The 57,671-nt window shown below is 31.8% G+C and carries 55 protein-coding genes (1 of these 55 running past the window's edge); 32 read left to right on the forward strand and 23 right to left on the reverse strand.

Annotated elements, in window-relative coordinates; translation table 11 throughout:
- Positions 1 to 137: 137 nt before the first annotated feature.
- On the forward strand, positions 138 to 593 hold the full coding sequence (gene tnpA / locus EC396_RS07255; protein WP_129365732.1) for an IS200/IS605 family transposase: 456 nt from the start codon (positions 138 to 140) through the stop codon (positions 591 to 593).
- 85 nt (positions 594 to 678) lie between these two features.
- Here tnpA and EC396_RS07260 read toward each other — a convergent pair whose 3' ends face one another.
- Positions 679 to 1,509 (reverse strand): universal stress protein, encoded by an 831-nt coding sequence (locus EC396_RS07260; RefSeq protein ID WP_129366044.1) that lies wholly within the window; start codon positions 1,507 to 1,509, stop codon positions 679 to 681.
- 166 nt (positions 1,510 to 1,675) lie between these two features.
- On the opposite strand from EC396_RS07260, the gene rimP reads away from it, so the two are divergent.
- From rimP to infB, 3 genes are read left to right on the forward strand one after another with little or no spacing between them, the layout of a single operon-like run.
- Positions 1,676 to 2,140, forward strand: coding sequence for a ribosome assembly cofactor RimP (rimP, locus tag EC396_RS07265; protein WP_129366045.1), 465 nt, complete (start codon positions 1,676 to 1,678; stop codon positions 2,138 to 2,140).
- Between the two features lie 12 nt (positions 2,141 to 2,152).
- A complete protein-coding gene (nusA, locus tag EC396_RS07270) occupies positions 2,153 to 3,412 on the forward strand; it encodes a transcription termination factor NusA (RefSeq protein WP_129366046.1) in 1,260 nt (419 codons plus the stop codon).
- A 39-nt stretch (positions 3,413 to 3,451) separates the two neighbouring features.
- Positions 3,452 to 6,379: a translation initiation factor IF-2 gene (gene infB / locus EC396_RS07275; protein ID WP_129366047.1), complete on the forward strand. Its 2,928-nt coding sequence runs from the start codon at positions 3,452 to 3,454 to the stop codon at positions 6,377 to 6,379.
- 78 nt (positions 6,380 to 6,457) lie between these two features.
- Here infB and EC396_RS07280 read toward each other — a convergent pair whose 3' ends face one another.
- Entirely contained in the window at positions 6,458 to 6,829 is a 372-nt protein-coding gene (locus tag EC396_RS07280) for an SPOR domain-containing protein (RefSeq protein ID WP_129366048.1), read from the reverse strand.
- A 217-nt stretch (positions 6,830 to 7,046) separates the two neighbouring features.
- Here EC396_RS07280 and EC396_RS07285 point away from each other — a divergent pair, with 217 nt between their 5' ends.
- From EC396_RS07285 to EC396_RS07320, 8 genes are all read left to right on the forward strand, one after another.
- On the forward strand, positions 7,047 to 8,615 hold the full coding sequence (locus EC396_RS07285; RefSeq protein ID WP_129366049.1) for a c-type cytochrome: 1,569 nt from the start codon (positions 7,047 to 7,049) through the stop codon (positions 8,613 to 8,615).
- A 79-nt stretch (positions 8,616 to 8,694) separates the two neighbouring features.
- Positions 8,695 to 11,751, forward strand: coding sequence for a TAT-variant-translocated molybdopterin oxidoreductase (locus EC396_RS07290; protein ID WP_129366050.1), 3,057 nt, complete (start codon positions 8,695 to 8,697; stop codon positions 11,749 to 11,751).
- Positions 11,752 to 11,785: 34 nt separating this feature from the next.
- Complete coding sequence (gene nrfD, locus EC396_RS07295; RefSeq protein WP_129366051.1) at positions 11,786 to 13,177, forward strand: NrfD/PsrC family molybdoenzyme membrane anchor subunit; 1,392 nt, start codon at positions 11,786 to 11,788, stop codon at positions 13,175 to 13,177.
- Positions 13,170 to 13,694, forward strand: coding sequence for a DUF3341 domain-containing protein (locus EC396_RS07300; RefSeq protein ID WP_129366052.1), 525 nt, complete (start codon positions 13,170 to 13,172; stop codon positions 13,692 to 13,694). The genes nrfD and EC396_RS07300 overlap by 8 nt, the downstream gene beginning before the upstream one ends.
- Before the next feature lie 5 nt (positions 13,695 to 13,699).
- The gene (locus EC396_RS07305; protein ID WP_129366053.1) at positions 13,700 to 14,254 is read left to right on the forward strand and encodes a cytochrome c; all 555 of its coding nucleotides are present in this window, start codon (positions 13,700 to 13,702) and stop codon (positions 14,252 to 14,254) included.
- Positions 14,255 to 14,282: 28 nt separating this feature from the next.
- Positions 14,283 to 15,599, forward strand: coding sequence for a quinol:cytochrome C oxidoreductase (locus tag EC396_RS07310; RefSeq protein WP_129366054.1), 1,317 nt, complete (start codon positions 14,283 to 14,285; stop codon positions 15,597 to 15,599).
- Between the two features lie 92 nt (positions 15,600 to 15,691).
- Entirely contained in the window at positions 15,692 to 16,702 is a 1,011-nt protein-coding gene (locus tag EC396_RS07315; protein WP_129366055.1) for a cytochrome c oxidase subunit II, read from the forward strand.
- Positions 16,703 to 16,736: 34 nt separating this feature from the next.
- Positions 16,737 to 18,488: a cbb3-type cytochrome c oxidase subunit I gene (locus EC396_RS07320; protein ID WP_129366056.1), complete on the forward strand. Its 1,752-nt coding sequence runs from the start codon at positions 16,737 to 16,739 to the stop codon at positions 18,486 to 18,488.
- Between the two features lie 129 nt (positions 18,489 to 18,617).
- On the opposite strand, the gene EC396_RS07325 is transcribed toward EC396_RS07320, so the two are convergent.
- Both EC396_RS07325 and EC396_RS07330 read right to left on the reverse strand, forming a co-directional pair.
- Positions 18,618 to 19,064: a KTSC domain-containing protein gene (locus EC396_RS07325; RefSeq protein ID WP_129366057.1), complete on the reverse strand. Its 447-nt coding sequence runs from the start codon at positions 19,062 to 19,064 to the stop codon at positions 18,618 to 18,620.
- Positions 19,065 to 19,263: 199 nt separating this feature from the next.
- A complete protein-coding gene (locus EC396_RS07330) occupies positions 19,264 to 20,367 on the reverse strand; it encodes a peptidoglycan bridge formation glycyltransferase FemA/FemB family protein (protein WP_129366058.1) in 1,104 nt (367 codons plus the stop codon).
- 117 nt (positions 20,368 to 20,484) lie between these two features.
- On the opposite strand from EC396_RS07330, the gene ruvB reads away from it, so the two are divergent.
- From ruvB to EC396_RS07370, 8 genes are all read left to right on the forward strand, one after another.
- Positions 20,485 to 21,507: a Holliday junction branch migration DNA helicase RuvB gene (gene ruvB / locus EC396_RS07335; RefSeq protein WP_129366059.1), complete on the forward strand. Its 1,023-nt coding sequence runs from the start codon at positions 20,485 to 20,487 to the stop codon at positions 21,505 to 21,507.
- A 78-nt stretch (positions 21,508 to 21,585) separates the two neighbouring features.
- Positions 21,586 to 23,319 (forward strand): SulP family inorganic anion transporter, encoded by a 1,734-nt coding sequence (locus EC396_RS07340; RefSeq protein WP_129366060.1) that lies wholly within the window; start codon positions 21,586 to 21,588, stop codon positions 23,317 to 23,319.
- Positions 23,320 to 23,428: 109 nt separating this feature from the next.
- On the forward strand, positions 23,429 to 24,844 hold the full coding sequence (locus tag EC396_RS07345) for a rhodanese-like domain-containing protein (protein WP_129366061.1): 1,416 nt from the start codon (positions 23,429 to 23,431) through the stop codon (positions 24,842 to 24,844).
- A gap of 139 nt (positions 24,845 to 24,983) precedes the next feature.
- Complete coding sequence (locus EC396_RS07350; RefSeq protein ID WP_129366062.1) at positions 24,984 to 25,394, forward strand: rhodanese-like domain-containing protein; 411 nt, start codon at positions 24,984 to 24,986, stop codon at positions 25,392 to 25,394.
- A 1-nt stretch (position 25,395) separates the two neighbouring features.
- Positions 25,396 to 25,962 carry a DUF3365 domain-containing protein gene (locus EC396_RS07355; RefSeq protein ID WP_129366063.1) on the forward strand — a complete coding sequence of 189 codons (567 nt, stop codon included), beginning with the start codon at positions 25,396 to 25,398 and terminating at the stop codon, positions 25,960 to 25,962.
- Between the two features lie 5 nt (positions 25,963 to 25,967).
- Positions 25,968 to 27,425, forward strand: coding sequence for an NAD(P)/FAD-dependent oxidoreductase (locus EC396_RS07360; RefSeq protein WP_129366064.1), 1,458 nt, complete (start codon positions 25,968 to 25,970; stop codon positions 27,423 to 27,425).
- Positions 27,426 to 27,624: 199 nt separating this feature from the next.
- A complete protein-coding gene (locus EC396_RS07365; RefSeq protein ID WP_129366065.1) occupies positions 27,625 to 27,897 on the forward strand; it encodes a heavy-metal-associated domain-containing protein in 273 nt (90 codons plus the stop codon).
- A gap of 25 nt (positions 27,898 to 27,922) precedes the next feature.
- On the forward strand, positions 27,923 to 28,132 hold the full coding sequence (locus EC396_RS07370; protein ID WP_129366066.1) for a DUF2892 domain-containing protein: 210 nt from the start codon (positions 27,923 to 27,925) through the stop codon (positions 28,130 to 28,132).
- Between the two features lie 147 nt (positions 28,133 to 28,279).
- On the opposite strand, the gene nadB is transcribed toward EC396_RS07370, so the two are convergent.
- The 3 genes from nadB to EC396_RS07385 form a co-directional block, all read right to left on the reverse strand.
- A complete protein-coding gene (gene nadB / locus EC396_RS07375) occupies positions 28,280 to 29,863 on the reverse strand; it encodes an L-aspartate oxidase (protein WP_240665655.1) in 1,584 nt (527 codons plus the stop codon).
- Positions 29,864 to 29,875: 12 nt separating this feature from the next.
- Positions 29,876 to 30,871 carry a quinolinate synthase NadA gene (gene nadA, locus EC396_RS07380; RefSeq protein WP_205757927.1) on the reverse strand — a complete coding sequence of 332 codons (996 nt, stop codon included), beginning with the start codon at positions 30,869 to 30,871 and terminating at the stop codon, positions 29,876 to 29,878.
- Between the two features lie 108 nt (positions 30,872 to 30,979).
- The gene (locus EC396_RS07385) at positions 30,980 to 32,032 is read right to left on the reverse strand and encodes a branched-chain amino acid aminotransferase (RefSeq protein WP_129366068.1); all 1,053 of its coding nucleotides are present in this window, start codon (positions 32,030 to 32,032) and stop codon (positions 30,980 to 30,982) included.
- A 289-nt stretch (positions 32,033 to 32,321) separates the two neighbouring features.
- On the opposite strand from EC396_RS07385, the gene mnmD reads away from it, so the two are divergent.
- Positions 32,322 to 32,984 carry a tRNA (5-methylaminomethyl-2-thiouridine)(34)-methyltransferase MnmD gene (gene mnmD / locus EC396_RS07390; protein ID WP_129366069.1) on the forward strand — a complete coding sequence of 221 codons (663 nt, stop codon included), beginning with the start codon at positions 32,322 to 32,324 and terminating at the stop codon, positions 32,982 to 32,984.
- Between the two features lie 152 nt (positions 32,985 to 33,136).
- Here mnmD and EC396_RS07395 read toward each other — a convergent pair whose 3' ends face one another.
- Positions 33,137 to 34,264 carry a glycosyltransferase gene (locus EC396_RS07395; protein ID WP_129366070.1) on the reverse strand — a complete coding sequence of 376 codons (1,128 nt, stop codon included), beginning with the start codon at positions 34,262 to 34,264 and terminating at the stop codon, positions 33,137 to 33,139.
- A complete protein-coding gene (locus EC396_RS07400) occupies positions 34,261 to 35,154 on the reverse strand; it encodes a lysylphosphatidylglycerol synthase domain-containing protein (RefSeq protein WP_240665656.1) in 894 nt (297 codons plus the stop codon). Before EC396_RS07400 ends, EC396_RS07395 begins: the two co-directional genes overlap by 4 nt.
- Before the next feature lie 70 nt (positions 35,155 to 35,224).
- Here EC396_RS07400 and ruvC point away from each other — a divergent pair, with 70 nt between their 5' ends.
- Positions 35,225 to 35,779, forward strand: a complete 555-nt coding sequence (ruvC, locus tag EC396_RS07405; RefSeq protein ID WP_129366071.1) for a crossover junction endodeoxyribonuclease RuvC — start codon at positions 35,225 to 35,227, stop codon at positions 35,777 to 35,779.
- 14 nt (positions 35,780 to 35,793) lie between these two features.
- Here the strand turns inward: ruvC and EC396_RS07410 are convergent, their stop codons facing one another.
- Positions 35,794 to 36,180, reverse strand: coding sequence for a nucleoside triphosphate pyrophosphohydrolase family protein (locus tag EC396_RS07410; RefSeq protein ID WP_129366072.1), 387 nt, complete (start codon positions 36,178 to 36,180; stop codon positions 35,794 to 35,796).
- Between the two features lie 123 nt (positions 36,181 to 36,303).
- On the opposite strand from EC396_RS07410, the gene EC396_RS07415 reads away from it, so the two are divergent.
- The gene (locus tag EC396_RS07415) at positions 36,304 to 36,489 is read left to right on the forward strand and encodes a hypothetical protein (protein ID WP_129366073.1); all 186 of its coding nucleotides are present in this window, start codon (positions 36,304 to 36,306) and stop codon (positions 36,487 to 36,489) included.
- Here the strand turns inward: EC396_RS07415 and EC396_RS07420 are convergent.
- A complete protein-coding gene (locus tag EC396_RS07420) occupies positions 36,486 to 37,406 on the reverse strand; it encodes an ion channel (protein WP_129366074.1) in 921 nt (306 codons plus the stop codon). The two genes, EC396_RS07415 and EC396_RS07420, sit on opposite strands and share 4 nt — an antisense overlap.
- Positions 37,407 to 37,517: 111 nt before the next feature.
- Here EC396_RS07420 and EC396_RS07425 point away from each other — a divergent pair, with 111 nt between their 5' ends.
- Positions 37,518 to 38,585 carry a GyrI-like domain-containing protein gene (locus EC396_RS07425; RefSeq protein WP_129366075.1) on the forward strand — a complete coding sequence of 356 codons (1,068 nt, stop codon included), beginning with the start codon at positions 37,518 to 37,520 and terminating at the stop codon, positions 38,583 to 38,585.
- Between the two features lie 140 nt (positions 38,586 to 38,725).
- On the opposite strand, the gene EC396_RS07430 is transcribed toward EC396_RS07425, so the two are convergent.
- Positions 38,726 to 39,289 (reverse strand): DNA-3-methyladenine glycosylase I, encoded by a 564-nt coding sequence (locus EC396_RS07430; RefSeq protein WP_129366076.1) that lies wholly within the window; start codon positions 39,287 to 39,289, stop codon positions 38,726 to 38,728.
- An 85-nt stretch (positions 39,290 to 39,374) separates the two neighbouring features.
- On the opposite strand from EC396_RS07430, the gene EC396_RS07435 reads away from it, so the two are divergent.
- Positions 39,375 to 39,779, forward strand: a complete 405-nt coding sequence (locus tag EC396_RS07435) for a DUF6146 family protein (RefSeq protein WP_129366077.1) — start codon at positions 39,375 to 39,377, stop codon at positions 39,777 to 39,779.
- On the opposite strand, the gene nhaA is transcribed toward EC396_RS07435, so the two are convergent.
- The 3 genes from nhaA to EC396_RS07450 all read right to left on the reverse strand — a co-directional run bounded on the left by nhaA (position 39,780) and on the right by EC396_RS07450 (position 43,333).
- Positions 39,780 to 41,084 (reverse strand): Na+/H+ antiporter NhaA, encoded by a 1,305-nt coding sequence (gene nhaA / locus EC396_RS07440; protein ID WP_129366078.1) that lies wholly within the window; start codon positions 41,082 to 41,084, stop codon positions 39,780 to 39,782.
- Positions 41,085 to 41,207: 123 nt separating this feature from the next.
- Positions 41,208 to 42,812 (reverse strand): phosphoenolpyruvate carboxykinase (ATP), encoded by a 1,605-nt coding sequence (pckA, locus tag EC396_RS07445; protein ID WP_129366079.1) that lies wholly within the window; start codon positions 42,810 to 42,812, stop codon positions 41,208 to 41,210.
- A gap of 155 nt (positions 42,813 to 42,967) precedes the next feature.
- Entirely contained in the window at positions 42,968 to 43,333 is a 366-nt protein-coding gene (locus EC396_RS07450) for a DUF423 domain-containing protein (protein ID WP_129366080.1), read from the reverse strand.
- Between the two features lie 84 nt (positions 43,334 to 43,417).
- Between EC396_RS07450 and EC396_RS07455 the strand changes: the two genes are divergently transcribed.
- A complete protein-coding gene (locus EC396_RS07455; RefSeq protein WP_129366081.1) occupies positions 43,418 to 43,651 on the forward strand; it encodes a DUF2007 domain-containing protein in 234 nt (77 codons plus the stop codon).
- A gap of 44 nt (positions 43,652 to 43,695) precedes the next feature.
- Positions 43,696 to 45,066 (forward strand): saccharopine dehydrogenase family protein, encoded by a 1,371-nt coding sequence (locus EC396_RS07460; protein ID WP_129366082.1) that lies wholly within the window; start codon positions 43,696 to 43,698, stop codon positions 45,064 to 45,066.
- A gap of 2 nt (positions 45,067 to 45,068) precedes the next feature.
- Here the strand turns inward: EC396_RS07460 and EC396_RS07465 are convergent, their stop codons facing one another.
- The 4 genes from EC396_RS07465 to EC396_RS07480 are packed head-to-tail and all read right to left on the reverse strand — an operon-like array spanning position 45,069 to position 49,192.
- Positions 45,069 to 45,785 carry a tRNA1(Val) (adenine(37)-N6)-methyltransferase gene (locus EC396_RS07465; RefSeq protein ID WP_129366083.1) on the reverse strand — a complete coding sequence of 239 codons (717 nt, stop codon included), beginning with the start codon at positions 45,783 to 45,785 and terminating at the stop codon, positions 45,069 to 45,071.
- Entirely contained in the window at positions 45,778 to 46,758 is a 981-nt protein-coding gene (locus tag EC396_RS07470) for an SDR family NAD(P)-dependent oxidoreductase (protein ID WP_129366084.1), read from the reverse strand. Before EC396_RS07470 ends, EC396_RS07465 begins: the two co-directional genes overlap by 8 nt.
- Positions 46,758 to 48,008 carry a sulfotransferase gene (locus tag EC396_RS07475; RefSeq protein ID WP_164975223.1) on the reverse strand — a complete coding sequence of 417 codons (1,251 nt, stop codon included), beginning with the start codon at positions 48,006 to 48,008 and terminating at the stop codon, positions 46,758 to 46,760. The genes EC396_RS07470 and EC396_RS07475 overlap by 1 nt, the downstream gene beginning before the upstream one ends.
- A gap of 2 nt (positions 48,009 to 48,010) precedes the next feature.
- Positions 48,011 to 49,192 (reverse strand): DUF1214 domain-containing protein, encoded by a 1,182-nt coding sequence (locus tag EC396_RS07480; RefSeq protein WP_129366086.1) that lies wholly within the window; start codon positions 49,190 to 49,192, stop codon positions 48,011 to 48,013.
- Between the two features lie 56 nt (positions 49,193 to 49,248).
- Here EC396_RS07480 and EC396_RS07485 point away from each other — a divergent pair, with 56 nt between their 5' ends.
- Complete coding sequence (locus EC396_RS07485; RefSeq protein ID WP_129366087.1) at positions 49,249 to 50,067, forward strand: SDR family oxidoreductase; 819 nt, start codon at positions 49,249 to 49,251, stop codon at positions 50,065 to 50,067.
- On the opposite strand, the gene EC396_RS07490 is transcribed toward EC396_RS07485, so the two are convergent.
- Positions 50,064 to 50,735 carry a hypothetical protein gene (locus EC396_RS07490; protein ID WP_129366088.1) on the reverse strand — a complete coding sequence of 224 codons (672 nt, stop codon included), beginning with the start codon at positions 50,733 to 50,735 and terminating at the stop codon, positions 50,064 to 50,066. The two genes, EC396_RS07485 and EC396_RS07490, sit on opposite strands and share 4 nt — an antisense overlap.
- A gap of 75 nt (positions 50,736 to 50,810) precedes the next feature.
- Between EC396_RS07490 and EC396_RS07495 the strand changes: the two genes are divergently transcribed.
- From EC396_RS07495 to EC396_RS07510, 4 genes are all read left to right on the forward strand, one after another.
- Positions 50,811 to 51,851: an NAD-dependent epimerase/dehydratase family protein gene (locus tag EC396_RS07495; RefSeq protein ID WP_129366089.1), complete on the forward strand. Its 1,041-nt coding sequence runs from the start codon at positions 50,811 to 50,813 to the stop codon at positions 51,849 to 51,851.
- Complete coding sequence (locus EC396_RS07500; protein WP_129366090.1) at positions 51,852 to 52,877, forward strand: SDR family NAD(P)-dependent oxidoreductase; 1,026 nt, start codon at positions 51,852 to 51,854, stop codon at positions 52,875 to 52,877.
- Between the two features lie 155 nt (positions 52,878 to 53,032).
- On the forward strand, positions 53,033 to 53,614 hold the full coding sequence (locus tag EC396_RS07505) for a YSC84-related protein (RefSeq protein WP_129366091.1): 582 nt from the start codon (positions 53,033 to 53,035) through the stop codon (positions 53,612 to 53,614).
- 187 nt (positions 53,615 to 53,801) lie between these two features.
- Positions 53,802 to 54,791, forward strand: coding sequence for a DUF481 domain-containing protein (locus EC396_RS07510; protein WP_129366092.1), 990 nt, complete (start codon positions 53,802 to 53,804; stop codon positions 54,789 to 54,791).
- 27 nt (positions 54,792 to 54,818) lie between these two features.
- Here EC396_RS07510 and EC396_RS07515 read toward each other — a convergent pair whose 3' ends face one another.
- From EC396_RS07515 to EC396_RS07525, 3 genes are all read right to left on the reverse strand, one after another.
- On the reverse strand, positions 54,819 to 56,354 hold the full coding sequence (locus EC396_RS07515; protein WP_129366093.1) for a YifB family Mg chelatase-like AAA ATPase: 1,536 nt from the start codon (positions 56,352 to 56,354) through the stop codon (positions 54,819 to 54,821).
- 74 nt (positions 56,355 to 56,428) lie between these two features.
- Entirely contained in the window at positions 56,429 to 57,463 is a 1,035-nt protein-coding gene (locus tag EC396_RS07520) for a LacI family DNA-binding transcriptional regulator (protein WP_129366094.1), read from the reverse strand.
- Positions 57,456 to 57,671, reverse strand: partial view of a penicillin acylase family protein gene (locus tag EC396_RS07525; RefSeq protein ID WP_129366095.1) — the 3' portion only. The gene runs 2,181 nt beyond the window's last position; 216 of the gene's 2,397 nt are visible here — the last part of the coding sequence; the start codon falls outside the window, past its right edge — the gene reads right to left on this strand; it ends in the stop codon at positions 57,456 to 57,458. Before EC396_RS07525 ends, EC396_RS07520 begins: the two co-directional genes overlap by 8 nt.

Consider the following 57,671-nt stretch of genomic DNA (forward strand, 5'->3'; position numbering starts at 1 on the left):
ATACAAAATGACCGGTTTTTATACAAATCATTTAATAAAAAAACCGCCTCAGGTTATGAGACGGCTTCTTCTTTATTCTCAATCGGGTTTAATACCTCGAGGCTTGCCTCGTACGAAAAAAACAGTAATCTTTGAGCATGAGCTCAAGTATTCACATCCATAAGCGCCACAATGTTTCACTTCTTTTGTATCATCTAGTATGTTCAACAAAGTATCGTCGATTAGTTCTAAGTCCAAAAGTGGATAGGATTTTAAAAAAGACGTGTTTAGATATTCAAGATAGATACGAAATACATTTTTTGGAAATAGGAACAGACAAAAACCATGTACATTTTTTAATTCAGAGCGTTCCGACCTACAGTCCAACAAAAATTGCCAGAACCATAAAAAGCATCACAGCACGGGAGATATTTTTAAAAGCACCAGGTGTAAAACGTGCCTTATGGGGTGGTTCATTCTGGGGAAGTGGTTTTTATGTTAATACGGTTGGGCGCCATGGTAATGAAAAAATTATAGCGGCGTATGTAAAGAATCAAGGGCTAGAAGATGAATATGACGTTTTACATAAGGATTCACAGCTAAATTTATTCTAATAATAATGCCCCGTGGGCTTGCCCCGGGGATTATTTACTTTTTTTCACTTTAAGTGATTTTGTATATTTTGTCTAAAAAATGGTGTTAAATTTTAAATGTAAGTACAGGTAATTTTGCGTGGTTAGCTAAATCTTCAGTAATACTTCCTGAGAATAGGTGTGCTAAACCAGAGCGTCTATGGGTATTTATCAATATAACATCAGCATCAATTACTTTTGAAAAATTAAGTACTCCAGATTCTATAGATACATCATTATAAATGTTAAGTGTGTAATTGTTTAAATCAAAATCGTTGATAAAATTACGAATAGCATCACTAGAATCTTTAGTGGTTTCAAAATTATGGATGGTATTTATTTTTAATAGGTGCAATTGCGCGTTAAAAATAGCTGTAAAATCTAAAATATGTTGAAAAGATTCTCTAGCGTCCATATTAAAATCAGAAGCAAAAACAATATTTTCAATTTTAAAGTTTTCAATTTCTTTTTTAATTACTAAAACCGGAACCTCAGAATTTCTAACAACTTTTTCAGTATTAGAGCCAACCAGCATTTCTTCAAGACCAGAAGTACCTTTAGATCCCATTACAATTAGGTCTACATTGTGTTTTACACTTTCATCAATAATACCATCATACGCCTTGTGAAATTGAACAGAATCTTCAATTTCAATACCTTCTAAAAAAGGAAGTTTTTTAAAGTCTTCAAATTTTTCATAGGCTCTTTTTAAAAAAAGTAGTGCCGTTGGTGTGTTGCTTGATGTGCCATAACTAGCAGGGTCAATTACTCCAACAGGAAGCTCCAGCATATGAAGTAAAAAAATCTTAGAGTTATTAAGCTTGGCAATACTTGCGGCTACTTTTGCTGCATACTCTGCTTGTATAGAAAAATCTATGGGAACTAGTATTCTTTTCATAAAAACCGTATTTAGGATTTTGACATGTAGAATGTAAAGTTAATGTTTTTAAATTAAAATAAACAATGAATTTTTATCATTTCAAAAAATGTTACTATATTTGCATCGAATTTGAAACAGTTTAGAAGGTAGGAGGGGACAATGAGTCCCCTCTTTTTATACTAGGATGGATAAAGAAAAAGTTATAAATTTGTTGAATACCGCGCTCGAAGAGAATTTGAGCTTGTTTTTAATTGAATTAAAATTTCAAGCTGAAAACAAAATTTATGTTGAAGTTGATGGTGATAATGGTGTGTCTTTAAACGAGTGCATTAGAATTAGCAGGGTCATTGAGCATAATTTAGATAGAGAGGAAGAGGATTTTTCATTAGAAGTTACTACTCCAGACATTGCAAATCCGTTAAAAGTTAACAGACAATATAAAAAAAATATCAATCGTGTTTTAGAAATAAAACTTCACGATAATACTAAGGTTGAAGGTTTGCTTAAAGCTGTAGGCGATGATTCTATTGAATTAGAGTGGAAAGCTAGAGAACCAAAACCAGTTGGGAAAGGAAAAGTAACGGTTGTAAAAAATGCAACAATACCATTTTCAAATATTTTAGAAGCAAAAGTGAAAATAATATTTTAATTTAGAGAGTGCATGGAAAATATAGCATTAATTGAGTCATTTTCAGAATTTAAAGGAGATAAAAATATTGATAGAGTGACGCTTATGGCTATTCTTGAAGAGGTTTTTAGAGCTGCTTTAAAGAGGAAATTTGGGTCTGATGATAACTTTGATATAATTATAAATCCAGATAAAGGAGATTTGGAGATATGGAGAAACAGAGTTGTTGTAGCCGATGGCATGTCGGAAGATGACAATGAAGAGATTGAGCTTTCAGAAGCACGTAAAATTGAACCAGATTTTGAAATTGGTGAAGATGTGTCAGAAGAAGTAAAACTTATAGATTTAGGTAGACGTGCAATTTTAGCATTACGTCAAAACTTAATTTCTAAAATTTATGAACACGATAGCACAAATACTTTTAAACAATTTAAAGATTTAGAAGGAGATATTTATAGTGCAGAGGTTCACCATATTCGCCATAATGCTGTAATTTTATTAGATGATGAAGGTAATGAAATTGTATTGCCAAAAAGCGAACAAATTCGTTCAGATTATTTCAGAAAAGGAGATTCAGTAAGAGGAATTATTAAAACGGTTGAATTACGTGGAAATAAACCAGTTATTATCATGTCTAGAACGGCGCCTGAGTTCTTGGTTAAATTATTTGAACAAGAAATTCCTGAAGTATTTGATGGTTTAATTACCATTGAAGGTGTTGCTAGGATTCCAGGTGAAAAAGCAAAAGTAGCGGTTGATTCATATGATGATAGAATTGATCCTGTTGGAGCTTGTGTTGGTATGAAAGGATCTCGTATTCACGGTATTGTTCGTGAATTAGGTAATGAAAATATTGATGTGCTTAACTACACTAAAAATACCCAGTTGTTTATTGCTAGAGCTTTGAGTCCTGCAAAAGTGGTTTCTATGAAAATTCACGAAGAAGAAGGAAGAGAAGATGGTAAAAAAGGACGCGTTGATGTGTTTTTAGCGCCAGAAGAAGTATCTAAAGCCATTGGTAAAAATGGTGTAAATATTCGTTTGGCCTCACAATTAACTGGATACGAATTAGACGTTCAACGCGAAGGTGTTGAATTGGAAGATGATGTTGAATTAACCGAGTTTTCAGATGAAATAGAAGCTTGGGTAATCAATGAATTTAAAAACATTGGTTTAGATACAGCTCGCAGCGTACTAGACAAAGATGTATCAGAACTTGTAAAGTTAACCGATTTAGAGGAGGAAACTATTTTAGAGGTTCAAAAAATATTAAGAGAAGAATTTGAAGATTAATCTTTAAAATTCAAAAATAATAGGCTTAAAATTAATTATATGGCTGACGACAAAACATTGAGATTAAACAAAGTATTACGAGAATTAAACATTTCGTTAGATAGGGCTGTTGAGCATTTAGCTAACAGTGGTATTGAAATTGAAGCAAGACCAACAACAAAAATATCTAATGAAGAATATGAAGTTTTACTTGATGGTTTTCAAACAGATAGAAGTAAAAAAGCAGCTTCAAAAGAAGTAGGTGAAGAAAAACGCAAAGAAAAAGAAGCGTTGAGAATTGCCTCTGAAGAAAAGGCTGAAAAACATCGTTTGGATGAGGAAGCAAAAAAAGAAGTTGTAAAAGCCAAAGCTGATAAGCTAGAAGTAAAAACTGTTGGTAAAATTGATATTGAGCCAAAAAAAGTTGAACCAAAAGTAGAACCAAAAATTGAGCCGAAGGTTGAACAAAAAGTTGAGCCAAAAGTTGAACCTAAAATAGAGGTTGAAAAGCCTGTTGTTGAAAAAATTCAAGAAAAGCCTGTAGCTCAAGTTGTTAAAGAAGAAGTGGTGCCAGAGCCAGTGGTTGTGAAAAAAGATGTTGAAGTTAAGAAAGAGCCTGTAAAAGCTGAGCCTAAAGTAGTTGCTGAGGTTAAAAAAGAAGAAGTTAAAACAACTGAAAAGCCTGTGAAAGAGATTAAATCTCAAGAGGTAACTAAGCCTGTAGAGAAGGTTCAAACAAAGGAAAAACCTGTAGATCAGCCAGTTGAAGAGCCTTCTGAACCTCAAACCATTCAAACGCAATATAAAGTTTTGTCTGGTCCAAAAATTATGGGTGAAAAAATTGACTTAAAGCAATTTGAGAAAAAACCTAAGCCTAAAAAAGTTGATTCTGCTAAAAAAGAATCTGCTGATGATGCTAATAAAAAGAAACGTCGTAGAATAAAGAAAGCACCTATTCAAGGTGAAAGAAAACCATATGCTAACGGATTACCAGGAGCAGCAGGTCAAAATAAAGGAGCAGCAGGAAGAGGGCCTCAACGTGGTGGACCAAGAAAACCAATTGTTAAAGAAGAACCATCTGAAGCAGATGTTCAAAAACAAGTTAGAGAAACCTTAGAAAAACTTCAAGGGAAATCTAAAAAAGGTAAAGGAGCAAAATATAGAAGAGATAAAAGAGATTTACACCGTCAACAATCTGAAATCGATCAAGAGCTTCAAGCAGCTGAAAGCAAAATACTTAAAGTTACAGAATTTGTTACTGTAAGTGAAATAGCTACCATGATGGATATTCCAGTAACCAATATTATTTCTACTTGTATGACATTGGGAATGATGGTGACTATGAACCAGCGTTTAGATGCTGAGACATTGACAATTGTTGCTGAAGAATTTGATTATACAGTTGATTTTGTTGGAGCTGAAGTTGAAGAGTCGATTGAAGAGCATAAAGATACTGAGGAAGAATTAGAACCAAGAGCCCCAATTATTACGGTAATGGGACACGTAGATCACGGTAAAACTTCATTGTTAGATTATATTCGTGAAGAAAATGTAATTGCAGGAGAATCGGGTGGTATTACACAACATATTGGTGCTTATGGTGTTCAACTTAAAAATGGTCAAAAAATTGCATTTTTAGATACACCAGGTCACGAGGCTTTTACAGCGATGAGAGCTCGTGGTGCTCAGGTAACAGATTTAGTTATTATTGTTGTTGCAGCTGATGATGACGTTATGCCGCAAACAAAAGAAGCTATTAGCCATGCGCAAGCTGCTGGTGTGCCAATTGTATTTGCAATTAATAAAATTGATAAACCGCACGCAAATCCTGAAAAAATAAAGGAGCAACTTTCTCAAATGAATTTGTTGGTTGAAGATTGGGGTGGAAAAATTCAATCTCAAAATATTTCAGCAAAAACAGGTGAAGGTGTATCTGAATTACTTGAAAAAGTATTATTAGAGGCTGAAATGTTGGATTTAAAAGCAAATCCAAATAAAAACTCTGTAGGAACAGTAGTAGAAGCTTTATTAGATAAAGGTCGTGGTTATGTATCAACAATTTTGGTTCAAGAAGGAACATTGAAAATTGGAGATTATATGTTGGCTGGAAAACATAGCGGAAAAGTAAAAGCGATGTTTGATGAAAGAGGAAAGAGCATGAAAAGTGCAGGTCCTTCAACTCCAGTTTCAATATTAGGATTAGACGGTGCGCCGCAAGCAGGTGATAGATTTCACGTATTTGAAGATGAAAAAGAAGCAAAACAAATTGCATCAAAACGATCTCAATTACAACGTGAACAATCTGTTAGAACACAACGTCATATTACATTAGATGAAATTGGACGAAGAATTGCACTGGGAGACTTTAAAGAGTTGAACATTATATTAAAAGGTGATGTTGATGGTTCTGTGGAAGCATTAACTGATTCGTTCCAAAAATTATCTACCAGTGAGATTCAGGTAAATATTATACATAAAGGTGTAGGTGCAATTACAGAATCTGATGTTTTATTAGCTTCAGCATCTGATGCTATTATTATTGGATTTAACGTAAGACCTTCAGGAAATGCTAGAACTATTGCTGATAATGAGGAAATTGACGTAAGAACTTATTCTATTATTTATGACGCAATTAATGATTTGCGTGATGCAATGGAAGGTATGCTGTCTGCTGAAATTAAAGAAGAAGTTACAGGTAATGTTGAGATTAGAGAGGTTTATAAAATCTCTAAAATTGGAAATATTGCTGGTTGTATGGTAACAAGTGGTAAAATATTTAGAAACTCTAAAATTAGAATTATTAGAGATAGTGTTGTAATTCATTCAGGTGAATTAACTTCTTTAAAACGATTTAAAGATGATGCTAAAGAAGTTGCTAAAGGTTACGATTGTGGTATGCAATTTAAAAACTACAACGATATTGAAATAGGAGACGTTGTTGAAGCTTATCAAGAAGTTGAGGTTAAGAAAAAACTAAAAAGAAATTAGTATCAAATAATATTGAATTAAAAAAGGCGTGCAATTTTGCACGCCTTTTTTAGTTATAAAACATAGTAATTGGTTTTTTTAAATTTTATCTTCTAAAACAATTGCGCCTGCATAATCTCCATTAATAATTAATAAAACACTATCAGCTTCTAAGCGAGTTTTAAATTTACCTACATGAGTTTTCCATTCAGGTGCATTGTAAATAATATCTATGCTATACTCAGGGTAAAGAGCAGTAAAATTTTGCTTTACTTTGTAAGCATCTTTTTCATTACCATTGTATATTTGAATCTTATATACAGCTGAAGTTTTATTTTTTTCGTTATATGTTATTTTTTGGGAAATTAAATTATTGATTTTGCTTTGTTCGCTCTGCGAGTAGGAATTGTAGATTCCTAAAAACAACATTAAAACAAATGTATATAAAGTATTTTTTGATATTTGATTCATGGTTTATTTAAATTTTTTTCAAATTTATAGTATTCTATGAATATTCAATAATAAGTCATCTTATTTAGAATCATTATAAATTAGTATAATCTTAATTTTAACTTTTTGTGATTTGCTTTTAAATACTACTTTTGTTAAATCGTTTAAAAATGATTTAAGTCATATATTTTTACATGAAAATATTGTACCGAACAACAATGAAAAGATTTTTTTAAGTATGAAAAGTGTGAAACAACACAGTCCTTTATCAAGATTAATAATAAGTAGTCTTGCTTTCCTTTTATTTTTTTCGCTTAATTTATCGGCTCAAGAAGGTGATGCTGCTAATGGAGAGAAAATCTTCAAATCAGTCTGCGCTGCTTGTCATAAATTAGATAAAAAGTTAGTAGGCCCTGCTTTACAGGGTGTTACTGAAAGAAGAGATCAAGATTGGTTAATTGCCTGGATTAAAGATAGTCCGGGAATGATTAAATCTGGAGATAAATTAGCAATTCAAGTTTTTGAAGAAAACAACAGGTTGCCAATGACAGCTAATCCTCAATTGTCTGATCAAGATATTATTGATGTGTTAGCGTACACTAAAGGTGATTCTGCAGCTCCAGTTGCAGCTGCAAGTCAACAGGCTGCTGATCCAGGAGTAGAACTTGGTAAAGCTGTTTTTAAGGCAAATTGTGCAGCATGTCACAAATTAGAAGGGAAGTTAATTGGTCCTGAGCTTTTGAAAATTACAGATAAGCGTGAGTTGTCTTGGTTGAAATTATGGATTAAAGACAATAATGCTTTAGCTGCTTCAGGTGATAAATTAGCAATTGAAGTGCAGGCAAGTAATCCTGCTGCAATGACACCTTTTCCTCAGCTTTCAGATGAGGATATTGACAATGTGTTAAAATACCTTGCGGTTGGTGATGTAGAGCAAGCTGTAGCTTCTTCAGCATCTTCAACAGATCAGGAAATTTTTGACAACCCTGGTTTTGGGGTGTTACCAACTTTAGCATTAACTATATTGGCATTTATACTATTGTCTGTTATAGTTGCAGCAACTACAAATAAAAAAGTTGTAGAAGGAGAAGAGTCTACTCCAAGTATGTTGAAAACAATGATTTTCAATCCATTCCTACGTTTCTTAGTGATTATTTTTGTATTGCTAGGTGGTGCTTGGATGGTGTTTGGTTATCTTTTTCAAATAGATGTTAATGAAGGGTATCAGCCAATACAGCCAATTGCTTTTTCACACGCAGTACATGCAGGTGACAATAAAATTGATTGTCAATATTGTCACTCTTCAGCAAAACACAGTAAAACATCTGGAATTCCTACTCTTAATGTATGTATGAATTGTCATAAGTCTATTTCAGAATATAATGGAGCGTTATTTGGTGATTATTCAAAAGAAGATTTAGATAATGAAATTCAAAAGATTTATGATGCAGTAGGTTGGGATAAAGACAACGTAGCTTATATTGAAGGTTTTGAGCAAAAACCAATTGAGTGGGTACGCATTCATAACTTAGCTGATTTTGCTTATTACAATCACGCTCAGCACGTAACAGTTGCTGGTTTAGATTGTCAAAAATGTCATGGTCCAGTTGAAACGATGCACGAGATGAAACAATTCTCACCATTAACAATGGGTTGGTGTATAGATTGTCATAGACAAACAGAAGTTGATATGACTGAAAATGGTTATTATAAAAATATTCACGATCAGTTATCTAAAAAATACGGTGTTGAAAAAATTACTGAAGCTCAAATGGGAGGTTTAGAATGTGGAAAATGTCACTATTAATAAAAACAATAAACGATTAATAAACTTAGATAAGTAATTATTCATTTTTATAATCTTTCAATAATAAATATAAAAATCAATGGCATCAAACAAAAAATACTGGAAAAGTGTTGAAGAGCTGAACGAAACAAGCTCTATTGTTGATACGTTAAAAAATAACGAGTTTGTTGAGGAAATTCCTACTGATGAGTTTTTAGGGAATAAAGAAAGTTTAGAAACTTCATCAACAACACGTAGAGACTTTTTAAAGTATGTTGGATTTACCACTGCAGCAGCTTCTTTAGCGGCTTGTGAAGGTCCTGTAATTAAATCGATTCCTTACATTATTAAACCAGATGATATTATTCCTGGTGTTGCAGAGTATTATGCAACAACTATGGCTGATGGTTTTGATTTTGCGAATGTTTTGGTTAAAGTTAGAGAAGGACGTCCTATCAAAATTGAACCGAATAAAGAAGTAGGTGGAGCTACAAATGCTCGTGTACAAGCTTCTGTACTTTCATTATATGATAGCCAACGTTTAAAAGCTCCAAAAGCAAATGGGTCAGCTATTTCTTGGGCAGATGCTAACAGTCAAATTATTTCTAAATTAAATGAAGTAAAAGAAGCTGGTTTACAAATTGCTGTTTTAACAGGAACTTGTGCAAGTCCTTCAACTAAAAAATTAATAAATTCATTAAACGATACTTATGGTAATGTAAATCACGTTGCCTACGATGCAGTTTCAGAATCAGCAGCGTTAGATGCGTTTGAAACCATGTACGGAACAAGAGCATTGCCTGATTATAATTTTGAAAAGGCTGAAGTAATTGTTTCTATTGGTGCAGATTTTCTTGGAGATTGGCAAGGTGGCGGTTTTTCAGCAGGTTATGCTAAAGGTCGTGTTCCTCAAAATGGAAAAATGTCTCGTCATATCCAGATAGAATCAAACATGTCTTTAACAGGTGCAAATGCAGATAAGCGTTTAATGGTTAAACCATCTGAACAAATAACTGCATTGGCTAGATTGTATGCTACTATAACAGGTGGAGGTGTTACTATGGAAATGACTCCATTAACTGATACAGTTTCTAATGCAGCAAAACAATTGCAAGCCGCAGGTAGTAAAGCTGTTGTTGTAACGGGTATACAAGATAAAAGCGCTCAGTTATTAGCTTTAGCAATTAATAAAGCTTTAAATAGCGAAGTGATTGATATTAAAGCTACAAAAAATATTAGAAAAGGGAATGATGCAAGTGTGTCTCAATTAATTACAGATATGAATGCTGGATTGGTTGGTGCTGTAATTATCAATAATTCAAACCCTGTATATACTTTACCTAATTCAGCTGAATTTGTTGAAGGATTAAAGAAAGTAAAATTATCTGTAGCATGTTCTATGCAAGATAATGAAACAGCAAATGCTGTTCAATATGCGTTGGCTGCACCACATTATTTAGAGTCTTGGGGTGATGTTGTTATTAAAAAAGGACAATATAGCTTAATGCAACCAACAATTAAACCGTTATTTGATACACGTCAGTTTCAAGATGTTTTATTAACATGGACAGGAAACAGCGCTTCTTATTACGACTTTTTAAAGGAAACTTGGAATGCTGATATTTTAAACGGTACTTCTTGGAATCAAGCTTTGCACGATGGCGTTTTTGTTACCCCAGTTGAAGATATTGAAATTGCAACTTTAGAAGTTGATATGGATGCTATTTTAGGAGGATTAACGTTTACTGCTTCTGATTTTGAACTTAACTTATACACAAAAACGGGTATGGGTGATGGTCAAATGGCAAACAACCCTTGGTTACAAGAATTTCCAGATCCAATTACAAGAACTTCTTGGGATAATTATTTAACAATGTCTAAAGCAGATGCCGAAGCATTGGGAGTAATTAATTACCATGTTGCCAACGGTGCCTTAAATGGTAGTTTAGTTGAATTGACTGTGAATGACGTTTCAGATGTGTTACCTGTTTTAATTCAACCAGGTCAAGCAAATGGATCATTAGGTTTGGCGCTTGGTTATGGAAGAAAACAAGGTTTAAAAGCTGAAATGCAAACTGGTAAAAACGGTTATCAATTTTATAAAGGATTTAATAATTTTCAAAGTAATGTTACTTTAAAAGTAGTTGAAGGTGAGCATGAGTTTGCTTGTATTCAGTTACACAATACCTTAATGGGTAGAGGTGATATTATTAAGGAAACAACGATAGAAGATTATAATACTGTTGATTCAAAAGAATGGAATAAAGTTCCTGTGGTTTCAATGGATCACAAAGAAGTAGAAGCCAATTCAGTGGATCTTTGGGAGTCGTTTGATAGAACTACGGGTCATCATTTTAATTTATCGATAGATTTAAACGCTTGTACTGGATGTGGAGCCTGTGTAATTGCTTGTCACGCTGAGAATAATGTACCAGTTGTTGGTAAAGCAGAAGTAAGAAAATCTAGAGATATGCATTGGTTGAGAATTGATAGATATTATTCTCACGAAGAAGATTTTGCTGGTGACGTTGAAAAGAAAGAAGCTGGTAAAGGAGTTATTGGTTATAAAGATACAATGGCTGAATTAGAACATGCATCTGAAAATCCTTCAGTGGCATTTCAACCAGTTATGTGTCAACATTGTAATCATGCGCCTTGTGAGACAGTTTGTCCTGTAGCAGCTACATCTCATAGCCGTCAAGGTCAAAATCATATGGCTTATAACCGTTGTGTAGGTACTCGTTATTGTGCAAATAACTGCCCTTATAAAGTACGTAGATTTAACTGGTTTAATTATCCAAATAACAGTGAATTTGATTTTAACATGAACGATGATTTAGGAAGAATGGTTCTAAATCCAGATGTTACAGTGCGTTCTCGTGGTGTAATGGAAAAATGTTCTATGTGTGTTCAAATGACGCAAGCTACTATCCTAAAAGCTAAAAAAGAGGGAAGACCTGTAAAAACCAATGAATTTGAAACAGCTTGTTCGAATGCTTGTAGTACAGGAGCAATGATTTTTGGTGACGTAAATCACAAAGAAGATACTGTTGCTGAATTAGTAGCGGATAAAAGAGCTTATCATTTATTAGAACATATTGGTACAAAACCAAATGTAGTTTATCATGTAAAAGTGAGAAACACACAAGAAGCATAAAAATATTATTAATAGATTATAATTAAAAAGAATTATGTCGTCTCATTACGAAGCACCTATTAGAAGACCTTTAATTGATGGAGATAAAAGCTACCACGATATTACGGTTGAAGTAGCAGCCCCAGTTGAAGGTAAAGCAAATAAATTATGGTGGACAGCCTTTGCAATTGCACTTACAGCATTCCTTTGGGGATTGGGTTCAATTATTTACACTATTGGAACAGGAATTGGAGTTTGGGGATTAAATAAAACAGTTGGTTGGGCTTGGGATATCACAAACTTTGTTTGGTGGGTTGGTATCGGTCACGCAGGTACACTTATTTCCGCAGTACTTTTATTATTTCGTCAAAAATGGAGAATGGGTATCAACCGTTCTGCAGAAGCAATGACTATTTTTTCTGTTGTTCAAGCAGGTTTATTTCCAGTAATTCACATGGGACGTGTTTGGAATGCACACTTTGTATTGCCAATACCTAACCAATTTGGGACACTTTGGACCAACTTTAATTCACCATTATTATGGGACGTTTTTGCAATTTCAACTTATTTGTCGGTTTCATTGGTTTTCTGGTGGACTGGTTTATTACCTGATTTTGCAATGTTACGTGATAGAGCTGTAAAACCTTTTCAAAAGAAAATTTATAGTTTATTAAGTTTTGGATGGAGCGGTAGAGCAAAAGACTGGCAACGTTTTGAAGAGGTTTCATTGGTGTTAGCAGGTTTAGCAACTCCATTGGTACTTTCAGTACATACCATTGTATCATTTGACTTTGCAACTTCTGTAATTCCAGGATGGCATACAACAATTTTCCCTCCTTACTTTGTTGCTGGAGCTGTATTCTCAGGATTTGCAATGGTAAATACCTTGCTAATTATTATGAGAAAAGTTTCTAACTTAGAGGCTTATATTACATTACAACACATCGAATTAATGAATATTGTAATTATGATTACAGGTTCTATTGTTGGATGTGCTTATATTACAGAGTTATTTATTGCTTGGTATTCAGGTGTTGAATACGAACAATATGCTTTCTTAAACAGAGCAACGGGACCTTACTGGTGGGCATATTTATTAATGATGAGTTGTAACGTATTCTCTCCACAATTTATGTGGTCTAAAAAATTAAGACAAAGTATTACTTTCTCTTTTATCATTTCAATTGTTGTAAATGTTGGAATGTGGTTTGAGAGATTTGTAATTATAGTAACATCATTACACAGAGATTATTTACCTTCATCATGGACTATGTTCTCTCCAACTTTTGTTGATATAGGAATCTACGTTGGAACCATCGGTTTCTTCTTTGTACTATTCTTATTGTATGCAAGAACATTCCCAGTAATAGCTCAAGCAGAGGTAAAATCTATTTTAAAATCATCAGGTGAAAATTATAAAAAATTAAGAGACAGAAATCATGAGTAATAAAGTAATACAAGCAATGTATAACGATGATGATGTTTTAATGGACGCAGTGAAAGAAGTTCGTGCGGCACATTATCATATTGATGAAGTTTATACACCATTCCCAGTTCATGGTTTAGATAAAGCAATGGGATTAAAAGGTACACGAATTGCAATTACTGCATTTATGTACGGATGTGTTGGTTTTTCATTTGCAATTTGGATGATGAACTATATGATGATAGAACAATGGCCTCAAGATATTGGTGGTAAGCCAAGTATGAGTTTCTTTTTAAATATGCCAGCATTTATTCCTATTATGTTCGAATTAAGTGTGTTTTTTGCAGCGCATTTAATGGTAATTACATTTTATATGCGTAGTAGATTATGGCCATTTAAAGAAGCTGAAAACCCAGATCCAAGAACTACTGATGATATGTTTGTAATGGAAGTAGCTGTAGATGGTAATGAAGCTGAATTGGTTTCATTCCTTGAGAAAACTGGAACTGTAGAAATTAAAGTAACTGAAAAGCACTAATTAAAATGAAAAGCATTTTAAAAATAACAATTGCATTGGGTTTTATAATGACTTTAACGTCTTGTTGGACAGATAAGTCAAAAAGAAACTACCAATATATGCCAGATATGTACAAGTCTGTTGGTTATGAGACTTATTCTCAAAACCCTAACTTTGCAAATGGAATGACTACGCAGTTACCTGCTGAAGGAAGTATTGCTCGTGGTCAAGTACCTTATGATTATCCAAATACAAATGAAGGATATGAAGATGCTAAATTAAATTCTAAAAACCCTTTAGAGGTTAACGAAGAAAATTTGGCCAACGGTAAAAAAATGTACGATATCTATTGTATTTCTTGTCACGGTCAAAATGGTGCAGGTGATGGTGTTTTAGTACAACGTGATAAGTTTTTAGGAGTTCCTAACTATAAAGATAGAGAAATTACAGAAGGAAGTATTTACCATGTAATTATGTATGGTAGAAATATGATGGGTTCTCATGCTTCACAATTAACTGCTAAAGAGCGTTGGGAAGTAACCATGTATGTGGAACAATTAAGAACTGAATTATTAAAATAAGACTTTTACTAAGATAGAAATTTATAATATGTATACCTTTTCAAGTAAATTAAAAACACTTTCTTTCGCCTTAATGATTATTGGCTTTTTAGGTGTTGCTTACGGTTTTTTAACTACACCAAGTTCAGTAGAAGATGTGAAAGTAATGTTGCAACAAAGTCATGATGCTCATGGTTCTGAAGCTTCAGCACATGAAGTTACTGTAAATGAACATGGTTCTACACAAGCACATGAGGTTGATGCTCATGCAGAGCATGTTTTTCATTCATTGAAAAACAAACCTTGGTCTGCTTTATATGTAGCTTTGTTTTTCTTTTTTATGATTTCATTGGCAACATTGGCTTTTTATGCTATTCAACATGCAGCACAAGCAGGTTGGCCAGTTGTTTTGTTTAGAGTTATGGAAGCAATTACTGCATATTTACCAGTTGGTGGTGTGTTATTATTTGTGTTTTTTGTACTTTCATCATTACATTTAAATCATTTATTTGTTTGGATGGATCCAGAAGTTGTAGCTCATGATGAATTAATTCAAAATAAATCAGGATACTTAAATGTACCTTTCTTTTTAATTAGAGCTGCTATTTATATTACAGGTTGGGTTGTATATCGCAACTATGCTCGTAAATTAACTTTAGCACAAGACAATTCAACAGACTTAACTAATTACACTAAATTATTTAAAAGTTCTGCAGCATTTTTAGTGTTCTTTTTAGTTACAGAATCTATGATGTCTTGGGATTGGATTATGAGTTTAGATCCACACTGGTTTAGTACCTTATTTGGATGGTATGTTTTTGCAAGTATGATTGTTTCTGCAATTACAACTATAGCTTTGGTATCAATTTATCTTAAAGGAAAAGGATATTTAGAATTTGTAAACAATAGCCATTTACATGATTTGGCTAAGTTTATGTTCGGATTCAGTATTTTTTGGACATACCTTTGGTTTTCACAATTTATGTTAATTTGGTATGCCAATATTCCTGAAGAGATTACTTACTTTGCAACTAGATTTAACGATTATAAAATACCGTTTTTAGGTATGTTAGGTTTAAACTTTGTGTTCCCATTTTTAATATTGATGAATAGTGATTTTAAACGTGTGCCTTGGTTTATTGTTTGTGCAGGGATCGTTATTTTATTAGGTCATTATGTAGATATTTATGTAATGATTATGCCAGCAACTGTTGGTGATCAATGGTTTTTTGGAATTTCAGAAATAAGCTCGGTATTATTGGTGTTAGGATTGTTTATATATGTTGTATTCTCGGCATTGTCGAAAGTACCTTTATTAGCAAAAGGGAATCCTTTTATCAAAGAAAGTGAACATTTTCATTATTAAAATTAAAAAATAACTATAGAAAATAGTCCTGAATACAATTTATTCGGGATTTTTTTTATATTTGGAACTACTATTAACAACTAACTAAAAAAATGACAGCAATACTTTACGTTTTACTGGCAATTGTTATTGCCGTGGCCATATGGCAAGTAACAAGTATCTTTAATTTAAAAGAAGCAATAGCTACCGAAAAAGACAACAATACGCAAGGGATTATTTTTGCGATTTTTGGAATCTTTTTTTATGGTCTAATGCTATTTTCATTTTGGAAATACTCTGTAATTTTATTACCAGATGCGGCCTCAATTGAAGGTGAAAGTTACGACACCTTGTACCTGGTAACTATGGTACTAATCTTATTTGTACAAGCCATTACACAATTTTTATTATTCTTTTTTGCATTTAAATACCGCGGAATTAAAGGTAGAAAAGCATTGTTTTATGCTGATAGTCATAAACTTGAAATGATTTGGACAATTGTTCCTGCCATTGTTTTATCTGGAATCGTGTTATACGGATTGTCTGTTTGGAACAATGTAATGGACACTTCTGATGCTGAAAACCCTTTAATTGTTGAAGTTTATGCCAAACAATTTCAATGGGAAGCACGTTATGCTGGTGAAGACAATGAATTAGGTTTGGCCAATGTTCGTAATATTAAAGGCATCAATACTATGGGTGTTGATATGACAGATAAAAATGCTTTAGATGATGTTCCTGTAAGAGAATTACGTTTGCCTAAAGGAAGAAAAGTAATCTTTAAATTTCGTTCTCAAGATGTATTGCACTCAGCTTTTATGCCTCACTTTAGAGCACAAATGAACTGTGTTCCTGGGATGATAACTCAGTTTGCATTTACACCTAGTATGACCACTGAAGAAATGAGATTGAATGATGAAACCATTGCAAAAGTGGAAGGTATCAACAAAATTAGAGCCGAAAAAGGGGAAGATCCTTACGAATTTGATTATTTACTTTTATGTAATAAAATTTGTGGTGCTTCGCATTATAATATGCAAATGAAAATTATTGTTCAGGAAGAAGCCGAATTCAATGCTTGGTTGAAAGATCAAAAAACAATGGCGCAAGTTGTTGTTCAATAAAAACTAACTATACTACTACTAACAAAATATAATTATGTCAGATCATCATCATAAAGAAACATTTATAACTAAATACGTATTTAGTCAAGATCATAAAATGATTTCTAAACAGTACTTGGTAACAGGTATTTTTATGGGAATAATAGGGGTGTTTATGTCTATGTTATTCCGTTTGCAAATTGCTTGGCCAGAACATTCATTTTCTATTATTGAAGCGTTTTTAGGACACCATCAAGATGGAGGTGTAATGTCACCAGATATTTACCTTGCTTTGGTTACCATTCACGGAACAATCATGGTGTTTTTTGTATTAACAGCTGGTTTAAGTGGAACGTTTAGTAACCTTTTAATTCCATTACAAATTGGAGCTCGTGATATGGCATCTGGTTTTTTAAATATGGTTTCATATTGGTTGTTCTTTTTATCGAGTGTAATTATGGTATTGTCTTTGTTTATTGAAGCAGGTCCTGCTTCAGCTGGATGGACAATTTACCCACCACTGAGTGCCTTGCCACAAGCAATTCCTGGATCTGGATTGGGTATGACAATGTGGTTGGTTTCTATGGCTATTTTTATTGCATCATCATTAATAGGTGCCTTAAACTATATTGTAACGGTATTAAATTTAAGAACTGTTGGAATGAAAATGACAAGATTGCCTTTAACAATTTGGGCTTTCTTTATCACTGCAATTATTGGTGTGGTTTCTTTCCCAGTATTGTTATCTGCAGCTTTATTGTTAATTTTTGATAGAAGTTTTGGAACGTCATTTTATTTATCAGACATTTTTATTCAAGGTGAAGTATTACATTACCAAGGTGGATCGCCAGTTTTGTTTGAACATTTATTTTGGTTCTTAGGTCACCCTGAAGTTTATATTGTATTGTTACCTGCATTGGGTATTACTTCTGAAATTATTTCAACAAACTCTAGAAAACCAATTTTTGGATACAGAGCCATGATTGGGTCTATTATTGCAATCGCATTTTTGTCAACCATTGTTTGGGGTCACCATATGTTTGTATCGGGTATGAATCCTTTCTTAGGGTCTGTATTTACTTTTACAACCTTATTAATTGCGATTCCTTCAGCAGTAAAAGCATTTAATTACATTACCACACTTTGGAAAGGAAATTTACAAATGAATCCTGCGATGTTATTTTCAATCGGATTGGTTTCAACATTTATTTCTGGTGGATTAACAGGGTTGGTTCTTGGAGATAGTGCATTAGATATTAATGTTCACGATACGTATTTTGTTGTTGCGCATTTTCACTTGGTAATGGGTGTATCTGCAATTTACGGAATGTTTGCAGGTGTATATCACTGGTTTCCTAAAATGTATGGTAGAATGATGAATAAAACTTTGGGTTACTGGCACTTTTGGTTAACGGCTGTTGCTGCTTATGGTGTTTTCTTCCCAATGCATTTTATTGGTTTGGCAGGTTTACCTCGTAGATATTATGCAAATACTGCTTTTCCATTATTTGATGATGTTGCCGATGTTAATATTGTTATTACGATGTTTGCAATTTTAGGTGGTGCGGCACAGATCATTTTCTTAGCAAACTTTTTTATAAGTATTTATAAAGGTAAAAAAGCAACTCAAAACCCTTGGAAGTCTAACACTTTAGAATGGACGACTCCTGTAGAGCACATTCACGGAAACTGGCCTGGTGAAATACCAGCTGTACACCGTTGGGCTTATGATTATAGCAAACCTGGTTATGATGAAGATTATGTTTGTCAAACCACACCTTTAAAAGATGGGGAAGACCCAACATAATAGTGAAAAATTAAAATATATAAAAAACCTTTCTAAATATTAGAAAGGTTTTTTTATGCAAATCAATAATTTTTTCAAAATAAAAAAGCACCTGAAAAGGTGCCTTCGAAATTATTCAAACAAATATAATTAAGCCATAACGGTAGCTTTTTTAGATTTTCTATAGGTGTAAGAATTAAAAATATTTCTTCTACCAAAGTTACTCATCGATTTGCTGTTAATAAACTTTAAAAATAGATTTTTATTCACGCCAAAATACTCATATGTAGTTCCATCGGTAAATGTAACCTCTAATAACATACTTTTATGATGATAATCGGCAACTTGTGATTGTGTAATTGTTGTTGTGTATTCTTCTAAATTAGATTCTTTTGTTTCAGGAGCAATACTAACTAAAAAGTGATAGGCTTCAATTATGCGTTTACTAACTTCATCAGCTTCATCCTTTTTATCTTGATCCAAAAACTTATCTGGATGCCACTCTTTTACAAGTTCTCTATATGTAGTTTTTAAGGTTTTTAAATTTATTGCTCCTTCAACCTTATATAACTTTTTAAATTCATTAATACGCTTCATTTCTCCATTTTTAATTAAGGGCGCAAAAATAGAATTTATTATTGGATAACAATGTAAAAACTTGATTATTTAATTGTTTGATAACCAAATGATAACGAATTGTGCTTTAAGTCTAAATTAACGGGGTTTATTAGCTTAATCAGTTTATAAATAACCCCCGATTAATTTTTATTTCAAAATGAAAAATTTATAAAAAGAATTAATTACTTAACTCGTGCATTTTAAATAAGTCATAAACTTCGCTATTAAATGGGTAATCCCAACAACCCATTCTATGAAAAAGATCTCCTCCAAATCCTTTTTTGTACACATGGATGCCTCTTAAAGGATGTTTTTGATTTAAATTTGGCGCCGATCCAAACATGTCATATTGCGTACAGCCCCAATTTTTGGCTATTTTTAGCGATTCCCATTGAAGGGCGTAACTAGCCATCATATTTTTATTTTTTGATGAAGAGGCTCCATATAAATAAGTTCCTCGTTTATTTGATAAAACTAAAAACATGGAAGCTAAAAATTTTCCTTTATAATCGGCCATAAGCATTTTTACGCTTACTCCATTTTTAGAATTGTCTTGATTTTTTAAGATTGATGAAAAATAAGCAATTGTTTGAAGTGGTAAACCTTGACGTAATGCCGTTTCTTTGTATAAATTGTACCAGCTTTCTATATGTTCAATACCGTATTCTTTTACTTTAATACCTTTTTTAGCTGCGTTTTTAACATTGTATCGAGTATTATAGCGCATATTTTTAAGAAGCTCCTTTTCGTCCAATGATAGGTCTAAGAAAAAGGTGTTTTTTGGAAGTACATCATTCGGACTTTTTTGTAAGTTCCAATTTTCGGTTTTAAAATTAACTCTAAATTCTTGTACTTGACTTTGAGGCGGGCCAATCCAATTGCCATTTTCATCAAAATATTCTTCATCAACCGACCATTGATTTTTCCACATTAAATCATATCGAATAAAAACACAATTATCGGGTAATTCAGGTTTTAAAGCTTCAGATAAGTTTTCTAGAAAAACACCGTGATTTTCAAAATCTGGTTCAATTTTTGGCCCATAAGGTACATAGGCAAAACACTGCTCTCCATCAATACTTTTTATTAGCACCAAAATATCGTCTTTTATTTCTGTTGCTGAATTCACAGAATTGAATAACAACTCTTTAGAAACTGTTAGTTCAAAACCTAATGGAATGTAGCCTTGTTTGCTTTTTAATCGCCCCCAAAAAGGTGTTTGAGGTAAAATATGTGTTGGTTTAAGCGCTTCTAGATCCTTTTTCTTTATGCTACAAATCATCAGAATAAAATTTCTGCAAAACTAAAAAAATCATTTTTTTATCTAAAATTTTACAGTATTAATTTTAATTATTCATTTTTCAATTAATAATTATTTTACTTCATTATCTTTGTTTTTATGAATGAAAACCTGAATCCTGATAAAAACCATTTTTCTTCTGAAGAATTAGACGTTGAAAAAAAATTACGTCCACTTACCTTTAATGATTTTACAGGGCAGGAACAAGTTTTAGAAAATTTAAAAATATTTGTTGAAGCTGCCAATTTACGTGGTGAAGCTTTGGATCATACTTTATTTCACGGCCCTCCAGGATTAGGAAAAACCACTTTGGCTCATATTTTAGCCAATGAATTAAACGTAGGTTTAAAAATAACTTCGGGTCCTGTATTAGATAAACCGGGAGATTTAGCGGGTTTGTTAACCAATTTAAGTGAGCGAGATGTTTTGTTTATTGATGAAATTCATCGATTAAGCCCTATTGTTGAAGAGTATTTATATTCTGCAATGGAAGATTATCGTATTGACATTATGATTGAATCTGGTCCAAATGCACGAACGGTGCAAATAGATTTAGAACCATTTACTTTAATTGGAGCAACTACACGATCTGGGTTGTTAACAGCTCCAATGCGTGCACGTTTTGGTATTAGCAGTCGTTTACAATATTATAATACCGAATTATTGACAACCATTGTTCAGCGAAGTGCCATTATTTTAAATGTTCCAACTTCTATGGAAGCTGCAGTTGAAATTGCAGGAAGAAGCCGAGGAACACCGCGTATTGCCAATGCGTTGTTGCGTAGGGTGCGTGATTTTGCGCAAATTAAAGGAAATGGTACCATAACCATTGAAATTGCAAAATATGCTTTAAATGCCCTTCATGTTGATGCGCATGGTTTGGATGAAATGGATAATAAAATTCTGACAACAATAATAGATAAGTTTAGAGGTGGCCCTGTGGGTATTAGCACCTTGGCAACTGCTGTTGGAGAAAATTCGGAAACTATTGAAGAAGTGTATGAGCCTTTTTTAATTCAGGAAGGTTTTATTATGAGAACTCCTCGTGGACGAGAAGTTACCCATTTGGCATACAAGCATTTGGGTAGAATAAAGGCTGAAAATCAGGGAGAATTATTTTAATTTCTATATGTAATCTAAGTCACTTTACACAAACTTGTTTGCTGTAATTTTGTATTGCAACACCTATAACTCTGGAAAATGAATTTTAAAAAAGCAATTCCTATTTTAAATTGGCTTCCTAACTATCAAAAAAAATGGTTAAAAGGTGATGTAATTGCGGGTGTAACAGTTAGTGTTGTACTTATTCCACAGGGATTGGCATATGCAATGATTGCCGGATTGCCACCTATTTATGGCTTATATGCAGCTTTAATACCTCCATTAATTTATACAATTTTTGGAACCTCTCGAAATATTTCAGTTGGGCCTGTTGCAATGGATTCAATAATTGTAGCAACTGGAGTTTCTGCCATTGCAGCTGTAGGTACTGAGCAATTTATTAATTTGGCAATTTTACTGGGTTTTATTGTTGGAGTGATTCAACTTTTATTTGGGCTGTTTAAAATTGGTTTTCTAGTCAATTTTATTTCTAAACCTGTAATTAGTGGTTTTACTTCTGGCGCAGCAGTAATTATTGCTTTAAGTCAAGTTAAATATATTTTAGGTGTTCAAATAGATAAAAGTAACGGCGTAGGTGAACTTGTGCCAGCCATTATAAAAGTTGTTGGAAATACCAATATTTTCGATTTATTTATCGGACTTTCAACAATGGTTTTATTAATTGTTTTTAAAAAATATTTAAAAAAATTACCGGGTCCACTGGTTGTAGTTTTTATTGGAATAGTCATTGTTAAGTTTCTTGGTTTACAAGTTTTTGGAATTTCAATTGTTGGAGCCATTCCTGAAGGTCTTCCAAAGTTTACCGTTCCTAGTTTTAATTATAACACTATTATAGATTTACTGCCTTTGGCATTGACTTTGGCGATTATTGGATTTATGGAAACTTTTTCAATTGGAAAATCAATAGAAAAAAGAGAAGACAATGCTAAGATTTCTGCAAATAAAGAGTTTACGGCTTTAGGTTTAAGCAATATAGTTGGTTCGTTTTTTTTAAGTTATATAGCAACATCAAGTTTTTCAAGATCTGCGGTAAATAATAACGCCGGAGCAAAAACGCAATTGTCGGCCATATTTTCGTCTATTATTGTCGGATTTACATTGTTATTTTTAACGCCAGTATTTTTCTTTTTACCAAAAGCAGTAATTGCTTCAATAATTATAGTGGCTATTTTAGGTTTGGTTGATTATAAAACGCCAGTAAATTTATGGAAATACGATAAAAAAGATGCTGTTATTTTAATAATTACCTTTTTAGTAACCATTGTTTTAGGTGTTACAGAAGGAATTTTAGCCGGCGTTATTTTATCATTAATTATGGTTATTTACAACTCAACAAAGCCACATATAGCAGTTTTAGGACGTATTCCAGGTACAAATATGTATCGAAATGTTGAGCGTTTTAAAGAAGTTCAGGTTGAAGAAGATATTTTAATTATACGATTTGATTCACAATTAAATTTTACAAATAGTTCGTATTTTGAAGATACTATTATTGATAAGGTAAATGAAAAAGGTGATAAGCTAAAGTTAGTAATTATCAATGCCAATAGCTTAAACAATGTGGATAGTAGTGGTATTCATGTGGTAAAAGAGGTATTCTTATTTTTAAAAAATAAAAATATTGAATTGTATTTTACAGGTATGATAGGTCCTGTTAGAGACACCTTATATAAATCAGATCTGATGTCTGATATCAAATTTGAAAATTGCTTTTTAAGCGTTCAAGCTGCAGTTGATGCCTTTGAAGCGCATAAAAATAGCAGAGAAATTGGGGGCGATAATTTTAAATATGTGCAGCAAACCAATAGTTAAAATTTTCAGAAATTTGATTATAATGTGATTTAAGTTACAGATAACAAAAGAACTATCTCGTAATTTTGAAATACTTCAAAAAAAATAACAGAATTAAATTCCAATTATTATGAAAGTAGAACAATTGTTTACGGGATGTTTGGCAGAAATGGCTTATTATATCCATTCTAATGGAGAGGCAGCAATTATTGACCCTTTAAGAGAAACCGAACCATATATTGAAATGGCGAAAGCCGATGGTGCTAAAATTAAATATGTATTTTTAACGCATTTTCATGCCGATTTTGTATCAGGACAAGTAGATTTGGCTAAAAAAACAGGTGCAACCATTGTTTTTGGTCCAAATGCAGATCCTTCCTATGCTATTCATCAAGCAAAAGATGGTGAGAAATTTAAAATAGGAGATTTAACACTTCAGTTAATTCACACCCCTGGCCATACAATGGAATCTTCATCGTATTTGTTAATTGATGAAAAAGGAAATAAACCTTATGTTTTTACAGGTGATTGTTTATTTATTGGTGATGTAGGTAGACCAGATTTGGCTGTTAAATCAGATTTAACTCAAGCCGATTTGGCAGGTCATTTATTTGATTCATTGCGAAATAAAATCATGACTTTGCCCGATGATATTATTGTATATCCAAATCATGGAGCAGGTTCTGCCTGTGGTAAAAACATGAGTAAAGAAACTTTTGACACCCTAGGAAATCAAAAGAAAACAAATTATGCTTTAAGGGCAGATATGACCAAAGAAGAATTTATAAAAGAAGTTACAACTGGTTTAATGCCTCCTCCACAATATTTTGGCAATAATGTTAAAATGAATAAAGGCATTAATGTAGGTATTGATCAAATTTTACACCGAGGTACTACGCCTATTGATGCAGACACATTTAAAGATATGAGCCAACAAGATGATATTTTGGTAATTGATACCCGAAATATGGCAGATTATAGAGATGAAGGTACTGTGCCAGGCGCTTGGTTTATTGGGTTAGATGGTACTTTTGCTCCTTGGGTTGGCGCATTGATTAGCAATATAAATCAAAAAATAATTTTTATTGCTGAAGAGGGTAGAGAACAAGAAGTAGTTACGCGTTTTTCACGTGTTGGTTACGACAATGTTTTGGGGTATTTACGTGGCGGTATTCACTCTTGGAAAGCAGCAGGGCACCAAGTTGATACGCTAGATTCTATATCTGCATCTCAATTTGCAAATAAATTAAAAGATGGAACTGCAGCAATTCCATTAGACGTTAGAAAAGAATCTGAGTATTTATCGGAGCATGTAATTGGTGTAGAGAATTTTCCTTTAGACTATATTCATTCAAATTTTGCTGAAATAAATCCTGATAAAGAATACTTTTTACACTGCGCAGGTGGTTACCGTTCTTTAATTGCAGCATCAATTTTTAAAGCAAAAGGCGTTAAAAAAGTAACAGATGTTAGAGGTGGTTTTAAAGATATTAAAGATACTGGTGTAGCACTTACAGATTATGTTTGTCCTACAACATTATTGTAACATTTTTTTAGGTTGATTATTTTTTTAGGTCGAAGTTGAAAAATTTCATCAGAATTTATTCTTTTTTGAATTAGTTATTTCAAAAAAAACGAATAATCTCCTATATATTCTGTAAATTTATAGTAATAAAAAATCAAAAATGAATCGTATTTTAAAATTCACATTTTTAATGTTTGTATCGGTAGCTGTTTTTGGATGTAACAATTCTAAACCTTCAAAAACAATTACACAATTTGGCGAAATCAATGTTATTTCTCCAGCTGATTTTAAAGAGAAATCAGCAAATCATACAATTATTGATGTGAGAACGCCTGGAGAATTTTCAGAAGGCCATATTGAAGGAGCTATTAATATTAATTTTTTCGATAAAAATTTTTTAGAGCAAATGGCAAAATTCAATACAAATGAACCTGTTTTTATTTATTGTAAATCAGGAAACAGATCTTCATCAGCAATTAAAAAGATGTCAGATTTAGGATTTGTGCAAGTAAATGAATTGCAAGGCGGTATTTTAAATTGGCAAAAAAGTAACCAACCAATCATAAAATAAGATGTTTAAAAAAGTAATTTTTTTATCGGTTTTAATCAGTTTTTTAGCTTGTAACTCTTCTTTATCAACAAAAGAGATTGAAAATTATACTGTTAAAGGAAAAGAAATTACTGAAGCTTCATTTTTGGAGCTAAGCAATAATTTAATGACGCAAATGAAAATGGGAGGACCTTCACAAGCCATCTCATTTTGCAATTTACAAGCCATTCCAATTACAAATCAATTGTCCGAAAAATACAATGTGACAATCAAACGAACTTCAGATAAAATAAGAAATTTAGATAACAAATCAACCCAAAGAGAATTACAGCTAATAGACAATTATAAAAATGAAATAGCGAAAAATGCCGAATTAAAACCAATTGTTGAAGTTGACGATGCTAAAAAAATACATTTTTACGCTCCAATTATAGTTCAAGCAAAATGCTTGACCTGTCACGGTAAATTAAATGAGACAGTTAACGTGCAAACCGACTCAATTTTAAAATCGTTGTATCCAAATGATAAAGCATTTGGATATGAGGAAGGCGATTTGAGAGGTATTTGGAGTATTACGTTTAAAAATTAAATATTATGGCAAAAGTAGTGGTTTTAGGGGCAGGAATCTCTGGACATACCGCTGTGTCTTATTTAAGTAAATCGCTTAAAAAAGACCACGAGGTTGTAATGATTTCTCCTAACAGTAATTTTCAATGGGTACCTTCAAATATTTGGGTTGGTGTTGGTTTAATGACCACAGATCAGGTGAAGTTTGAGCTGGCTCCGGTGTATAAAAAAATGGGGGTAATCCATAAACAGGCACTGGCAGTTGCTATAAATCCTGAAGGTGATTTGGAACATGAAAAAGGTTTTGTAACCATAAAATATGTTTCAAAAGATAAAAAAGATATTGAAGAAAAAGTTACATACGATTATTTGATAAATGCAACAGGCCCAAAATTAAATTTTGAGGCAACCGAAGGTTTGGGGCCTCAAAAATTTACAGAATCTGTTTGTACCTATGACCATGCTTCTCACGCTTGGGCAAAATTGGAAGCGTCTTTAAAAAAAATGGAACAAGGCGAACCACAAACTTTTTTAATAGGTACGGGGCATCCAATGGCAACTTGTCAAGGTGCAGCTTTTGAGTATGTTTTAAACATCGCTTTTGAAATAAATAAAAGAAAACTGAATCATTTGGCTGATTTATGGTGGATTACCAATGAATATGAATTGGGAGATTTTGGTATGGGTGGTGCTTATGTAAAACGAAATGGATACATAACGCCTACTAAAATTTTTACCGAGTCTATTTTAAAAGAATACGGTGTTAAATGGATTAAGCAGGCCGGTGTTAAAAAAGTTGAAAAAGGAGTTGTTCATTACGAAACTTTAGATGGAAAATTAGATTCCAAAGCATTTGATTTTGCTATGTTAATTCCTGGTTTTTCAGGGGTAGATATGAATGCGTTTGACAAGCAAGGAAATGATATTACTAAAATTGTTTTTGCAGCAAATGGTATGATGAAAGTTGATGCAGATTACAATTTAAAACCATATGAAGAATGGAAAGCAAAGGATTGGCCTTTGATTTATCAAAGTTCAACTTATAAAAATATATATGCTGCCGGAATTGCATTTGCACCACCACATGCAATGTCTAAACCAATGCAAAGTCCAAATGGAACAAAAATATTTCCAACGCCACCACGTACCGGAATGCCTTCGGGTGTAATTGGTAAAATTGTGGCGCAAAATATCATTCATCAAATAAAAACAGGTAAAGACGATCATCCGCATCAGGCTTCTATGGCAAAAATGGGTGCTGCATGTATTGTGTCAGCAGGATACGGTTTTACAAAAGGACAGGCAGCTGTTATGACGGTAAAGCCAATTGTACCAGATTGGGAAACATACCCTAAATGGGGTAGAAATATAGATGATACTGTTGGTGTTGTTGGTACTGCTGGGCATTGGATGAAATTATTTATGCATTATATGTTTATTTATAAAGCAAAAGCAAAACCTTTTTGGTGGTTAATTCCTGAATAAAAAATTAAAGTTATGAGCACAAGTTTAGAAAAAAATATCCCGTATAGCAATATGTCTTATGGAACCGAACCAACTAAAATGGTAAAGTTTATGAGATCTTGTTTTTTAATTCAACTATTTAATTTTTTTAGATTAAATTTGAAAGTAATGAAAATAGTTGTAAAGGGTCACTCTTAAATACGACTAATAAAATAAAACAATGACAACAATAGAAATATTAAACTTAAAATGTGGTGGATGTGCAAATTCCATCAAAAAAGGAATTTTATCCATAGATGGTATTGATGAGGTTTCGGTTGAGTTGGAAACTTCAAAAGTAACAGTTAACACTTCAAACGAAGATTTACTTTTAAAAGTAAAAGAAAAGTTAGCTAGTATGGGGTATCCAGAAGTTGGTGACGCCAATACAATTTTACATAAAGCGAAATCTTTTGTAAGTTGTGCAACTGGGAGAATGACTTCAGAATCTTAATTAGTAATAAATAAAACCGTTTATCATGAAAAAAACCGTAGGAAGTATAGATAAAATTATCAGAATAATTTTAGCCATAGCTGTTGGGTATTTTGCATACTCAGCAAGTATTGAAACGCAGTGGGTACAAATTGTACTTTATGTAGTTTCAATAATTTTACTGGTTACCGCTTTTACAGGATTTTGCCCTTTGTATTCAATACTTAAAATAAATACTTGTAAAGTAAAAGAGTAATAAATTTAAAGTTCTTATTAAAAAAATACTCAATTTGATAAATTTCAAATTGAGTATTTTTTTAAGATAAATAAAAGGGTTATAAGAAATTAGTCTGTTTGTTGTGGTGTTACAAAATTTGCCATTAATTAAATGCCAAAATCAAAACTAAACCAAATCGGCACTATAAAAACCGCCTTTATTTTCTTTTCGGTTTTTAGAAAACTGTGTAATTAAATAAGCAGTTGTAATTAGATTTCTCAATTCACATAAATCTGTTGAAAGTTCAGAATAATCGTATAAACGTTTATTGTCTTCGTACAAGCCTTTTAATCTTCGCTCAGCGCGTAATAAACGCTCGTTAGAACGCACAATTCCAACATAGTTACTCATAATGGTCTTTACCTCATTTCTGTCGTGTGTAATTAATATTTTCTCCATGTTTTTAACTACACCACTATCATTCCATTGAGGAATATTGGTAGGGCTTTTTATTTTAGGAAAACGTTTAATTAAACTTTCAGCAGCATTGTGTGAAAATACCAACCCTTCAAGTAATGAATTTGAAGCCAATCTATTGGCTCCGTGTAATCCAGATCGGGTTACTTCACCACTTGCATATAAATTTTTGATGGAGGTTTTTCCTTTTTTACTAACATTTACACCGCCACAAATATAATGTTGAGCCGGACAAACAGGAATGTATTTTTTTCTAATATCAATGCCAAGCGACAAGCATTTTTCGGTAATATTTGGAAAATGCTTTTTAAAGGCGTTGTAATCTATATGTGTACAATCTAAATATACATTTGGAGTACCATTTTTTTTAAGTTCACGGTCTATTGCTCTTGCTACAATATCACGCGAAGCCAATTCTTCTCGATCATCGTAATTGTGCATAAAACGATCTCCGTTGTAATTTCTTAAAATAGCACCTTCACCACGTACCGCTTCAGAGATTAAAAATGCAGGATATTCGCCTGGATTGTATAAAGCTGTTGGATGAAATTGAATAAATTCCATATCAGAAATTTCAGCTTTTGCTCTGTAAGCCATGGCAATTCCATCGCCAGTTGCAATTACAGGATTGGTAGTTGTACTATAAACCTGACCATTTCCGCCAGTAGCCAACATGGTTACTTTTGCTGAAAATGTTTTAACACAATTTTTTTTCTCATCTAAAACATACGCGCCATAACAAGTTATTTTTCCTTTTCGTTTGGTTTGTTTTTGTTTTAATTGATGTTCTGTAATTAAATCAATTGCGTAATGGTAATTTAAAAAAGTAATATTTTCAGTGTTTTCTACTTGTTGAAGTAATGCACGTTCAATTTCTGCTCCGGTAATATCTTTATGATGTAAAACACGATCTTGCGAATGTCCTCCTTCTCTTCCTAATGAATAGGAACCATCTTTTGTTTTGTCAAATTGTGTTCCCCATTCAATCAATTCTCGCAAACGATCTGGAGCACTTTCAACCACCATTTTAACTACTTTTTCGTCACAAAGACCATCACCAGCAATAAGTGTATCTTCAATATGTTGTTCAAATGAATCGACTGTTTTATCCCAAACTGTTGAAATTCCGCCCTGGGCATATTTGGTATTACACTCGTTTTTTTCGTTTTTGGTAACTATAGTAACTGTGGCGTTTTTAAAGTTATTTGCGACTTTAAGTGCAAATGATAAACCAGCAATTCCAGAACCAATAACTAAAAAATCTGTTTTGTGTATTTTTTTTTCAGCATTCATTAAAAACAGTTGTTATTTTGAAAGTTCTAACATGCGCTCAATAGAAACAAGTGCTTTTTTGCTTAATTCAGGGTCAACTTCAACAAAAGGCAGTTCATGTTTTAGACATAAATACAATTTTTTCATGGTATTCATTTTCATATAAAAACACTCGCTACAGTTACAGCTATCGTCTTCAACAGGAGCTGGAATCAAAATTTTACCAGGAGATTCTTGTCTCATTTTATGTAAAATACCAACTTCAGTAGCAACAATAAATGTTTTAGCTTTGCTGTTTTTTACATAATTTAATAAGCCAGAAGTAGAACCTACATATTTGGCAACTTTTAATAAATGCGCTTCAGATTCTGGGTGAGCAATAATCTCAGCACCTGGATTTTCAGCGTATAATTGTAATATTTTATCTATTGAAAAGGCTTCGTGAACCATACAAGCTCCGTCCCAAAGCAACATATCTCTACCTGTTTTTTTAATTAACCAAGCACCTAGATTTCTATCTGGAGCAAAAATAATTGGTTGATCTTTTGGTATAGAGTTGATAATTTTTTCAGCATTTGAAGAAGTACAAACAATATCGGTCAATGCTTTAATTTCTGCTGAAGTATTTACATAAGAAACCACCAAGTGATTAGGGTGTTTCTTTTTGAAAGCTGCAAATTCTGAAGGCGGACAAGAATCTGCCAAAGAACATCCTGCTTTTAAATCGGGTAACAATACTTTTTTATCTGGATTCAATATTTTTGCAGTTTCGGCCATAAAATGTACACCTGCAAAAACAATAATATCAGCGTCTGTTTCAGCTGCTTTTTGAGCCAAAGCCAAACTATCTCCCACAAAATCTGCAATATCTTGTATTGCATCTTCTTGGTAGTAATGTGCTAAAATAACAGCGTTCTTTTTTTTGCGAAGTTTTTTTATTTCTTTAACATAGTCAATGCTTTTTGCAGTTTCTATGTCTAAAAATCCTTTTTCTTGAATGTTTTTTTTAGCTTCTTGTAATGTGTTCATAATTGGTTTTTTTTATTGGCTCAGGCCAAAAAATATACCAAACAATCGGAGGTAAGTCCGATTGTTTAAGCAGTTAATATGTTAAAATTCAATAATCCGTGTATCGTTTTATTTTACTTTATATCTCCAGCCAAATTTATCTTCAGCTTTATTTCTTTGAATATCTGTTAAACCTTTTTTAATAATTGAAGCATAAGTATTTTCAATTTTTGGCAATTCAAAATTTTGGTCTTTATGTGCAAATCCTAAAATTGGACTTACAACAGCTGCAGTACCTGCACCAAACATTTCTAATAATTCACCTTTTTTAGCAGCTTCAATAATTTCAGTTACTTTAATTGGTCTTACTTCAACTTTTATACCTTTGTCTTCAAGAAATTGAATGATACTTTTACGCGTAACACCATCTAAAATTCTTTCGCTGGTAGGCGCAGTTAACAAGGTATCATTTATTCTAAAAAAGACATTCATTGTACCAGCTTCTTCTAAATATTCATGGGTAGAAGCATCTGTCCATAAAACTTGCTGGTAACCTTGCTCTGCAGCTAATTTTGCAGGATAAAAAGAAGAGGCGTAATTACCTGCAGCTTTAGCAAAACCAACACCACCGTTAGCAGATCGACTGTATTTATCGGCAATTAAAACCCTAACTTCTCCGGCATAATAAGCTTGAACAGGAGAGCAAATAATCATAAATTTATATTTTGTTGATGCCGATGCCGATACGCAATTTTCTGTAGCAATAACAAAAGGTCTAATGTATAACGAGTTTTCACCGCCTTTTTTAATCCATTGGCTGTCTAATTTTAACAATTCAGTCAATCCTTCAAAAAAGTAATCTTTTGGAAAAGCAGGCATATCTAAACGTTCTGCAGAGATATTTATACGTTTTTGATTTTCATCTGGTCTAAATAACCAAATATCATCATTATCATCTTTGTAAGCTTTCATTCCTTCAAAAACCGCTTGTCCGTAATGAAAAACTTTTGCAGATGGATCAAACAGAATAGGTTGATAAGGTCTAATTTTAGGAGTTTGCCATTCGCCATTTTCAAAATCGCATTCAAACATGTGGTCAGTAAAAATTTGACCAAATTTTAAAGTACTAAAATCAACTTCTGAAATTTTTGATTTTGTTATTTTCTCTATATGTAAAGCCATAGTAAACCGTGTTTTAATTTTGCAAAATTACTTATTTTTTTAATATGTAATTTTATTATGTTTTAAATGTGCTGCCTTAATTTTTTAATATATTTGGGTAAAAATATTCAATTAAATAATAACAGGGAAATAAAATCACATTATTAGTGTAGTTAGTGATTGTTGTTTTGTTGTTTTTGAATAAGTTAAAATCAATGAAATTCCATATGTTGCTGAAAATCAGTAAATTGAAGTTTTTATACTTTAAAAATATCTCAAGTCAGAATTTCAAATTAAAAAATAAATATTTTTGGAGAGAAAAGTAGTTTTAACAGCCGATGGCTCGTCAACCATCCATTTATCCGAGTGGGATGAGAATTATCATTCAAAACATGGCGCCATTCAAGAAGCCATGCATGTTTTTATAAAAAGCGGATTGTCTTTGTTTTCAGATAGTTCAATTTCGATTTTAGAAATTGGTTTTGGAACAGGTTTAAATAGTTTTATTACTTTTTTAGAGGCTGAAAAATTAAACTTAAATGTCGATTATGTTGGAGTAGAAGCTTATCCGGTTTCTTTTGATGAAATTGATAAATTAAATTACATTTCAGAATTAAAAGCCGAAGATTTTACACAGGTTTTTAAAAATATGCATACCCAAAGTTGGGATCAAAAATCAGAGTTGTCTTCAAAATTTTTATTGACAAAAAGAAAGCAGTTTTTTCATGAAATAAATGATGAAAATAGTTTTGATTTGATTTATTTTGATGCTTTTGGTGCAAGAGTTCAGCCAGATTTATGGACTGAAGAAATATTTGAAATCATGTATAAATCCTTAAAAAAAGGAGGTGTATTGGTTACTTATTGTGCAAAAGGAAGTGTTAGAAGGGCGATGTTAAAAGTTGGGTTTTCTGTCGAAAAATTAGCTGGACCTCCAGGAAAAAGAGAAATGTTACGTGCAACAAAAAATTAATTTAAAAAGTATTTATGAGTCAGCAACGATTTAAAAAAGGCAAAAAACCAAATAAAATGAGATTGTTTATTTTATTGCTATTGTTAGTGTTAATAACTTATTTATGGATGCATTCTGAAAGTATTATTAGCAGTTTATTTAACAGTAAATAATTATTTTTTAAAGACTCTTCCTTTCCATGTATAGCTTTTAAACGTTGAAGAAATTCCGACGTAAGTAATAAAAAAAGGATATAAAAAAGCTACTAGTAAAAAGTATTTTAGCGAATTATTGTTTATTAAAAAATCACTTGTTTTTTTAATAAGTATAAAATCAACGATTGTTTTTTGAATGAATATTACTAAAAAATATTTCCAAAAAAACGGATTCAAAATTGCTGAAATAAAAAGCGAAAGCACTAAAAGATTGGTTGATAAAACTACAATACCAACAAACTTTGAAAAGTTGCTATTGTATGCTGTTGATTTTGAAGCCCATCTTATTTGTTGATTTAGGTATAAACTCCAGTTTTTTTCTGAATTGGTGGTGACAGTAGCTTCTGCCGATTTTAAAAATAACACTTGTTCAGGATAATTTTTTACCATTTTTTCTAATAAAAAAACATCATCACCACTAGCAATTGATGTGTTTCCTTCAAAACCATTTACATTTTTAAATGCTGTTTTTTGATAACACAAATTAGCCCCATTGCACATAAAGGATTTTTTAATTCCAAAACTTCCAATGGTGCTGCCCATTAAACTTATAAAATTCAAATTTTGAAAATGAAATAACAACGAATTTTGTTTTTTAAATATTACAGGTGCAGCTATCAAAACTGGGTTTTTAGCTTCAATAAACTGATTGAATAGTTGTAACCAATAAATTGACACAATACAATCTGCGTCTGTAGTAACAATCCATTCAAATTTTGAGCTTGAAATTGCGGTGTTTATGGCATCTTTTTTGGGTGAATTTGTAGTTCTATTGTTTTGTAAAAGATTGGTTTTTATATGCGGAAATTGTTGCTGAAAATTTTCAATAACTACACATGAATTGTCTTCAGAAGCATCGTTTACAAATAAAATTTCAAACAAATGTGTCGGGTAATTTAACTGCTCAAATGAATTTAGTAATTGGGGTAAATTGGCAGTTTCATTTCTAAAAGGTACAACAACTGAAAATGTTGTTTTTGGGGGTAAATCTGTTTTTTTGATTGTTTTTAATTTTTGAAAACCCACAAAAAAACCAATAATTAATACCGAATAAATTAAAGCAATAAATAAAAACACAATAATCATAATGAATTGTTGGTTTTAAAATTTAATACAAAAATACTTCCAATAATGGAAGGTATTGCAAAATTGAGTATCCACATAACAGTGGTTACGGTTACTACCGTTAATTGGTTTAAACCAACAAAGCCAAAAAGCCAAATGGCAATAGAACCTTTAATAACCCAATCGAAAATGGCCAAACTTGGTATAACAGATGCCATAAAATACATACAAAAAATAAGGCTAATTAGTGTAGGGTAATCGGTTTCAATACCCATAATTTTTAGTAAAAAGTAAAATTGATGCGAAAAAACCAAGTATCTCAAAAAAGAATAAAGAGCTGCTTTTAGGTATATTTTTTTCGAAATATTTTTTAAATAAACGCTTATTTTGTTGAGGTTTAATTGTTTTCTGAAAAAATAAATCAAGGCGAATATTAAAAAAATTAAGCCAACTTTTAAAAGGTCAATTTTCGGAATTTCAGCTTTAAAATTCTTCATAAAAAACAGAAAACCATACAAGCCAAATAAACATGTAATGGCTAACTGAATTAAGTTTCCAACCAAATTTAAAGTCATTATTTTTTTGCGTCTTCCAGCTTCAAAAAACAAGGCTTTTGCACCATATTCTCCAATTCTGTTTGGGGTTATTAAAGATACTGTTAAAGATGCTAAACTCTGCTGATAAGCTTCTAAAAAAGTGATTTTTTTTTCAACAGAAACCAATGTTTTCCACTTAAATATTTCTAAAAACCAATTTATATCTGTTAGTAATAAAACTGAAATGATAACCCAAATTTTTGCCGAAAAAAGCTTTGAAAGCCGCTCGTTTAACTGTTGAAAAGATAAAAGTTGATTGCTAACTAATTTGGTGTACATTAAATAAAAAGCGATAACAACAATTGTTATTTTCACTATAAAAAATAGGAGTCGTTTATATTTAACAGAGATATTGTACATTTGAATTTACAAATTAACAATAAAATTGGGTTCAGAAAAAATCATATTAGGCATAGATCCAGGAACTACCATTATGGGTTTTGGACTGATAAAAGTAGTGGATAAAAAAATGGAATTGATTGTTTTAGACGAATTAATGCTAAAAAAATACGATGACCATTATTTAAAGTTGAAATTAATTTTTGAACGAACAGTACATTTAATAGACCAATATCATCCCGATGAAATTGCAATTGAAGCGCCATTTTTTGGTAAAAATGTGCAGTCTATGTTAAAATTGGGTCGTGCACAAGGAGTCGCTATGGCAGCTGGTTTGTCTCGTGAAGTTCCAATTACGGAGTATTCTCCAAAAAAAATAAAAATGGCTATTACTGGCAATGGAAATGCTAGTAAAGAGCAGGTTGCTAAAATGTTACAAAGTTTGCTAAAAATGAAAGAATTACCTCAAAATCTAGATTCAACCGATGGTTTGGCAGCAGCAGTTTGTCATTTTTACAACAGCGGAAAAGTTACTGTTGGTAAAAACTATACAGGTTGGGCTGCTTTTGTAAAACAAAATGAAAAAAGGGTGGTTAAATAAATATTTTAACAAAATTACTTTTCAATTATTGCTAAAATATTTGGTTTAAAATAATTTGGACCTTTCATTACTTTACCATCTTCACGGTAAATTGGTTTTCCATCGGCACCTAATTTACTCATGTTACTTCGTTGAATTTCATTAAAAACTTCTTCAATTTTGTATTGCATGCCGTGTTCTAAAATGGTGCCGCATAAAATGTACAGCATATCTCCCAAAGCGTCGGCAACTTCAACCAAATCATTGTTATTGGCTGCTTCTAAATATTCTTCATTTTCTTCAGCCATTAAATCAAAACGCAATTTTAATTTTGCTTCATCTAATTTTGCGATAGGTTTGTGTTGAATTCCCAATCCAAAGGCTTCATGAAATTCTTTTACGGCGTTTAATTTATTCTTCATTATTGTATTATAACTTTTTAATTGTTAAAAATATTTTGGTCAGTTGCTTTCTAATGTAAGCAACGTTACTTTTATTTCTAACTAAATTTTATGTACTTTTGATGATAAATATACACATTTAATATGTTTAGTAAAGGACAATTAATTTTTGCTGGATTTTTTATAGTTGCATTTACCATTGCTATGGTTTGGAGTTACAGAAAAGATATAAAAGTTCATAAAAAGTATTATAAAAACACGTTTTTAATTTTAATTGGTGTTTTTTTAATTATTGCTATTTTTACGTTGATTACTTTTTCTTTGCATTAATCTTCCATAGCGGTTAAAGTACTTAGTTTTTCGTGATCTAATTCAACAAAACCATCATTGTTAAAAGATGTTGGTGATGCAAATTTCACATTATATTCTAAATCTTCCTGAGTGTATGAATGAATTTGGTAAACCTTTTGAGAAAATGATTCTTCGTGATATTGAGCTAAAATATAAAATTCTATATCCAACTTTTTAATTTCAGATTCACTCAAGTTAAACAAAGGACTTTCTTCGTCTATTTCGTGAACAATTGTCCAGGTTGTTGATAAATATTTTATGGCATTCATTTCTAAATTTAACCTATAAAATTCCCTTTCATGTTTATTGTTAGTTGTGATTTTTGTAATTGACATTGTTAATGAAATTTCAGAATCTATCATTATACTAGTTCTATTGTTCATAAGTCTAAACATTAAAGCTTTTCGGTCATTAAAATTTCTAAAAATTATATTTTTACTAAAGCGAATGGATGCATTTGGTTTAGAAAAACGCCCATATAACAATCCTGTTATAAATGAAAATGTTAGTAAACCAATTAAAGCCTCAAAAGACGAAACAATATTTGCTAAAAGACCATGAGGTGAAATGCCACCATAGCCTACAGTTGTAATAGTTTGAGCGCTAAAAAAAAAGCCGTTTAAAAAATCTTTAAAAGTATTACCAGACAATGTGGTAATTTCTTCAATTCCAACAAGAGTGTAAATAATGCCAAAAATAATATTGATTAGCAAGTAACTGCAAAATACAAGTAGAAAAAATTTTGGCCAAGATATTTGAATTAAATAAGTGTAAGTATCTTGAAAATTAAACTTCTTGTTTAAATGTATGATGGTTGATTCTCCTTTTTGATTAACTAAACGTTTGGCATTTATTTTTGAAGCATATCCAAATCCAGGATCTTTTATTTTATTCATAAAAAACAATTAATTCTCTAAAGTAGTGAATATTTATAAATTAAAATAGGCTGTTTTAAAACCAATTTATTTCTTAAATTAGCAATGCAAAAAAAACACGCTCTTATTTAAATGAGATCTTTAAAATATATATTTTTCTTTTTTTTAGCTTTAATTATTGGTGCATCTGTTTATGTTGCAACACTAGACGGTAGTTACAATATTAGCGTTTCTAGAGCTATGAAAGTGCCGGCTGAAGTTATTTTTAAAAATGTGAACAATTATAAAAATTGGGAACTTTGGAATCCTTGGCAAGAGCTTGATAAAACAACTGTAACTTCTTATCCCCAGCAAACTTCGGGTGTTGGTGCATCTTTTACTTGGACAGGTATTGGTGGATTGGGTTCTGTAAAAACAATTTCAACAACACCTAATCAAGCTTTAATTCAGGAAATTGATTTAAGAAAAGAGCGCAAATCTGAAATGTATTGGGAGTTGTTAAAATTTAACGATAGTACAAAAGTAACTTGGGGCATAAGAGGAAATAATAATTTTAGCGAAAAAATAAATTGGTTGCTAAAAGGTGATGTTGAAATTGATATTGCCCAAAAATTAACGCGTGGATTGGAACTGTTAAATGAAGCAGTGTTAAAAGAAATGGATGTTTACTCGATTGATTATAAGGGTGTTGTAGATTATGGTGGAGGTTATTATTTATACCAAACTGTTGCTTGTAAAAATGAAGATGCGCCAATTAAAATGACAAAAATGTTTTCGGCAATAACCAGTTACATGACCGCCAATCAGTTGTCAGCTTCAGGTAAACCGTTCACATTAAATCACCAAATAGACACTGTAAATGGTACTGTTTTGTTCTCGGCTTGTGTGCCTGTTAGAGAGCGAATTATTACAGAAGGTGATGTTTTAACAGGTTATTTAGAACCTGTTACTGCTTATAAAATTATTTTTAAAGGCAATTATAAGTTTTTACCAGCTAGCTGGCCAAATTTTTATAAAAATTTAGAAAATGATGGACATATATCTGTTGAAAAGGGACAATCTTTTGAAGTTTACACCATCAATCCAAATGACAATTTGAATCCAGCAGCATGGCTTACTGAAATTTATATTCCAATAAAAACCGATGAAGTTTTAGAGGATACAACCATCCAAAACCAACCACCTGTTTTAAATGAATAGTTTTACAATATTCAATTTTTGCTCGCTGTTTTGGGCATTCCCTGCGGGTCGGGCTTTCCGCTATATCTTTTTTGCAATTTCACTGCGTTACATTGCAAAAAAGGATGCCGCTGCAATCCCTAATGCAAAAGCAAATCAACTTAAACCTGTTTATATCTAAAACAAGTTGTTATATGATCGTTTACCATTCCGGTTGCTTGCATATGCGCATAAATAACAGTAGAACCAACAAACTTAAATCCGCGTTTTTTTAAATCTTTTGAAATTACATCTGAAAGTGCTGTTTTTGCAGGTAAATCTTTTAAATCTTGCCAATTATTTTTAATCGGTTTTTTGTTTACAAAGTTCCAGATGTAAGTCGAAAATGAACCAAATTCTTCCTGAATTTTCATAAATGCAACAGCATTAGAAATGGTTGCTTTAATTTTTAACTTATTTCTAATAATACCAGCGTTTAAAAGCAATTCTTCAAACTTGGCTTCATTGTAATTGGCAATTTTTTTATAATCAAAATTGTCAAAAGCAGTTCTAAAGTTTTCACGTTTTCGCAATATGGTAATCCAACTCAATCCAGCCTGAAAGGTTTCTAAAATTAAAAATTCAAACAATTTGGCATCATCATAAACAGGCACACCCCATTCTGTATCATGATACGCTATATAAAGCGGATCGTTTCCGCACCAAGCACAACGTGTTTTGTTCATTATTAAAAAATCAGATTACAATTTAAAAATATATTATTAACATCGGTATAATTTTTGTAAATTTAAAATACTAAAATATAAGGGCATGAAAAATCTATTTTATTTTTTTATTGTTGCTTTGTTTATTATTAGTTGCACATCTACGTCAAAAACAATTGTAAATAACAAAGCTAAACTTCCAGAAGGAGCAGTTAGAATTGCAAACGACTCTTTAGAGTACGAAATAATTATTTTTGATACAGGTTATGATTATTACTTAAAATCCATTGCAAAACCAGAGTGGTACTATTCACTAAATTATTTAGAAACAAGAAACCGTTTTTATGTTACAGAGTGGAATATAAGAGCACAAAATCCTTTAAGATACAATGCTGCAATCTATGGAAATGTTATTGATTATGATTTTAATACCAAATACGGATTTGAGGTAAACTACAAATTGTTTAACTATTTTAAATTTGTGGAGTATAAATATAAACAGGTTTTTTAATTACTCTTCAATTGGTTTTAATGTAAAACGCAAAACCAAATACCCTAAAATACCTGCAACTAAAGAGCCTATAATAACCCCCATTTTTGCAGCTGCAATTAACGCATCTTCAACATAAGCCAAATTGGCTATAAATAAAGACATTGTAAATCCCAATCCGCCTAATAAACTAACACCAAATAATTGTATAAAACTTACATTTTCGGGTAAATCTGCTAATTTAAATTTTACGGCCAAGGTTGCCAATAACATAATACCAATGGTGTTACCTAAAACCAATGCCAAAGCAATGTTTAAACTAATATGACCAAAATCTCCTAAACCACTAAAGCTAATAACAACACCCGCATTTGCCAAAGCAAAAATTGGCATAATTAAATAAGAAACCCAACCGTGTAGAGTGTGTTCTAAGTTTTGAAGTGGCGAATATACTTTCTCAGTAATTTCTTCAATTGAATCTATGGCATGAAGCTGATCTGAACTTAATAATTCATCAGATAAAGGTTCGCTTGTTTTAAATATTTTAAATTCTTCAGTTACCAGTCTTATATATTCTTTAATTTCTAATTTACGTTCAATAGGAATTGTAAATGCCATTAAAATACCTGCAATTGTTGGGTGTACACCAGACTTTAAAAATAAAAACCAAACGATACAACCAATTATAAAATATACATATTGAGAGTATAATTTTTTGTAGCTTAAAAAAGCTACAAAAGCATAAATAAGCATGGCATATCCTAATAATTCCCATTGAATATTTGAACTGTAAAAAATGGCAATTACAATAACAGCCCCAATATCATCAACAATTGCAAAGGCTGTTAAAAATATTTTTAGTCCTAATGGTACACGTTTTCCTAGTAGTGTTAATATTCCCAAAGTAAAAGCAATATCTGTTGCCATAGGGATTCCCCAACCTTCAGCACCCACTTTGCCTGAATTCATAAAAGTGAATATCAACACAGGAAATAACATGCCGCCAATAGCTGCAAAAATTGGCAACGATGCTTTTCGCAGCGTTGTTAATTCTCCTGCTAAAATTTCTCTTTTAACTTCCAATCCTATAACAAAAAAGAAAATAGCCATTAAGCCATCATTTATCCAAAGTATCAATGGTTTTGAAAGATGAAAACTATTATCTGCAAAACCAATAGTAAATTTGTGATGCCATAAATCTTCGTATAAATATCCATACGACGAATTTGCCCAAAGAACTGCAAAAATGGAAACGACGAAAAGAATAATGCTAGATGATGTTTCTAATTGTATAAATTTTTTAAAAGGGTCACTAACTCGTCTCATGTTTTTATTTGGATGAATGAATTATGTAATTAGCAAAAATAAACAAAAAAAAGGTAGTAATTAAAAACCACTACCTTTATATCATTAATTCTTTTGCGCTATTAAAGTGTGTTTCACATTGTTTTATTCTAATTGTGGTCCAGCCGAAATCAACGCTTTTGCTTGTTCATTGTCGCAATATTTTTCAAAATTATTGATATACAATCTTGCCAGTTTTTTAGCTTTTTCTTCCCAATCTGCTACACTGTTATATGTATGTCTTGGATCTAAAATATCACTAACGTTTGGTACAAATTCAGGAACTGTTAAATTTAGATATGGTATGTTAATTGTCTTCTGTTTCTCTATAGATCCATCAAGTATTGCATCAATAATTGCACGGGTATCTTTTAATGAAATTCTTTTTCCAGTTCCGTTCCATCCAGTATTTACTAGGTAGGCTTTGGCATTGTGTTTTTTCATTTTTTCAACCAATACTTTTGAATATACTGTTGGGTGTAATGTTAAAAATGCTTCTCCAAAAGCAGGTGAAAATGATGGTTGAGGTTCTGTAATTCCTCTTTCTGTACCTGCTAATTTAGACGTAAATCCACATAAGAAATGATATTGAGCCTGGTCTTCATTTAAAATAGAAACAGGAGGTAATACACCAAAGGCATCAGCAGATAAGTAGATAATTTTACTTGCGTGACCCGCTTTTGATGGCAATACAATTTTGTTAATATGGTATATTGGGTAAGAAACTCTTGAGTTTTGTGTAATTGAATGATCGTAATAATCTACTTCACCATACTCATTAACAACTACGTTTTCCAGCAAAGCATCTCTTTTTATAGCTCTCCAAATATCAGGTTCATTGTCTTCACTTAAATCAATTACTTTGGCATAACATCCACCTTCAAAATTAAATACGCCATTGTCATCCCAACCGTGCTCATCATCACCAATTAAATAACGTTTTGGATCGGTAGAAAGTGTTGTTTTACCTGTTCCTGATAAACCAAAGAAAACAGCCACATCACCATTTTCGCCAACATTTGCAGAACAATGCATTGAAGCTATGCCTTTTAATGGTAAATAGTAGTTCATAATAGAGAACATTCCTTTTTTCATTTCACCACCATACCAGGTGCCGCCAATAATTTGAACTTTTTCAGTTAAATTAAAAACAACAAAATTTTCAGAATTTAAGTCGTACTCTTTCCATTTTTTACTTACCGTTTGTGATCCGTTCATCACAATAAAATCGGGTTCGCCAAAGGTTTCTAATTCGTGAACAGAAGGTCTAATAAACATATTTGTTACAAAATGAGCTTGCCAAGCAACTTCCATTACAAAACGCACTTTTAACCTTGTGTTTTTGTTGGTTCCACAAAAAGCGTCAACTACATATATTTTTTTAGATTTAGATAGCTGTTTTAAAACCAGTTTTTTAAGTTTTAGATAAATTTCATTGGTGGTTGGTAAATTTACTTTACCATCCCAATTAATAGTATTTTTTGTAATGTCATCTTTTACAATGTATCTGTCTTTTGGAGATCGACCTGTAAAAACGCCTGTTTTAACAGCTACGGCACCGCTTTCTGTAATTGCGCCTTTTTCAAATCCTTTTGTGTATGGCGAAACTTCGGCTTTGTATAATTCTTCATAGGAAGGGTTGTAAACTATTTCATGGTATCCTGTAATACCAAGGTCGTGTAACTGCTGAATAACTTTAATATTCTTCATAATGAAGCTTTTATTGTTTATATTCTTATTTATTACTTAAAAATCACTTTAATTTAAATCGCTAAAAATCAGTTTTTTATTGTAATAAATATATGGCTAAATGTTTAAGTTCACAAACAGTTTATATGCAGTTTTAAAACAAATATTACCCAAAATCACTTCCTTAAAAAAGAAATCCCCATCACTATCCAGCCTGTAATAAATAGCAAACCGCCTAAGGGAGTTACAAACCAAATAGTTTTAGCACTTACACCAAAAGTAATGGCGTATATAGAACCCGAAAAGCAAACAATACCAGCAAAAAACAAATAGCTAATAATTTTTTTTGTTTTTATTGAAAATTGCCCATACATATTAACAATTAACAAAGCAATTATATGATACATTTGATATCTAACACCAGTTTCAAAACTTTTTAATTGAGTATCGCTTAGTGTTTCTTGTAAAGCATGTGCTCCAAAAGCACCTAATACAATTGTTATTGCTCCTAAAAAAGCAGTAATGCTTAAAATTTTATTCATTTTATTGAAATTTTGATGCTTAAAGATAAAATTTAAGATGCAAACAATTATAATAATTTGTATATTTAAGTAAAAATTATAGATATGAACAAACATGCAAATAATTTAGTTACTGTTTTAACAGCTAGTTTAATTCACCAAATTCACATTGCTAAAACATTACTTGCAAGTCAAGGTATTGAAAGTTATATTTTTGATGAAAATATAGCAACTACTATTGGTACTGCTTTTGTTGAAGGTTATAAATTAGAAGTAGATAGCGCCGATTTAGAAAAGGCTAAAAAAATACTTGCTGAAATTGAAGAAGAAAATAGCTAGTTTGTGTTACAACAAACAAGATCCATTCTGTTAAATTTTTGAATATGAGAAATGTTTTGGTAATTGGTGCAGGTAAGTCTTCTTCGTCTTTAATTACGTATTTACTTCAAAAATCTTTTGAAGAAGACTTGCATGTTACCGTTGCTGATGTTTTTTTAGAACTTGCACAAAGCAAGCTTAACAAGCACAAAAATGGATCGGCCATAACTTTTGATATTCTCAATAAAACGGAACGACAAATGGCAATAAAAAATGCCAATATTGTGGTCTCCATGTTGCCTGCTCATTTACATATCAATATTGCTAAAGATTGTTTAGAATTTGGAAAAAGTTTGGTAACTGCTTCTTACATTTCAAATGAAATGAATAGTTTGAATGATCAAGTGGTTAAAAAAAATCTTGTTTTTATGAATGAAATAGGATTGGATCCTGGTATTGACCATATGAGCGCAATGCAAGTAATAGATTCAATTAAAGAGAAAGGCGGAAAAATGCTCTTGTTTGAATCGTTTTGCGGTGGATTGGTAGCACCTGAAAGCGATGATAATTTATGGAACTATAAATTTACTTGGAATCCAAGAAATGTGGTACTTGCCGGACAAGGTGGTGTGTCTAAATTTTTACAAGAAGGAACCTACAAATACATACCGTATCACAAATTATTTAGAAGAACAGAAATTCTTCAAGTTGATGGCTATGGAAAGTTTGAAGCCTACGCTAATCGAGATTCATTAAAATACAAAAGTGTTTATGGTTTAGACAAGATACTAACACTTTACCGAGGTACAATTCGTAGAGTAGGATTTTCAAGAGCTTGGAATATTTTTGTGCAATTGGGTATGACTGACGATAGTTATACAATTGAAAACTCAGATAAAATGAGTTACAGAGATTTTACCAATTCTTTTTTAGCATACAGTCCAAGCGATTCAGTTGAATTAAAATTACGCCATTATTTAAAAATTCCACAAGACGATGTTATTTGGGATAAATTGGTTGAGCTTGATATTTTTAATGCCAATAAAATGGTTGAACTAAAAAATGCAACACCTGCTCAAATTTTAGAAAAAATATTAAAAGACAGTTGGACTCTTAAAAAAGATGATAAAGATATGATTGTAATGCAGCATCTTTTTGGATACCAATTAAATGGCGAAAAACATCAAATTGTAAGCAGTATGATTTGTATGGGTGAAAACGAAACGTATACTGCAATGGCTAAAACTGTTGGCTTGCCTGTTGCTATTGCTACTTTAAAAATATTGAATGGTGAAATTACCAATCCGGGTGTGCAAATGCCAATTAAAAAGGAAGTATACCAACCTATTTTAAAAGAATTGGCTGAAAACGGGATTGTTTTTACCGAAAAAGAAATGCCTTATTTAGGATATAATCCTGAAATAATTACAGCATAGTATTACATTTTTAAATAAAAATCTTTTACTAAATTGATGTATTCTGAAGTGTATTGATGGCGTTCAATTTCAATGACCAATTCATTAATTATTGTTGTGTTTTCAGTGAACGAAAATTGTAAAAGACTTCTTTTTATTGGTGAATTTTCAGTTCCTTTTACACGTGTAATTCTGTTTGGAAATAACTTTTGCTGTTTGGCCAGTTCAATAAAATACGCTTCTTCTGAAAACGGAATTATAAAAGCACAACTACCTATTTCAGACAATAATTTTGAAGTTCCTTCTAACAATTCATAGTATGTTAAACTTTCAGTATGACGCGCCATAGCTCTTTCTTCTGAAATTTCTTTGTATGTTGAAGTGTAAAATGGCGGATTGGAAATAATCAAATCGTACTCATCATCAATTTCATCAACAAATTCTTGTAAAGAAGCGTGGTAACAAAACAAACGATCACCCCAACTACTTCTTTCAAAATTATCAACGGTTTGTTCGTAAGCATCATCATTTAATTCAATAGCATCAATCACTTCAGCATTGCTTTTTTGAGCAACCATCAATGCAATCAAACCTGTTCCTGCTCCAATATCTAAAACACTAAAAACTTCCGAATTTACTTGAACCCAAGCACCCAATAAAACGCCATCGGTTCCAACTTTCATAGCTGTTTTATCTTGTTGAATGCTAAATTCTTTAAATTGAAAAGGTTTGTTAGACATGTGTTTTTAATAATTTTTCAGTTAAACTCCATAAACGTTCGCCATTTTCTGGATTTGAAGCCAATTCATCAACAGGTTTTCTGCTCATTAAAAACAAATAATCAGTTGGCTTTCCTTCAATAGCTTTTGAAGCTGTCAAATATACAACAGGTGCTGCAGCTTTTTCGGGAGAATTAAAAAAAATTTTAAAAACCAATTTCATAACAGGCTGTACTAATTTTGGAGCTTCACGCGCAATATTTGAGTTTACAGGGCCTGGACATAAGGCAAAAACAGAATAATTGGTTTTATCAACATTCAATCTTCTTGATAATTCTTGAGCAAAAGTGGTCATTAATAATTTGTAATAACCATATCTTTCAACTGTTTTAGCCATTTTATGTTCTTGAAATTTACCAAAAGTATCCCATTCAAAAGCTGTTGGATTTCTATGACTTTCAGAAGAAACAAAAACAATTCTTGGAATGGTATTTCCTTCCGTATTAAAACAATTTTCTTTCAATAAACCATTCACCAAAACAAATTTTGATAAATAATTTACGGTAAACATTTCATCAAAACCAGCAGAAGTTTTTCGGGCTTCACTTACAACCACAGCAGCATTACAAATTAATATATCAATTTTTTTAACCTTTAATTTTACTTCTGTAATTAGTTTTTTTATAGCGTTAAAATCTGATAAATCTACATATAACATTGTTACTTTATTGCTTCCAGAAGCTTTTTTAACTTCTTCTCCTTTTTCAGGAATACCGCTTCTTACTGCCATTATTACTTCAGCACCCAATGCTGCTAATTGTTTAGCAGTTGCCAATCCCAAACCAGAGCTAGAACCTGTAATTAGTACTTTTTTACCTTGTAAATGGTCGTTTTTTGTAAGTGAGCCAACGCTTTCTCTTTTTTTAAATAAATCTAAAATACCACTTATGGTTGCCTGTAGCGGACTGTTATATTTTTTGGTTGTCTCACTCATTAGATGTCTAATTTTTGTTGAAATTGTTCGTATTCTTTTGTGAATTTTTGAATATAAGCCTTGTCAACACCAAAGTCTGCTAAGTTGTATTGATGAACACCGTATTTCCCTTTCGGGTTTTCGTTGTTAGATTTTTGAAAAATAGCTTTTAATTCGGGTGAAATAATTTCGCCTCTATCGGCATAAATTTGTTCAATAGTAGCTAAAGAATCTTTTATCAATGCTTTGTATGAAATGTCTGTAAATAAGATATTCGGATTATTTTTAGAACGATATTCCAAGGCCTTTTCTAGCATAAATCCATTTTTACGAATCCAATGTTTTGCTACATTTTTTTGGGTAACTTCTTTGCTGAACAAAATTCGAGCATATGAAACCATACTTAAAAAAGATGGAATGCATTCTTGTACGTCTCTGTGTGTCCAAATAAATTGCACATCTCCAAAATATTTTTCAGCCAATTGTAAAAACTCCAAATGATGCGGTGTTTTTAAAACCCATCGTTTTGCAGGTCGCTGCCACTGTAATAATTTTAACAACTTCACCATATACTCATAGGCAGGTGATTGGTCTGTTTTTTCTAGCCAAGCAGCATAGGTTGGTACATTCATAGTTGCTTCTGTAGTAGTGCTTAAAAATGAAACATCTAACAACAACACATCTTCTTCAGGTGCTTCAGATTCTACAGGATGAATGGCAAAAAAACCAGGCGACATATATTTTAAGGCTTCTACGCTTGTTTTTGCAATTTTTATGCGCTCTTTTCCTGTTTTTGTATCTTCTTTTATGGGTGCAGGATTTAAAGCTTCCCAACTTAAAATAGCTCGGTTATTAGGATCAGCAGCTAACAATCTTTGCAATTTTGTGGTTCCAGTGCGTTGTAAACCTACAATTACCATACACGGATACAATTCTTGCGCTAAAATTTCAGGGTGTTTTTTAAAATAAGCTTCGGCTCTTAAGCGCACCGACAATAAATTGATAATGCGTTTGCGTGTAATAAATTGGCCAATTGGATGTAATTGCGCTTCTTCATTAATAGATTTCAACATGACCTTTAATGGTTCTTCCCAAAAATCACCAAAATCAGATAATCCCGTAGCTTTTTGAGCTGCTTTTTTTAAGCTCTCAATTTCTAAAGTAGATTTTGTTCCTAACGGATAGGTCGATTTCCAAATACTGTTGATGGCCGTAAACCAACCAGGCTGCTGTTTGTATTGGTTTGAAGTATATGTGTTTTCTGCCTTCATAATTATTTTAAGCTTTCCCATTTTACAACCTCACAATTGGGTTGAATTTCAGTTCCTACTTTATCCAATCTGTACCAACGCCAACACATGGTTCCTTCTAAATGATTGCAAGTATTTAGCCAATTTTTTAGACCAGGATTTTTATGTGCAACAATAATTTTTAGATTTCCATCGGGTTCATATTTTGCAGTGCCTTTGCTAATGCAAATAGTGTGATAACGGTAATCCAAAGATTCCATCCAATAATTGTTTAACTGAAAATTCCAGCTATCACAAACAGGTGGTTGAACTGTAATAACCAAAGCTTCGTCTTCTTTTAAATTCCAGTAACTATGGTAATAAATAATGTTTGCATCACCACCAGCAGCATTTGAAACTTTTGGGTCGAATTGTGGTAACTGATTGGGGTGCTTTTTAAAACCATTTACCCAACGTGTAAACAAAATTGGAGCGCCAGCCACAAACATAGCAGCCATTTTTAAACCTTCGTCTATCATTTTTGGAGTGATGGCATCAGGTGATTTTCTTCCGTCCAGATTTTCAATTTTTATTTCAGCAGGAACTTCTTCAAAACGATTTAAAAAAGTTTGACGAACCATTGCCAAGCCAGTTTCATTTTCAATTTTTAGCCAGTTTTTTCCTTGTTTTTCTTTGCTTAAAATAATCTCAAAACTACCATCTTCTTCCAATACCAAATCTTTTCCTTCCAAAGCGCCACAAGGCGATAAACCTCCTGTAGATCCATAATTTCCATTCTGCGTAAAAAAACCAATATAATGTACTGAATTTTTTTTTCCAGTGATTTTATATTCAAAATTGCCACTAATTTGTGCGTTGAAATAATAATTGTCTGGATTATCGGCTCCCATTTTTACGGTTTCGTGTACCATTCTTTTAAAAATTGGAAATGATGGGTCTGCATATTCTACAAAAGCTTCTAATGAAACTCGGGTCAATCGGGTTAAATAGCGAATACCTTCAGCTTGATTAAATGCATCTTGCGGAGTGCCTGCAGCTTTTAAATTGGTTCCTGCCAATTTAATTTGGTCGCAAAAATCTTCCCAAGATTTTCCAGAAACAATTCGCTGCTTATAGATATCATCTTCAGTTTTTCCAGAAATGGTTAGTTTTATTTTTCTGAAAAAATTCGAAACATTTAAAAAGACAAAGAGTAATTTTCGCATTGGAATAAAAATGATGTATTTTTAGTTTCATTAAAAGTAAGTAAAATTTGCAAATTATGAGTGATAGCACTTTTAAAAACAACTATGGTTATTGGGTAATTGTGGTAGGGTCTGCTGAAGGCTTAGGTGAGGCATATACCATTGCTTTGGCTAAAAGAAAAATGAATCTGATTTTGGTAGACAATCAGTTGAATTTACTTGAAGCAATTTCAAAAAAAGTTGAAACAGATTTTGGTGTTAAAACTGTAAAACTTTACTTGGATTTAAAAGATGTAAATGCAGTTGAAAAAATGATGTTGGAAATTGAAAAAGTAGATTGTCGTTTGTTAATTTACAATGCAGCGTACAGTTTGGTGAAACCTTTTTTAAATCATAATGAAGTTGAATTAGACAATTATATTGATGTAAATACCCGAACACAACTTAAATTAGCACATCAATTTTCAAAATTATTAATTTGTAAAAAACAAGCTGGGGGTATTTTATTAATGTCGTCTTTGGCAGGTTTGATTGGAATGCAATTGGTTTCAACCTATGCAGCAACAAAGGCTTTTACTTGGAATTTAGCTGAAGCTTTGCATTACGAATTGAAACCAAAAAATATTAAAGTTATGGCTTGTATTGCTGGTGCTACAGCAACTCCGGCTTATTTAAAAACAAAGCCTACTTATGGATTTATAAAGCCGCAAATTATGAGCCCAATTGATGTGGCCGAAAGTGCCTTGCAAAATTTAGGTAAAAAAGCCTTATTAATTCCTGGATTTTCAAACCGATTCAATTACTTTATTTTAACCCGTTTATTGCCTCGAAAAATGGCTGCTTCAGTAGCCAATAAAACAATGCTTACTATGTTTCAAGAGCAAAGTAACAGTTAACTTTTAATAATATATTCAGCAGTTAAATAAGTTTCAATGGTGCCATAATCTATAAATGATTTGGTGTCGGTATATACCAAAATCATATTTGGAATCATTTTTAAAATACCTCCAAAAAACTTGGTTGGATTTAGCAATTCAGTTTTTGTTTTGCAATGTTCTTCAACAATACCATCCCAATTTTCTTTGTTTTTTGCCCAAGGTTCTTCAACAACATTTCTATTGTAATGCGTTAGAGGATGAATTTTTAATGAAAGCGGTGTGTGGCTATTGTGCCAACGATTTATAAAAGTGTTGTAATCAATAGATTTTTTTTGGTTGAATAAAGTTAGCAGGCAAACTCCAGGTGTAGTTTCACCATCAGCCCAATTTTTATCATATGCTACAGGCAAAGCTTCAGTAACTTCAAAAAAACCGGCAAAACCAAGTTCGTTTTTAAGTTCATTAAATTGGTTATTTTCATTCGATTTTATTGAAATTGAAGCAATTTTATCTTTTTTAAATGGGATGATTGAAATTGAAGGTGGTGCTTCTTTTGTTAAAACAGCTTTTATTAAAATTGATGGGTATTTTTTGGCCAAACTATTTGTCAATTTTAGTATTCGGTTGTTAAAACCTTTGTAGCTTTCTGTTTTATCACCTCTTATTAAGCATATTGTTTTTTTCATTTTCAAAACCAATTATAATCACTATTTTAGTACAGCTGATTTAGAGCAAGATACTAAAAAAAGATTCATTTTAATATGGCAAAAAAACAACCTCATATATTTTTAACCGGAGGATCGGGGTTTATAGGAACTAGAATTGTTGAAGAATTATTAGATAAATCTTCACCTTTAAAACCATCAAAAATTACCATTTTTGATATTCAGCCATATCAAGGAATTAAAAATGAATTGATTGAGTTTATTCAGGGTTCTGTTTGTGATTTTGAAGCATTAGAAAAAGCAAGTAAAAATGCCGATGTTGTTATTCACACCGCAGCAATTATAGATTGGGGTACAAAATCTGAACAAGAAGTTTTAAATATCAATGTTAATGGTACTAAAAACATGATTAGAGCCTGTAAGTTAAATAATATCAATTATTTGGTTTACACAAGTTCTTTAGATGCAGTTTTTACAGGAACGCCTTTGGTTGATATTGATGAAAATCAACCGTATCCAAAAACACATCATACGGTTTATTGTGAGTCTAAAAAATTGGGAGAATTGGCTGTTTTAGAAGCGCATTCAACAACTTTAAAAACCTGTATTTTAAGACCTTCGGATGTTTATGGCGAGGCTGATCCTTATCATATAGACTCGTTAATTGATATGGCTAAAAGCGGGTTTTATGTGCGTTTGGGTAATGGAAAATCCAATTGTCAGCACGTTTATGTTGGTAATATGGCTTATGCACATGTGTTGGCGGCCAATGCATTGTGGACAAATAACAGTAAGGTAGAAAAAGAAATCTACTTTATTACAGACGGAAAAGGTTCTAATTTTTTTAAATTTTTTGATAAAGTTGTGGAAGGTGCAGGTTACAAGATTTTTCCAAAAAACGCTTGGATTCCTAAAACATTGGCTTATTCAATTGGAAGTCTTTCTGAAGCCACTGCCATTTTAATGCGACCAATTAAAAAATACAACCCTAAATTTAGTCGGTTTGCAGTAATTTATACTTGTACAGATTTTACGTTTTCATCTAAAAAAGCTTCCGAAGATTTCAACTTTCATCCAAAATATTCAACTGAAGAAGCACTTCAAAAAACAATTAAATTTTATTCAAAAAACAAATAAATGGCTCACGGACGTTTTGATAACCCAGTAGTTGCCAGTATGACTGGTATTTTAGATATTTTTAGAAAGCAAAAACTATCAGAAAGATTGACAGATAATGATAGGATAGATGGCAAAACTTGTTTGGTTACTGGTGCAAATACAGGTTTGGGTTTTGCTATTGCAGTAGATTTAGCTAAAAGAGGTGCTAAGGTAATTATGGCTTGTAGAAGTCAAATTCCTGAAGCTGGCGAGAAAGTCAAAAAAATATCGGGTTCAGATAATGTAGTGATGAAATATCTTGATTTAAGTAAAATTGATACAATTCATAGTTTTGTAGCCGATTTAAAAAATGAAAACATTACTTTAGATTTTACGGTTTTAAATGCAGGAGTGGCTTTGCCTAAAGCAAAAAAAACAGCTTCGGGTTTGGATGAAATATTTTTGGTAAATTATTTATCTAATTTCATTTTATTGAATTTATTATTGAACAATGGAATTATTCCAAATTCAACGATTTCAAAAAATAAGAAGTTAGAAGACAAGCCATCAAGAGTTATTTTTATTTCTTCAGATTCTCATCAAAAATCTTCTTTTATTGACCATGATGAATTTGGTCGTTATTTTGAGTACGGACTTAAAAAAGGGATGAATAATTACAGTTATTACAAACTGGTTTTAAATACTTTGGCTGTTGAAATTTCAAAAAGAATGAATAAGGATACAGCAAATCCAGATGTTTCATTTAATGTTATTTGCCCTGGACCAGTAAATACCAATATTGTTAGAGATGCTCCTTGGTTGATTAGAATGCTATTAAAAGGTATTTTTTCAATCTTTTTTCAATCTCCTGAAAAAGCAGCAAAAGCAGTTTCGTACATTACTATTTCTAATGATTTTGAAGGCAAAACGGCTGCTTATATGCATATGTTTAATCCAAAAGAAATGGATTATAAAATTTATATTCCTGAAGAAGGAATTAAATTATGGGAGCATTCTGTTGAAGTTTGGAAACGTGTTGATGAAAATGCCGTCTTAAATATTTAAACAAAATTTTATAGAAATCAATCAATTTAAAATTGTAAATTATTGATATGTAGGTTTTTGAAAATTAATTTTAAAGATCCGACACAACATGTCGTATACTTAATGATCTAAACCCCATAATTTTACTTTATGTTAAAAACTAATAAAATAAAATTATGAAGACAATTACAAGAAACCTATTTACGCTTATTTTAATAGGTTTTATATCAACATCAATTATTGCACAAGAAAAAGAAAAAAAGAATAAGAAAAGTCCTGCTGAAGAAAGAGCTGAAATTGATAAAATGACCAGTAAAGCACTTGCTGAATTATACAAAGTTCAACCGCAGGCCAGAAATGAAATTGCAAACTCAAAAGGCTATGCAGTTTTTGGTAACTTTGGTATGAACTTGTTTTTACTATCTACTGCAAATGGCGCTGGGAAAGCAGTTAGTGGAGGTAAAGCAACATATATGAAAATGTATTCAGCAGGTGTTGGAGTTGGTATAGGTGTTAAAAAATTCAATGGTATTTTTATATTTAAAACCACAAAAGCATATCAGAATTTTATAGAAGAAGGATGGCAAGGTGGCGGGCAAGCAGATGCTGCTGCAAAAGACAATAAACAAGGAGGGGCAGTTGCTGGTGCAATTAGTATTTCGCCTGATATTACGTTTTACCAAGTCACCAATAAAGGGTTAGCGGCTCAAGCTACAATCCAAGGAACTAAATATTGGAAAGACAAAGATTTGAACTAAAAATAGTTTTAATTGATTTATTATAGATTCTTAAATATAAATTTTTATATTTAAGAATCTATTTTTTTTTAAATAGTTTGATTATGAAGTATATTTAAGATTAAATTAGTGCTTTAAAATAAACATCTTTTTTTTGAAAAATAAATATGTCATAATTATTATTCTTTTTGTAGTGACGCTAATTTCTATGTCAAAAATTAGTGCGCAAAAAACTGATACCATTTATCATATAAACGGAAACATTTTAACGGGAGACTTTAAAAGTTTAGTCTATGGTGTTGTAATTTGGAAAATGGAGGGTATGGGAACTATAAATTTAGAAGAGGTTAAAATTAATACCATTATTTCAACAAAAGAATTTGAAATAAAACTGAAAAATGACCATATTTATTTTGGTTCTTTTGGTGCATCTAAAACCAAAAGAACAACTTATATTATAGATGGCGACAAAAAGACACTTGTAAAGATTGATGATATTATTGAAGCGTATCCTATTAAAAACAATTTTTGGAGTAAAACAAGTGGTAATTTTAGTTTGGGTTTTAACTATTCAAAAGGGAGTGGTGTAGCAACTTTGGCATTTTCGGGTAATCTTAATTATAGAAAAGAAAAAAGTTTTTATAGTTTTAATTGGGATGACAATAATACTTATCAGGGTGATACCTTAAATTCAAGCTACACAAATTTTAATCTTACTTGGCAACGTTTATTAAATAATGGATTTTCTACGCAGGCAATTATTGGTGGAGGTCAAAATACCGAATTAGGAACTAAATTTCGCTGGGAGCTCGATTTGATGGGTGTTAAAGATATTTCTTATAATAGTTGGAACCGGCTATATGCTGGTACTGGATTAAGTATTACCAGGGAAAAATCTTATGGAAATGATGGTACACAAGACGATATTGCCGGAATATTTCAGTTGGTTTGGAAAGTGTATAAATTTACCAGTCCAAAAATATGGGTAGACACAAGTATAACATACTTACCTTATTTTACTGATGGAGGCAGGTATAGAGCTTCTTTTAATTTAAATCCGAAAGTGAGTGTTTTTAGTGATAATTTTAAAGTTGGATTTAATTTTTATTTCAATTACGATAGTGACCCACCTTCAATTGAGGCTTTCTCTACAAATGATTACGGCTTAAATTTACAATTGACTTATTATTTGCATTAGTTTGTAAATATTAAAGATAAATTTAAATTATCCCAACCAACCTTCTCTGTCTAAACTTCTATATTGAATTGCTTCTGAAATGTGTGTTGAGTTGATATTTTCAATTCCTTCTAAATCGGCAATAGTTCTTGATACTTTTAAAATCCTGTCAAAAGCTCTGGCCGATAGATTTAAGCGTTCCATAGCAGTTTTTAAAAGTGTCATACTTTCATCATTTAAATTACAAAACTTACGAATTTGTTTTACGCCCATTTGAGCATTGTAATGAATGTTTTCGTAATCTTTAAATCGTTCAGATTGAATTTCTCTGGATTTTGTAACACGTTCTCGTATTTGTTTACTTGGTTCGCTTTGTTGTTTTTCGGTTAATTTTTCAAAGGGAACAGGATTTACTTCAATATGAATATCAATTCTATCTAATAACGGACCAGAAATTTTACTTAAATAACGTTGCATTTCTGCAGGAGATGAGGTAACTGGTGCATCTGGATCGTTAAAATAACCACTTGGGCTAGGATTCATACTTGCTACCAACATAAAGCTACTAGGGTAAGTAACCGTAAATTTTGCACGTGAAATGGTAACCTCTCTGTCTTCTAAAGGCTGTCGCATAACTTCTAATACAGTTCGCTTAAATTCAGGTAATTCATCTAAAAATAAAACGCCATTGTGAGATAAAGAAATTTCTCCAGGTTGTGGATATTGACCACCGCCAACCAATGCAACGTCTGATATGGTATGATGAGGTGATCTAAATGGGCGTTGACACATCAATCCTGTGTCTTTTACTCTTCCTACAACCGAATGTATTTTGGTGGTTTCTAAAGCTTCTTGTAAGGTCATAGGTGGTAATATAGAAGGCAACCGCTTGCTTAACATTGTTTTACCACTTCCAGGAGGGCCAACTAAAATAATATTATGACCGCCAGCTGCTGCAATTTCCATAGATCTTTTTACAGATTCTTGACCTTTTACATCGGCAAAATCAAATTCGGGATTGTCCAAATTTTTGTTAAATTCTGCATGGGTATCTATTATTGTAGGCTCTAAAGTTGTTTTTCCTTCAAAAAATTCAATAACCTCTAATATGTTTTCAACGCCATAAATTTCAAGATCATTAACTATGGCTGCTTCTTTGGCATTTTGTTTGGGCAAAATAAAACCTTTAAATCCATCTTCAAGTGCTTTTATAGCTATTGGAAGCGCGCCTTTTATGGGTTGTAAGCTTCCGTCTAGCGATAGTTCACCCATAATTACATAGTCGCCAACTTTATCTGATTTTATTTGATTTGAAGCAGATAAAATTCCTATTGCCAAAGTTAAATCATAAGCAGATCCTTCTTTTCGCAAATCGGCAGGAGCCATGTTTATGGTGATTTTTTTGCCAGGAAGATGGTAATTGTTGTTTTTTAGAGCGGCTGATATTCTATAACTACTTTCTTTTATGGCATTGTCTGGTAAGCCTACCAAATGGTAGCCAATGCCTTTGTCAATATTTACTTCAACGGTAATAGTGGTGGCTTCAACGCCAAATACGGCGCTGCCAAAAATTTTCACTAGCATATTTTTTTCTTTTTTATAAAAATAGAAAAAAAATGAATGCTAATGATAAACTATTTAGGAGTTATTTATAAAGTTTAAAACTTGATAAACATTTTTTTAGTTGAATCGCGTTCTACCAATTTGGTTTTGATAATTTCAGTTACAATATCGTCAAATGGAATTTTTTCTTCAATTTTATCAATCAATCTTTTTGCGGCAACTTTTCCAGTAGTATGTGCAAAACGATTTACACTTGTTAATGGAGGTGTGCTGTAGCGAGATAAAATTCCGTTTGTAAATCCAATAATTGAAATTTCTTGAGGAATTTTTATGTTTCTTTTGTTTAGTACTTGTGTTGTAATAGCTCCAGAAATTTCATCAATGGTAAAAATACCATCTACTTTATTTTCATCAAGCATTTTATTTATTGCATCCTTCAGATTTTCTTCATCATTGTAACGAATAATTAAATCTTCATTAGGTATTACATCGTATTTTCGCAAAGCTTTTAAATAACCATCAACCCTAAATTTACCAATATCTAACCCTTCTGAAGTTGAAATCAATGCAATGTTTTTACATTCAGAACGCATTAAAAAACGGGTGGCTTTATAAGCACTTTTAATGTTGTCTGTTACAACTTTATCACAATTTATTTCGGCATGTACACGATCGTATAAAACAATTGGAGTGCCATCTTCTAAAATATTTTTGAAATGATCAAAATTTCCAATTTTTAAAGTTTCTTCAGAAATACAGGCAATAAAACCATCAATAGTTCCATTTGACAGCATTTCCATTGTATCAACTTCTTTTTTGTACGATTCGTTGGTGATACAAGTTATAATATTATATCCTTTTTCGGTAGTAACTTCTTCAATACCTCTAAGTACTCTAGCGTAATAATAAGTTAAAATATTAGGCAATAAAATACCAATGGTTTTGGTTTTTTTATTTTGCAAACTCAAGGCCAAAGTATTTGGTTTGTACTTGTGTTCTTTGGCGTAATCCTGTATTTTTTTCTTGGTTTCTTCGCTTATTTCATAACTGTCGTTTAAGGCTTTTGAAACAGTAGAAATAGAAACATGAAGTGCCGCTGCAATTTGCTTAATTGTGATTCTCTTACTCATTATTAGTTAGTATTGTTAGTTTTGTTGAACTTGATATGATCTCCTCTTTATTCAATTTCATTTTTCTAAAAGTTCCGTTGTTGTACATTTCAGCCTGATCTTTGTAATGTGTGCTAAACGGATTTCCAGATTGACCAGTTGGTAATATACTTACGCTATTTTCAATATCCGAAAAATCAATGATTCTTCTTGTTGATGGTCCAAGTGT

It is taken from the genome of Lutibacter sp. HS1-25 (assembly GCF_004121075.1).
In the GTDB taxonomy this organism is placed as follows: Bacteria; Bacteroidota; Bacteroidia; order Flavobacteriales; family Flavobacteriaceae; genus Lutibacter.

What these genes read in the sequence shown, in the direction of transcription:
- EC396_RS07350 (WP_129366062.1), top strand. Translation starts at nt 24,984, where the DNA reads ATGAATCGTATTTTAAAATTCACATTTTTAATGTTTGTATCGGTAGCT.
- EC396_RS07460 (WP_129366082.1), top strand. Translation starts at nt 43,696, where the DNA reads ATGAGAAATGTTTTGGTAATTGGTGCAGGTAAGTCTTCTTCGTCTTTA.
- EC396_RS07395 (WP_129366070.1), bottom strand. Translation starts at nt 34,264, where the DNA reads ATGATTATTGTGTTTTTATTTATTGCTTTAATTTATTCGGTATTAATT.
- EC396_RS07475 (WP_164975223.1), bottom strand. Translation starts at nt 48,008, where the DNA reads ATGAAGGCAGAAAACACATATACTTCAAACCAATACAAACAGCAGCCT.
- nrfD (WP_129366051.1), top strand. Translation starts at nt 11,786, where the DNA reads ATGTCGTCTCATTACGAAGCACCTATTAGAAGACCTTTAATTGATGGA.
- EC396_RS07310 (WP_129366054.1), top strand. Translation starts at nt 14,283, where the DNA reads ATGTATACCTTTTCAAGTAAATTAAAAACACTTTCTTTCGCCTTAATG.
- EC396_RS07320 (WP_129366056.1), top strand. Translation starts at nt 16,737, where the DNA reads ATGTCAGATCATCATCATAAAGAAACATTTATAACTAAATACGTATTT.
- EC396_RS07300 (WP_129366052.1), top strand. Translation starts at nt 13,170, where the DNA reads ATGAGTAATAAAGTAATACAAGCAATGTATAACGATGATGATGTTTTA.
- rimP (WP_129366045.1), top strand. Translation starts at nt 1,676, where the DNA reads ATGGATAAAGAAAAAGTTATAAATTTGTTGAATACCGCGCTCGAAGAG.
- EC396_RS07340 (WP_129366060.1), top strand. Translation starts at nt 21,586, where the DNA reads ATGAATTTTAAAAAAGCAATTCCTATTTTAAATTGGCTTCCTAACTAT.
- EC396_RS07370 (WP_129366066.1), top strand. Translation starts at nt 27,923, where the DNA reads ATGAAAAAAACCGTAGGAAGTATAGATAAAATTATCAGAATAATTTTA.
- EC396_RS07430 (WP_129366076.1), bottom strand. Translation starts at nt 39,289, where the DNA reads ATGAACAAAACACGTTGTGCTTGGTGCGGAAACGATCCGCTTTATATA.
- EC396_RS07290 (WP_129366050.1), top strand. Translation starts at nt 8,695, where the DNA reads ATGGCATCAAACAAAAAATACTGGAAAAGTGTTGAAGAGCTGAACGAA.
- nhaA (WP_129366078.1), bottom strand. Translation starts at nt 41,084, where the DNA reads ATGAGACGAGTTAGTGACCCTTTTAAAAAATTTATACAATTAGAAACA.
- EC396_RS07420 (WP_129366074.1), bottom strand. Translation starts at nt 37,406, where the DNA reads ATGAATAAAATAAAAGATCCTGGATTTGGATATGCTTCAAAAATAAAT.
- tnpA (WP_129365732.1), top strand. Translation starts at nt 138, where the DNA reads ATGAGCTCAAGTATTCACATCCATAAGCGCCACAATGTTTCACTTCTT.
- nusA (WP_129366046.1), top strand. Translation starts at nt 2,153, where the DNA reads ATGGAAAATATAGCATTAATTGAGTCATTTTCAGAATTTAAAGGAGAT.
- EC396_RS07280 (WP_129366048.1), bottom strand. Translation starts at nt 6,829, where the DNA reads ATGAATCAAATATCAAAAAATACTTTATATACATTTGTTTTAATGTTG.
- EC396_RS07510 (WP_129366092.1), top strand. Translation starts at nt 53,802, where the DNA reads ATGTCAAAAATTAGTGCGCAAAAAACTGATACCATTTATCATATAAAC.
- EC396_RS07385 (WP_129366068.1), bottom strand. Translation starts at nt 32,032, where the DNA reads ATGGCTTTACATATAGAGAAAATAACAAAATCAAAAATTTCAGAAGTT.
- EC396_RS07355 (WP_129366063.1), top strand. Translation starts at nt 25,396, where the DNA reads ATGTTTAAAAAAGTAATTTTTTTATCGGTTTTAATCAGTTTTTTAGCT.
- EC396_RS07465 (WP_129366083.1), bottom strand. Translation starts at nt 45,785, where the DNA reads ATGTCTAACAAACCTTTTCAATTTAAAGAATTTAGCATTCAACAAGAT.
- EC396_RS07360 (WP_129366064.1), top strand. Translation starts at nt 25,968, where the DNA reads ATGGCAAAAGTAGTGGTTTTAGGGGCAGGAATCTCTGGACATACCGCT.
- ruvB (WP_129366059.1), top strand. Translation starts at nt 20,485, where the DNA reads ATGAATGAAAACCTGAATCCTGATAAAAACCATTTTTCTTCTGAAGAA.
- EC396_RS07285 (WP_129366049.1), top strand. Translation starts at nt 7,047, where the DNA reads ATGAAAAGTGTGAAACAACACAGTCCTTTATCAAGATTAATAATAAGT.
- EC396_RS07410 (WP_129366072.1), bottom strand. Translation starts at nt 36,180, where the DNA reads ATGAAGAATAAATTAAACGCCGTAAAAGAATTTCATGAAGCCTTTGGA.
- nadA (WP_205757927.1), bottom strand. Translation starts at nt 30,871, where the DNA reads ATGAACACATTACAAGAAGCTAAAAAAAACATTCAAGAAAAAGGATTT.
- EC396_RS07345 (WP_129366061.1), top strand. Translation starts at nt 23,429, where the DNA reads ATGAAAGTAGAACAATTGTTTACGGGATGTTTGGCAGAAATGGCTTAT.
- EC396_RS07415 (WP_129366073.1), top strand. Translation starts at nt 36,304, where the DNA reads ATGTTTAGTAAAGGACAATTAATTTTTGCTGGATTTTTTATAGTTGCA.
- nadB (WP_240665655.1), bottom strand. Translation starts at nt 29,863, where the DNA reads ATGAATGCTGAAAAAAAAATACACAAAACAGATTTTTTAGTTATTGGT.
- EC396_RS07500 (WP_129366090.1), top strand. Translation starts at nt 51,852, where the DNA reads ATGGCTCACGGACGTTTTGATAACCCAGTAGTTGCCAGTATGACTGGT.
- EC396_RS07515 (WP_129366093.1), bottom strand. Translation starts at nt 56,354, where the DNA reads ATGCTAGTGAAAATTTTTGGCAGCGCCGTATTTGGCGTTGAAGCCACC.
- EC396_RS07325 (WP_129366057.1), bottom strand. Translation starts at nt 19,064, where the DNA reads ATGAAGCGTATTAATGAATTTAAAAAGTTATATAAGGTTGAAGGAGCA.
- EC396_RS07485 (WP_129366087.1), top strand. Translation starts at nt 49,249, where the DNA reads ATGAGTGATAGCACTTTTAAAAACAACTATGGTTATTGGGTAATTGTG.
- EC396_RS07305 (WP_129366053.1), top strand. Translation starts at nt 13,700, where the DNA reads ATGAAAAGCATTTTAAAAATAACAATTGCATTGGGTTTTATAATGACT.
- EC396_RS07520 (WP_129366094.1), bottom strand. Translation starts at nt 57,463, where the DNA reads ATGAGTAAGAGAATCACAATTAAGCAAATTGCAGCGGCACTTCATGTT.
- EC396_RS07425 (WP_129366075.1), top strand. Translation starts at nt 37,518, where the DNA reads ATGAGATCTTTAAAATATATATTTTTCTTTTTTTTAGCTTTAATTATT.
- EC396_RS07450 (WP_129366080.1), bottom strand. Translation starts at nt 43,333, where the DNA reads ATGAATAAAATTTTAAGCATTACTGCTTTTTTAGGAGCAATAACAATT.
- pckA (WP_129366079.1), bottom strand. Translation starts at nt 42,812, where the DNA reads ATGAAGAATATTAAAGTTATTCAGCAGTTACACGACCTTGGTATTACA.
- EC396_RS07315 (WP_129366055.1), top strand. Translation starts at nt 15,692, where the DNA reads ATGACAGCAATACTTTACGTTTTACTGGCAATTGTTATTGCCGTGGCC.
- EC396_RS07365 (WP_129366065.1), top strand. Translation starts at nt 27,625, where the DNA reads ATGACAACAATAGAAATATTAAACTTAAAATGTGGTGGATGTGCAAAT.
- EC396_RS07470 (WP_129366084.1), bottom strand. Translation starts at nt 46,758, where the DNA reads ATGAGTGAGACAACCAAAAAATATAACAGTCCGCTACAGGCAACCATA.
- EC396_RS07495 (WP_129366089.1), top strand. Translation starts at nt 50,811, where the DNA reads ATGGCAAAAAAACAACCTCATATATTTTTAACCGGAGGATCGGGGTTT.
- EC396_RS07455 (WP_129366081.1), top strand. Translation starts at nt 43,418, where the DNA reads ATGAACAAACATGCAAATAATTTAGTTACTGTTTTAACAGCTAGTTTA.
- EC396_RS07330 (WP_129366058.1), bottom strand. Translation starts at nt 20,367, where the DNA reads ATGATTTGTAGCATAAAGAAAAAGGATCTAGAAGCGCTTAAACCAACA.
- EC396_RS07480 (WP_129366086.1), bottom strand. Translation starts at nt 49,192, where the DNA reads ATGCGAAAATTACTCTTTGTCTTTTTAAATGTTTCGAATTTTTTCAGA.
- infB (WP_129366047.1), top strand. Translation starts at nt 3,452, where the DNA reads ATGGCTGACGACAAAACATTGAGATTAAACAAAGTATTACGAGAATTA.
- EC396_RS07435 (WP_129366077.1), top strand. Translation starts at nt 39,375, where the DNA reads ATGAAAAATCTATTTTATTTTTTTATTGTTGCTTTGTTTATTATTAGT.
- EC396_RS07260 (WP_129366044.1), bottom strand. Translation starts at nt 1,509, where the DNA reads ATGAAAAGAATACTAGTTCCCATAGATTTTTCTATACAAGCAGAGTAT.
- EC396_RS07505 (WP_129366091.1), top strand. Translation starts at nt 53,033, where the DNA reads ATGAAGACAATTACAAGAAACCTATTTACGCTTATTTTAATAGGTTTT.
- EC396_RS07490 (WP_129366088.1), bottom strand. Translation starts at nt 50,735, where the DNA reads ATGAAAAAAACAATATGCTTAATAAGAGGTGATAAAACAGAAAGCTAC.